This is a genomic window from Williamsia maris (genome assembly GCF_024171815.1).
Classification (GTDB): domain Bacteria; phylum Actinomycetota; class Actinomycetes; order Mycobacteriales; family Mycobacteriaceae; genus Williamsia_A; species Williamsia_A maris.
The window spans coordinates 1-57,671 of record NZ_JAMTCJ010000001.1; the positions used below are offsets into that span (position 1 = coordinate 1).

At 68.3% G+C, this 57,671-nt stretch carries 47 protein-coding genes and 1 tRNA gene (1 of these 48 running past the window's edge); 15 read left to right on the top strand and 33 right to left on the bottom strand.

What is annotated here, in order from left to right; genetic code table 11:
* Positions 1–534: 534 nt before the first annotated feature.
* Positions 535–1,791: a UDP-N-acetylglucosamine 1-carboxyvinyltransferase gene (gene murA, locus LX13_RS00005; RefSeq protein WP_253659283.1), complete on the bottom strand. Its 1,257-nt coding sequence runs from the start codon at positions 1,789–1,791 to the stop codon at positions 535–537.
* A gap of 92 nt (positions 1,792–1,883) precedes the next feature.
* On the opposite strand from murA, the gene LX13_RS00010 reads away from it, so the two are divergent.
* Positions 1,884–2,480 (top strand): cob(I)yrinic acid a,c-diamide adenosyltransferase, encoded by a 597-nt coding sequence (locus tag LX13_RS00010; protein ID WP_253659284.1) that lies wholly within the window; start codon positions 1,884–1,886, stop codon positions 2,478–2,480.
* A 3-nt stretch (positions 2,481–2,483) separates the two neighbouring features.
* Here the strand turns inward: LX13_RS00010 and LX13_RS00015 are convergent, their stop codons facing one another.
* The 21 genes from LX13_RS00015 to argS form a co-directional block, all read right to left on the bottom strand.
* Entirely contained in the window at positions 2,484–2,981 is a 498-nt protein-coding gene (locus LX13_RS00015; protein WP_425579814.1) for a DUF2550 domain-containing protein, read from the bottom strand.
* Positions 2,982–3,074: 93 nt separating this feature from the next.
* Positions 3,075–3,461, bottom strand: a complete 387-nt coding sequence (locus LX13_RS00020; RefSeq protein ID WP_188490615.1) for a F0F1 ATP synthase subunit epsilon — start codon at positions 3,459–3,461, stop codon at positions 3,075–3,077.
* A 9-nt stretch (positions 3,462–3,470) separates the two neighbouring features.
* The gene (gene atpD / locus LX13_RS00025) at positions 3,471–4,922 is read right to left on the bottom strand and encodes a F0F1 ATP synthase subunit beta (protein WP_188490616.1); all 1,452 of its coding nucleotides are present in this window, start codon (positions 4,920–4,922) and stop codon (positions 3,471–3,473) included.
* Between the two features lie 70 nt (positions 4,923–4,992).
* Positions 4,993–5,943: a F0F1 ATP synthase subunit gamma gene (locus LX13_RS00030; protein WP_253659285.1), complete on the bottom strand. Its 951-nt coding sequence runs from the start codon at positions 5,941–5,943 to the stop codon at positions 4,993–4,995.
* A 55-nt stretch (positions 5,944–5,998) separates the two neighbouring features.
* A complete protein-coding gene (gene atpA, locus LX13_RS00035; RefSeq protein WP_253659286.1) occupies positions 5,999–7,633 on the bottom strand; it encodes a F0F1 ATP synthase subunit alpha in 1,635 nt (544 codons plus the stop codon).
* A 63-nt stretch (positions 7,634–7,696) separates the two neighbouring features.
* Positions 7,697–9,055 (bottom strand): F0F1 ATP synthase subunit B/delta, encoded by a 1,359-nt coding sequence (locus LX13_RS00040; RefSeq protein ID WP_253659287.1) that lies wholly within the window; start codon positions 9,053–9,055, stop codon positions 7,697–7,699.
* Positions 9,056–9,059: 4 nt separating this feature from the next.
* Entirely contained in the window at positions 9,060–9,581 is a 522-nt protein-coding gene (locus tag LX13_RS00045; protein WP_253659288.1) for a F0F1 ATP synthase subunit B, read from the bottom strand.
* Between the two features lie 40 nt (positions 9,582–9,621).
* The gene (locus tag LX13_RS00050; RefSeq protein ID WP_045822205.1) at positions 9,622–9,873 is read right to left on the bottom strand and encodes a F0F1 ATP synthase subunit C; all 252 of its coding nucleotides are present in this window, start codon (positions 9,871–9,873) and stop codon (positions 9,622–9,624) included.
* Positions 9,874–10,003: 130 nt separating this feature from the next.
* The gene (gene atpB, locus LX13_RS00055) at positions 10,004–10,777 is read right to left on the bottom strand and encodes a F0F1 ATP synthase subunit A (protein ID WP_253659289.1); all 774 of its coding nucleotides are present in this window, start codon (positions 10,775–10,777) and stop codon (positions 10,004–10,006) included.
* Positions 10,774–11,190 (bottom strand): ATP synthase subunit I, encoded by a 417-nt coding sequence (locus LX13_RS00060; protein ID WP_253659290.1) that lies wholly within the window; start codon positions 11,188–11,190, stop codon positions 10,774–10,776. Before LX13_RS00060 ends, atpB begins: the two co-directional genes overlap by 4 nt.
* Positions 11,191–11,454: 264 nt before the next feature.
* Positions 11,455–12,570, bottom strand: coding sequence for a glycosyltransferase family 4 protein (locus LX13_RS00065; RefSeq protein ID WP_253660501.1), 1,116 nt, complete (start codon positions 12,568–12,570; stop codon positions 11,455–11,457).
* Between the two features lie 89 nt (positions 12,571–12,659).
* Positions 12,660–13,313 carry an L-threonylcarbamoyladenylate synthase gene (locus LX13_RS00070; protein WP_253659291.1) on the bottom strand — a complete coding sequence of 218 codons (654 nt, stop codon included), beginning with the start codon at positions 13,311–13,313 and terminating at the stop codon, positions 12,660–12,662.
* A 4-nt stretch (positions 13,314–13,317) separates the two neighbouring features.
* Entirely contained in the window at positions 13,318–14,193 is an 876-nt protein-coding gene (prmC, locus tag LX13_RS00075) for a peptide chain release factor N(5)-glutamine methyltransferase (RefSeq protein ID WP_253659292.1), read from the bottom strand.
* A 13-nt stretch (positions 14,194–14,206) separates the two neighbouring features.
* Positions 14,207–15,286 carry a peptide chain release factor 1 gene (prfA, locus tag LX13_RS00080; RefSeq protein WP_253659293.1) on the bottom strand — a complete coding sequence of 360 codons (1,080 nt, stop codon included), beginning with the start codon at positions 15,284–15,286 and terminating at the stop codon, positions 14,207–14,209.
* A gap of 92 nt (positions 15,287–15,378) precedes the next feature.
* Positions 15,379–15,627, bottom strand: a complete 249-nt coding sequence (rpmE, locus tag LX13_RS00085) for a 50S ribosomal protein L31 (protein WP_253659294.1) — start codon at positions 15,625–15,627, stop codon at positions 15,379–15,381.
* A gap of 233 nt (positions 15,628–15,860) precedes the next feature.
* The gene (rho, locus tag LX13_RS00090) at positions 15,861–18,068 is read right to left on the bottom strand and encodes a transcription termination factor Rho (RefSeq protein WP_253659295.1); all 2,208 of its coding nucleotides are present in this window, start codon (positions 18,066–18,068) and stop codon (positions 15,861–15,863) included.
* Between the two features lie 344 nt (positions 18,069–18,412).
* Positions 18,413–19,336, bottom strand: a complete 924-nt coding sequence (thrB, locus tag LX13_RS00095) for a homoserine kinase (protein ID WP_253659296.1) — start codon at positions 19,334–19,336, stop codon at positions 18,413–18,415.
* A 7-nt stretch (positions 19,337–19,343) separates the two neighbouring features.
* Complete coding sequence (thrC, locus tag LX13_RS00100) at positions 19,344–20,426, bottom strand: threonine synthase (RefSeq protein WP_253659297.1); 1,083 nt, start codon at positions 20,424–20,426, stop codon at positions 19,344–19,346.
* Complete coding sequence (locus LX13_RS00105; protein WP_253659298.1) at positions 20,419–21,729, bottom strand: homoserine dehydrogenase; 1,311 nt, start codon at positions 21,727–21,729, stop codon at positions 20,419–20,421. Before LX13_RS00105 ends, thrC begins: the two co-directional genes overlap by 8 nt.
* Positions 21,726–23,147 carry a diaminopimelate decarboxylase gene (gene lysA, locus LX13_RS00110; RefSeq protein ID WP_253659299.1) on the bottom strand — a complete coding sequence of 474 codons (1,422 nt, stop codon included), beginning with the start codon at positions 23,145–23,147 and terminating at the stop codon, positions 21,726–21,728. Before lysA ends, LX13_RS00105 begins: the two co-directional genes overlap by 4 nt.
* Positions 23,144–24,796 (bottom strand): arginine--tRNA ligase, encoded by a 1,653-nt coding sequence (gene argS, locus LX13_RS00115; RefSeq protein WP_253659300.1) that lies wholly within the window; start codon positions 24,794–24,796, stop codon positions 23,144–23,146. Before argS ends, lysA begins: the two co-directional genes overlap by 4 nt.
* A 143-nt stretch (positions 24,797–24,939) precedes the next feature.
* Between argS and LX13_RS00120 the strand changes: the two genes are divergently transcribed.
* The 4 genes from LX13_RS00120 to LX13_RS00135 all read left to right on the top strand — a co-directional run bounded on the left by LX13_RS00120 (position 24,940) and on the right by LX13_RS00135 (position 28,803).
* Complete coding sequence (locus LX13_RS00120) at positions 24,940–25,860, top strand: thioredoxin-like domain-containing protein (RefSeq protein WP_253659301.1); 921 nt, start codon at positions 24,940–24,942, stop codon at positions 25,858–25,860.
* A 6-nt stretch (positions 25,861–25,866) separates the two neighbouring features.
* Complete coding sequence (locus LX13_RS00125) at positions 25,867–26,622, top strand: DUF305 domain-containing protein (RefSeq protein ID WP_253659302.1); 756 nt, start codon at positions 25,867–25,869, stop codon at positions 26,620–26,622.
* A 189-nt stretch (positions 26,623–26,811) separates the two neighbouring features.
* Entirely contained in the window at positions 26,812–27,831 is a 1,020-nt protein-coding gene (locus tag LX13_RS00130; RefSeq protein ID WP_253659303.1) for a fused (3R)-hydroxyacyl-ACP dehydratase subunits HadA/HadB, read from the top strand.
* A 102-nt stretch (positions 27,832–27,933) separates the two neighbouring features.
* The gene (locus tag LX13_RS00135) at positions 27,934–28,803 is read left to right on the top strand and encodes a cyclopropane mycolic acid synthase family methyltransferase (RefSeq protein WP_253659304.1); all 870 of its coding nucleotides are present in this window, start codon (positions 27,934–27,936) and stop codon (positions 28,801–28,803) included.
* 48 nt (positions 28,804–28,851) lie between these two features.
* On the opposite strand, the gene LX13_RS00140 is transcribed toward LX13_RS00135, so the two are convergent.
* The 4 genes from LX13_RS00140 to LX13_RS00155 all read right to left on the bottom strand — a co-directional run bounded on the left by LX13_RS00140 (position 28,852) and on the right by LX13_RS00155 (position 34,458).
* Positions 28,852–30,147 carry a glycosyltransferase gene (locus LX13_RS00140; protein WP_253659305.1) on the bottom strand — a complete coding sequence of 432 codons (1,296 nt, stop codon included), beginning with the start codon at positions 30,145–30,147 and terminating at the stop codon, positions 28,852–28,854.
* 22 nt (positions 30,148–30,169) lie between these two features.
* Positions 30,170–30,242: transfer RNA gene (locus LX13_RS00145), tRNA-Arg, on the bottom strand.
* A gap of 38 nt (positions 30,243–30,280) precedes the next feature.
* Positions 30,281–33,277, bottom strand: a complete 2,997-nt coding sequence (locus LX13_RS00150; RefSeq protein ID WP_253659306.1) for an AAA family ATPase — start codon at positions 33,275–33,277, stop codon at positions 30,281–30,283.
* Positions 33,274–34,458, bottom strand: a complete 1,185-nt coding sequence (locus LX13_RS00155) for a metallophosphoesterase family protein (protein ID WP_253659307.1) — start codon at positions 34,456–34,458, stop codon at positions 33,274–33,276. Before LX13_RS00155 ends, LX13_RS00150 begins: the two co-directional genes overlap by 4 nt.
* A gap of 129 nt (positions 34,459–34,587) precedes the next feature.
* On the opposite strand from LX13_RS00155, the gene LX13_RS00160 reads away from it, so the two are divergent.
* Positions 34,588–36,153 carry a molybdopterin-dependent oxidoreductase gene (locus tag LX13_RS00160; RefSeq protein WP_253659308.1) on the top strand — a complete coding sequence of 522 codons (1,566 nt, stop codon included), beginning with the start codon at positions 34,588–34,590 and terminating at the stop codon, positions 36,151–36,153.
* On the opposite strand, the gene LX13_RS00165 is transcribed toward LX13_RS00160, so the two are convergent.
* The 3 genes from LX13_RS00165 to LX13_RS00175 all read right to left on the bottom strand — a co-directional run bounded on the left by LX13_RS00165 (position 36,146) and on the right by LX13_RS00175 (position 39,082).
* Positions 36,146–36,799, bottom strand: a complete 654-nt coding sequence (locus tag LX13_RS00165) for a TetR/AcrR family transcriptional regulator (protein ID WP_253659309.1) — start codon at positions 36,797–36,799, stop codon at positions 36,146–36,148. The two genes, LX13_RS00160 and LX13_RS00165, sit on opposite strands and share 8 nt — an antisense overlap.
* 64 nt (positions 36,800–36,863) lie before the next feature.
* On the bottom strand, positions 36,864–38,393 hold the full coding sequence (locus LX13_RS00170; protein ID WP_253659310.1) for an MFS transporter: 1,530 nt from the start codon (positions 38,391–38,393) through the stop codon (positions 36,864–36,866).
* Positions 38,390–39,082, bottom strand: a complete 693-nt coding sequence (locus tag LX13_RS00175) for a PadR family transcriptional regulator (RefSeq protein WP_253659311.1) — start codon at positions 39,080–39,082, stop codon at positions 38,390–38,392. Before LX13_RS00175 ends, LX13_RS00170 begins: the two co-directional genes overlap by 4 nt.
* 101 nt (positions 39,083–39,183) lie before the next feature.
* Here LX13_RS00175 and LX13_RS00180 point away from each other — a divergent pair, with 101 nt between their 5' ends.
* The 4 genes from LX13_RS00180 (at position 39,184) to LX13_RS00195 (ending at position 48,865) form a co-directional block, all read left to right on the top strand.
* Positions 39,184–40,233, top strand: coding sequence for a glutathione S-transferase family protein (locus tag LX13_RS00180; protein ID WP_372499767.1), 1,050 nt, complete (start codon positions 39,184–39,186; stop codon positions 40,231–40,233).
* Positions 40,230–40,991, top strand: coding sequence for a hypothetical protein (locus LX13_RS00185; RefSeq protein ID WP_253659313.1), 762 nt, complete (start codon positions 40,230–40,232; stop codon positions 40,989–40,991). The genes LX13_RS00180 and LX13_RS00185 overlap by 4 nt, the downstream gene beginning before the upstream one ends.
* Entirely contained in the window at positions 40,988–44,818 is a 3,831-nt protein-coding gene (locus LX13_RS00190) for an ABC transporter ATP-binding protein (RefSeq protein WP_253659314.1), read from the top strand. Before LX13_RS00185 ends, LX13_RS00190 begins: the two co-directional genes overlap by 4 nt.
* Before the next feature lie 189 nt (positions 44,819–45,007).
* Positions 45,008–48,865 (top strand): multifunctional oxoglutarate decarboxylase/oxoglutarate dehydrogenase thiamine pyrophosphate-binding subunit/dihydrolipoyllysine-residue succinyltransferase subunit, encoded by a 3,858-nt coding sequence (locus LX13_RS00195; protein WP_253659315.1) that lies wholly within the window; start codon positions 45,008–45,010, stop codon positions 48,863–48,865.
* Here the strand turns inward: LX13_RS00195 and LX13_RS00200 are convergent, their stop codons facing one another.
* Positions 48,866–49,468, bottom strand: a complete 603-nt coding sequence (locus LX13_RS00200) for a TetR/AcrR family transcriptional regulator (RefSeq protein ID WP_253659316.1) — start codon at positions 49,466–49,468, stop codon at positions 48,866–48,868.
* A 70-nt stretch (positions 49,469–49,538) separates the two neighbouring features.
* Here LX13_RS00200 and LX13_RS00205 point away from each other — a divergent pair, with 70 nt between their 5' ends.
* From LX13_RS00205 to LX13_RS00220, 4 genes are read left to right on the top strand one after another with little or no spacing between them, the layout of a single operon-like run.
* Complete coding sequence (locus tag LX13_RS00205; protein ID WP_253659317.1) at positions 49,539–51,038, top strand: flavin-containing monooxygenase; 1,500 nt, start codon at positions 49,539–49,541, stop codon at positions 51,036–51,038.
* A 15-nt stretch (positions 51,039–51,053) separates the two neighbouring features.
* On the top strand, positions 51,054–51,881 hold the full coding sequence (locus LX13_RS00210; RefSeq protein WP_253659318.1) for an SDR family NAD(P)-dependent oxidoreductase: 828 nt from the start codon (positions 51,054–51,056) through the stop codon (positions 51,879–51,881).
* Positions 51,878–52,789, top strand: coding sequence for an alpha/beta hydrolase (locus LX13_RS00215; RefSeq protein WP_253659319.1), 912 nt, complete (start codon positions 51,878–51,880; stop codon positions 52,787–52,789). Before LX13_RS00210 ends, LX13_RS00215 begins: the two co-directional genes overlap by 4 nt.
* Before the next feature lie 37 nt (positions 52,790–52,826).
* On the top strand, positions 52,827–54,014 hold the full coding sequence (locus LX13_RS00220) for a hypothetical protein (protein WP_253659320.1): 1,188 nt from the start codon (positions 52,827–52,829) through the stop codon (positions 54,012–54,014).
* On the opposite strand, the gene LX13_RS00225 is transcribed toward LX13_RS00220, so the two are convergent.
* Genes LX13_RS00225 through LX13_RS00235 form a run of 3 tightly spaced genes read right to left on the bottom strand, consistent with a single transcriptional unit; the run spans position 53,988 to position 56,863 of the window.
* Positions 53,988–54,764 (bottom strand): MBL fold metallo-hydrolase, encoded by a 777-nt coding sequence (locus LX13_RS00225; RefSeq protein WP_253659321.1) that lies wholly within the window; start codon positions 54,762–54,764, stop codon positions 53,988–53,990. The genes LX13_RS00220 and LX13_RS00225 overlap by 27 nt on opposite strands.
* A gap of 2 nt (positions 54,765–54,766) precedes the next feature.
* A complete protein-coding gene (locus LX13_RS00230; RefSeq protein WP_253659322.1) occupies positions 54,767–55,708 on the bottom strand; it encodes a glycine betaine ABC transporter substrate-binding protein in 942 nt (313 codons plus the stop codon).
* 9 nt (positions 55,709–55,717) lie between these two features.
* Positions 55,718–56,863 carry an NAD(P)-dependent malic enzyme gene (locus tag LX13_RS00235; protein ID WP_372499847.1) on the bottom strand — a complete coding sequence of 382 codons (1,146 nt, stop codon included), beginning with the start codon at positions 56,861–56,863 and terminating at the stop codon, positions 55,718–55,720.
* Between the two features lie 179 nt (positions 56,864–57,042).
* On the opposite strand from LX13_RS00235, the gene LX13_RS00240 reads away from it, so the two are divergent.
* Positions 57,043–57,671, top strand: partial view of a magnesium and cobalt transport protein CorA gene (locus LX13_RS00240; RefSeq protein WP_253659324.1) — the 5' portion only. It continues 439 nt past the right edge of the window; only the first 629 of its 1,068 coding nucleotides appear in the window; its start codon is at positions 57,043–57,045; its stop codon lies beyond the right edge, outside the window.

Genomic DNA, 57,671 nt, shown 5'->3' on the forward strand with positions numbered 1-57,671 from the left:
CCCACACACCAACGCATGCAGAATGCAGCACCAAACAAAATTGGCATTAACAATCCATCAACACACTATCGAGTTCTCAAAGAACACACACCCGCGGCGCTTCAACTCCTCGTCGGAGCCTGCTACCGAAAGCTTGTTCAGGATGTCATCCCGTCTCCGGGGCAACTTTTCCAGCCTAGCAGAGTCGTGAGGGCCGGTCAACCAGTGTCTGGTCGAGGTCTTCGGTGATTCTGTTCGGCCCCGCAGCGATCACAACCGCTTTCGCAGTTGCTGTGTCGCATTGGGTGGTCTGCGCTGAGCCCGGTTTCCCAGTCCCGGATTCTTGCTTCCCGGGAGGCGCCGTGGCGCGCTGACTTGAAAGAAGTTACGCGGCCTGCGAGCAGCCCGTCAAATCGCCTGGTCACAGACCCGGGAAAAACGTTCCCCGCAGGTCAGCACGTCCGTACCAATTCGATTCGACGGTCTTGAAAGCAACCATCTCGCAACTGATTTCGGTGACGCCCACCACATTGCGACGGGCGGATGGCGACGTCATCAGGCGCTGACGCGCTCGATCTCGGCTCCGAGACTCCGCAGTTTGCCGATGAACTCGGGGTATCCGCGATCGATGTGGAACACGTCGTGCACCTCGGTCACCCCATCTGCGACCAGACCGGCCAGCACGAGGCCGGCGCCGGCCCGGATGTCGGAACACCACACCGGCGCACTCGAGAGCTGTTCGATCCCGCGGATCACCGCGTGATGACCGTCGGTCCGGGCGTCGGAACCCAGCCGGACCATCTCCTCCACGAACCGGAACCGTGCCTCGAAGACGTTCTCGGTGATCACCGACATCCCCTCGGCAACCGCGGCCAGTCCGATCGCCATCGGTTGCAGGTCGGTCGGGAACCCCGGGAACGGGAGCGTCGAGAAGTTCACGGCACGCGGCCGGTCCGTCTGGTGGACACGGAATCCGTCGGCGAATCTCTCCACCTCCGCGCCGGCATCGACCAGCTTGTTCAGCACCAACTGCAGGTGAGCCGGGTCGACTCCGGTCACCCGGATGTCTCCCCTGGTCATGGCGGCAGCGATTCCCCAGGTCGCGGCGACGATGCGGTCGCCCACCACCACGTGCGTGGTCGGTGACAGCCGCTGCACCCCGGTGACGGTCAGCGTCGATGTCCCCTCCCCCGAGATCTGGGCACCCATCTGCTTCAGCATCACGCAGAGATCGATGATCTCCGGTTCTCTCGCAGAGTTGTCGATGGTGGTGGTTCCATCGGCCAGGACGGCCGCCATCAGGATGTTCTCGGTCGCCCCCACCGACGGGAACTCCAGTGCGATCGCTGCGCCGGTCAGCGAATCTGCCTCTGCGACAACGCATCCGTGCTCGATGGTGCTGTGCGCACCGAGTGCGCGGAGTCCGGCCTGGTGCATGTCCAGCGGCCGCGACCCGATGGCGTCACCACCGGGCAGGGCCACCACGGCACGCCGACAGCGGGCGATGAGCGGGCCCAGCACACACACCGAGGCTCGGAACTGCTTCACCGCGTCGAAATCGGCGTGGAACTTGGGTTCGGCGGGGGTGTCGATGGTGACGGTCTCGCCGTCGAGGGTCACCACGGCGCCCAATCCGCGCAGGACGTCGGCCATCAACGGGACGTCGGCGATCTCGGGGCAGTTGGTGAGCGTCGTGCGCCCCTCCGCCAGCAACGCCGCCGCCATCAGCTTCAGGACGCTGTTCTTGGCGCCGACCACCGAGACCTCGCCGTACAGGCGTGCGCCGCCGGTCACCAGAAAGCGATCATTCACGACCCGAGCCTATCCACCCACGCCATCGACACTGCTCGCGGGCGGAACTCACCGCACTCCCCGACGCCGACGCAGCCGGTAGGTTTGCGCTCATGGCTGTCCACCTCACCCGCATCTACACCCGCACCGGCGACGACGGGACGACGGGACTCAGCGATTTCTCGCGGGTTCCGAAGACCGATGCGCGGGTGGTCGCCTACGCCGACTGCGACGAGACGAACGCGGCGATCGGTGCGGCGATCGCCCTCGGAGCGCCGGATGACCACGTGCGCGCGGTGTTGACCACGATCCAGAACGATCTCTTCGACGCGGGTGCTGATCTCGCCACGCCCGTGGTCGACGACCCCGAGTATCCGCCGCTGCGCATAGCGCAGAGCTACGTCGACGCCCTCGAGACCTGGTGCGATGAGTTCGGGGATCCACTCGAGCCACTCACGTCGTTCATCCTGCCCGGGGGGACCGTGCTCAGCGCACTGCTGCACCAGGCGCGAACGGTGACGCGGCGAGCCGAGCGGTCGGCGTGGGCCGCGGTCACCGCGCACCCAGACAACACCTCGGCGTTGCCTGCGAAGTATCTGAACCGGCTGTCCGACCTGCTGTTCATCATGTCCCGTGCGGTGAACACCGACGGCGATGTCCTCTGGACTCCCGGGGGTCAGCGGCAACGGCCGCCCGTCAAAGACGAGTGAGGGTCAGGCGGAACGTCGGCGGACCGACCGCACCGGCGGGCGTGACTCAACCCAGGACTGGAACGCCGTGACCGCGCCGGAGGCCATCGCGAGCTCGAAACCCGAACCGTCGGCGTCGATCTCGAGAATCGTCATCGCATCGATCACCTCGACCTCGGTTCCGCGGGGCTGCCTGCGCCCCCGTGTCTCGATCGCCTGGCGCGGGATGACCTCGCTCGGTCCGGTTCGCAGGCTGCTCAAGCGGTAGTAGATCAACGAGTGGTCGTCGTAGCGGACGATGCCGTGACGCCACCCCCGGTCGTCGCCGGCGGGGAGGCTGCGCAGCAGCACCGCGGTGCCCCGGCTCCGTAACCGCATCACGCGGAATCCCACCAGCGCGAGCACCGACACCGCCACGACGACCAACAGGACGACACACACGACGAGAACCATCAGCGACATCGTGTGCTCCTGCCTGATCTCGTACCGTGCGACCGGCTCGACATACACCGATCCCCGCATGCCTCGAGAGGCTGCGGGGATCGACGTGTACGTGTCGCTGTCCTCACCACAATGCCACGACCTGACTGGTCATGGCACCGGGCGAGGTGCACATCACTTCTCCTGCGTGAGCTGCTCCACAGCTCGGATCCGCGAGAGTGCGCGATCGTGTTCTTCGGAACCCTCCTCGGCGGACTCGAGCTCGGCGCGCGCGGCGTCGGCGTCGATGTCCCGGGCCCATTCGGCGGACTCGGCGAGCACCGTGACGGCGTCACCGGTCACCGAGAGGAAACCGCCCTGAACCGCCGCGACGCGACGGGTCCCGTCGGTCTGCTCGATGACCACGAACCCGCCGGCGATGAGCTCGCCCAGCAACGGTTCGTGGTGGTTGAGGATGCCCAGTTCGCCCTCGGTGGTCTGTGCGATCACGAAGGTGGCCTCGCCGGAGTAGAGACGCTCCTCCACCGAGACGACCTCGACCGGAAAGCCTGTGTCAGCCATGAGGTCGCGTCACTTCCCCGAGATCTTCTCGGCCGCGGCCTCCACGTCGTCGAGTCCGCCACAGCTGTTGAACGCCTGCTCGGGCAGGTGGTCGAACTCGCCCTTGCAGACGCGGTCGAAGGCCTCGATCGTGTCCGCGAGCGGGACGACCGATCCCTTCTGGCCGGTGAACTTCTCGGCGACGATGAAGTTCTGCCCCAGGAACTTCTGGATGCGACGTGCACGCTGGACGGTGACCTTGTCCTCTTCGGACAGCTCGTCCATACCGAGGATGGCGATGATGTCCTGCAGCTCCTTGTACTTCTGCAGGATCCGCTTGACCTCGTTGGCGACGCGGAAGTGCTCGTCACCGACGATCGATGCCTCGAGGATGCGCGAGGTCGATGTCAGCGGGTCGACGGCCGGGTAGATACCGAGCTGCGAGATGGGACGTGACAGCTCGGTGGTGGCGTCGAGGTGGGCGAAGGTGGTCGCCGGCGCCGGGTCGGTGTAGTCGTCGGCGGGGACGTAGATCGCCTGCAGCGAGGTGATCGAGTTACCGCGCGTCGAGGTGATCCGCTCCTGGAGCTCGCCCATCTCGTCGGCCAGGGTCGGCTGGTAACCGACGGCGGACGGCATACGGCCGAGCAGCGTCGAGACCTCGGAACCGGCCTGGGTGAAACGGAAGATGTTGTCGATGAACAACAACACGTCCTGGTGCTTCTCATCGCGGAAGTACTCGGCCATCGTCAGGGCCGAGAGGGCGACGCGCATACGCGTGCCCGGCGGCTCGTCCATCTGACCGAACACCAGGGCGGTGTCCTGCAGAACGCCCATCTCCTCCATCTCGAGGTGGAGGTCGGTGCCCTCACGGGTGCGCTCACCGACGCCGGCGAACACCGACGTACCGGAGAACTCGCGGGCGATACGGGTGATCATCTCCTGGATCAGCACGGTCTTGCCGACGCCGGCACCACCGAACAGACCGATCTTGCCGCCCTTGACGTACGGGGTCAGCAGGTCGATGACCTTGATGCCGGTCTCGAGGATCTCGGTCTTGCCCTCGAGCTGGTCGAAGGGCGGCGGCTTGCGGTGGATGCTCCACTGCTCGCCGTCGCGGCCGGTGCCCGGGGAGTCCAGGCAGTCGCCGAGGGCGTTGAACACGTGACCCTTGACGACGTCGCCGACGGGGACGGAGATGGACTTGCCGGTGTCGACGACCTCGGTGCCGCGGGTCAGACCGTCGGTCGGCTGCATGGAGATGGTGCGCACCAGGTTGTCACCCAGGTGCTGGGCGACCTCGAGGGTCAGCGTCTTGGCGACCGACTCGAGAGCGATCTCCGCATGCAGCGCGTTGAACAGCTCCGGTACGGCTCCACGGGGGAACTCGACGTCGACGACGGGTCCGATGACGCGGACCACGCGCCCGGCCGTGTCCTTGGCCGAGGAGCCCTGGGGGGCTTCAGTTGTTGCAGTGCTCATTGTTGGTCACTTCCTGGCTTGGAGGGCCGATACAGCTCGATGTGTCATGGGTGCGGCTGCCGCCGCGGTTCTACTTCGCGAGAGCGGAGGCGCCGCCGACGATCTCACTGATCTCCTGGGTGATCTGCGCCTGACGCAGCTGGTTGGCCTGACGCGACAGGTCGGTGATCAGCTCGTCGGCGTTGTCGGTCGCCGCCTTCATGGCGGTCCGTCGGGCCGCCGACTCCGACGCGGCCGCTTCGAGCAGCGCGGCGTACACCCGGGTGGCGATGTACTTGGGCAGCAGGGCCGACAGCAGAGTCTCGGCTCCGGGCTCGAACGAGTAGTTGCGAGCCCCGGTCGACGAGTCGTCACCGTTCGACGACGAATCGCCCGACTCCTCGTCGTCCTCGGACACCACCAGGGGTGCGATCCGACGGACCTCAGGCACCTGGCTCAGCATCGAGACGAACCGGGTGTAGACGAGGTGCAGCTCGTCGAGACCTTCGAGAGCGTGGTGCTCCTCGGTCTCGTCGACCTGGGTGCCCGACCCCGCGACGAACAGGTCGACGAGGCGATCGGTCGCCGTCTTGGCGTCGGAGTAGCGCGGCTGCTGGGAGAACCCGGTCCACGATCCCTCGACGTCGAGGTCGCGGAAGGTGAAGTACCGCAGCCCCTTCTTGCCCATCACGAAGATGACGGGGTCCTTGCCCTCGTCGCGCAGCAGCGCCAACAGCTCACGGGTGGCCCGCAGGACGTTGGAGTTGTAACCGCCGCACTGGCCGCTGTCGCTGGTGACGACGAGCACGCCGGCGCGCTTGGGCTCCGGACGCTCGACCAACAACGGGTGATCCAGAGTGGCCGACTTGCTGGCCAACTCCGAGAGCACCGAGGTCATCTCCTCGGCGTACGGCTTCGACGCCGTCACGCGGGCCTGAGCCTTGGTGATACGCGAGGTCGCGATCAGCTCCTGCGCCTTGGTGATCTTGCGCGTCGACTGAACCGACCTGATGCGTGAGCGCAGTTCACGAATACTCGCCATCGGCTGCCTCACACCTCCTTCGGGTTGGCCACACGGTCACGGATTCTCATGGGTCCTACGACTTCTTCTTGAGCTTGATCTCCTCGTTGGTGACCTCTTCGGGGTCCAACGAGTCCGACTCCTCCTCGTTCACGACGCGCGAACCGTCGCTGGCGAGGAAGCCCTGCTTGAACTTGTTCGTCTCGTCGACCAAGGCCTCGGCCTGGTCGTCGGAGAGCGCCTTGCCGCCGGCGATCGAGTCGTAGACACCGGTCGCACTGTGGTGCAGGTGGCTGAGCAGCTCGTTCTCGAAACGCTTGACGTCCTCGACCGGGACCGAGTCGAAGTGGCCCTCACCGCAGAGGTAGATCGCGACGATCTGGTCCTCGACGGCGGCCGGGCTGTACTGATCCTGCTTGAGCAGCTCGACCCAGCGGGCACCACGCTCGAGCTGGGCCTTCGAGGCGTCGTCCAGGTCGGAGGCGAAGGCCGAGAAGGCCTCCAGCTCACGGAACTGGGCGAGCTCGAGACGCAGCGAACCACTGACCTTCTTCAGGCCCTTGGTCTGCGCGGCGCCACCGACACGCGAGACCGAGGTACCGACGTTGATCGCCGGTCGGACGCCCTTGTTGAACAGGTCGGACTCGAGGAAGACCTGTCCGTCGGTGATCGAGATGACGTTGGTCGGGATGAACGCCGAGACGTCGTTGGCCTTGGTCTCGATGATCGGCAGTCCGGTCATCGAGCCACCGCCGAGCTCGTCGGACAGCTTGGCACAACGCTCCAGCAGACGAGAGTGCAAGTAGAAGACGTCACCGGGGTATGCCTCGCGGCCCGGCGGGCGACGCAGCAGCAGCGAGATGGCGCGGTAGGCCTCGGCCTGCTTGGTCAGGTCGTCGAACACGATGAGGACGTGCTTGCCCTCGTACATCCAGTGCTGGCCGATGGCCGAGCCGGTGTAGGGCGCGAGCCACTTGAAACCGGCCGAGTCGGACGCGGGCGCGGCGACGATGGTGGTGAACTCGAGAGCTCCCGCGTCGTCGAGCGCCTTCTTGACGCCGGCGATGGTCGAGCCCTTCTGGCCGATCGCGACGTAGATGCAGCGGACCTGCTTGTCGGGGTCACCGGTCTCCCAGTTCGCCTTCTGGTTCAGGATCGCGTCGATGCAGACCGCGGTCTTGCCGGTCTTGCGGTCGCCGATGATCAGCTGGCGCTGTCCGCGACCGATCGCGGTCATCGCGTCGATGGCCGTGATGCCGGTCGCGAGCGACTCCTCGACGGGCTGGCGCTCGAGAACGCTGGCCGCCTGGAGCTCGAGCACGCGGGTCTCGGACGACTCGATCTCGCCCTGACCGTCGATCGGCTGCCCGAGAGGGTTGATCACGCGGCCGAGGAACTTGTCACCGACCGGGACCGAGAGCACGCCGCCGGTACGGCTGACCTGCTGGCCCTCTTCGATGGATTCGTAGTCACCGAGGATGACCACACCGATCTCGTCCTCGTCGAGGTTCAGCGCGACACCGAGGACGCCGCCGGGGAATTCCAGCAGCTCGTTGGCCATCGCGCCGGGGAGACCGCTGACATGGGCGATTCCGTCGGCGGTGTCGGTGACGACACCGACCTCCTCGCGGGATGCCTCGGCCGTGAACGTCGAGACGTACTGCTCGATCGCGCCTTTGATCTCGTCGGATGAGATCGTCAACTCCGCCATGAGTATTCGTCTTCCTTGCGTTGGGGTGGGTATGTGGTGGTGGTGGGAGCCGCGGTGCGGCAGTTACCTGGGCAGCTCTTCGGCAGCCTTGGCCAGTCGGGTCGCGACGTCTCCGTCGATGACCTCGTCGCCGATGGCGACCCGGAGGCCGCCGAGCAGGCTGCGGTCGATCTCCACCTGCGTGGAGATCTCACGGTTGTAGATGCGCCCGAGCACTGCGGTGAGCCGCTCCTCCTGGGCGTCGGTCAGCGGCGATGCGGACACCACATGGGCAACCGATTCGCCTCGACGAGCCGCGGCGAGCTCGGCCAGATCGGACACCGCGGATGCGGCGGCCTGGCCGCGGAGCAGCCGGACCGTCTGGTCGAGAACTGCCTTGGTGACGTCGTCGACCTTGCCCGCCACCACGGTGTCGAGGAGTTCGAGCCGCTTGCCGGCGGGTGCGTTGACGTCGGAGAGCAGGGCGCTGAGCTTCGGCTCGGCCACCAACAGGCGACCGAAACGGAACAGCTCGTCCTCCACGTTGTCGATCGTGCGCGCCTTCTCGGCGACGATCAGCAGCGCGAACCGTGCCAGACGCTCGATGGCGAAGGTGAAGTCGCTGGTCGCCGACCACCGGCCCACCACCGCGCTGCGCAGCAGTGCGAGGGTGTCCTCCCCGAGCTTCGAGCCGAAGAGGTTGTCGACGATGCCGGTCTTGGCGTCGGCGTCGTCCGAGGCCTCGGCCAGGTGCTTGCGCAGCACCGGCTCCGACCCGAGCAGCGCGACCACGTCGGCGAGTTCGCCTGCGAGGTCCCGGAGGCCGGAATCGTCCAACGACTCGACGCGACGGTCGAATTCGTCCGACAGCTTCTTGACGGAGTCCCGCGAGGCCGCGCGCATCGAGTGCACCCCGACCAGGTCGGCCGGCGCCGAGATCCGTGTGGACCCCGAGGCCTCACCGGAGGACGCCATCTCCCCCAACTCGTCGATCACGCGGTCGACCGACTTCTCGCGGGCGTCCGGGTCGTCGAGGTGTTCGCGGACCAGGTTGCCCGCGAGCTCGACCGAGGTGAGTCCGAGATCGCTGCGCAGCTGACGGACCAGGCTCGCGCGGTTGAGTGCGACCTGCGCCTTGCCGTGCTCGGTGATGCGCTTGACCTCGTGATCGGCCTGCACCGACATCTCCTCGGAGATGGCCTGTGCGTCGGCGCGGGCGTCCTCGCGGATCTGACTCCCCGCGGCCCGTGCCTCCTCGACGGCGTTCTTGTGGGCCTCTTTGGCCTCGGCGAGTCGCTTCTTCGCGTTCTCGCTCTCCTCGATCTGCGTCGCGATCGTGGTCTGCTGCGACTTCATCGCCTTGCGGACCGGAGGTGCGACGTAGCGGACGAGAACGAACACGATGACGATGAAGCCGACGAGTTGCCCCAAGAAGATTCCCATGGAGTCAGCTTCCCTTCGCGCTGGGCTGCGGGGCGTCGGCCGAGAGCCGGTCCACCGAAGCTGCGAGTGTCGAATCGGATGTCACATCGAAGCCGAGAACCCGGCTGGCGAGATCCGCCGACAGGGTCCCGACCTCGGAGCGGGCCTGCGTCGCCGCCTGCTCGCCCTGGGAGTTGAGTTGCGTCGTGGCCTCGGAGAGAACGGAATCCGCCTCTGCCGTTGCCCGCTGCTTCATCTCGTCGAGGCTCTCGCGACCCTTCGCGCGAGCCTCGTCACGGATACCGGTGGCCTCGCCGCGAGCCGACTTCATCGCCTCGCGGTATTCCGTTTCGGCGTGCTCGAATTCCTCGGTGGCGGCACGGTTGTCCTGCGACGTCTGTGTCACCTGATCCTCGCGCTCCTCGAGCACCGCCTTGATGGGCGGCACGACGAACTTGCCGATCACGGCGAGAACGATGAGGAAGATGATCAGGACGACGAAGAACGTGCCGTTCGGGATGAGGAAGTTCTGTGCGGCGAGCGCCATGGTGCGTTACCTGTTCCGTGTCTACCCGGTCCCCGACGTGTCAGGAAGCCGAGATCGGGGTGGCGAACACGAAGAGAGCCATGAACGCCAGGTTGATGAAGTACGCGGCCTCGACGAGACCGACGGTGATGAAGAACGGGGTGAACAGTCGGCTCTGCGCCTCGGGCTGACGGGCGATTCCCGCGATCAGCTGAGCACCGGCCAGGCCGTCGCCGATGCCGGCTCCGATCGCGCCGCCGCCCAGGATCAGGCCGCCGCCGATCAGTGCACCCATTCCAATCGTTGGATCCATGTGACTTTTCCCTTTCGGTGTACTGGCATCGGAATACCAGTTGTGGTGCCGGCCGATGATGTCATCAACCAGGTCGTGGTGGCCGATCGGAATCGGCCGGGTCGGGTCCGACGGGTGCCGGACCGTGGTTCTAGTGCGCGTCCTCGGATTCCATCGACTGACTGAAGTACAGGATGGTCAACAGGGCGAAGATGAAGGCCTGGATGAGTCCGACGAAGAGGTCGAACAGCTTCCAGACGGAGTTGGGGGCCCACATGATGTACGGCGGGAACAGCGTGATCAGCGAGACCATGATGCCGCCGGCGAAGATGTTGCCGAAGAGTCGCAGCGAGAGCGAGACCGGCTTGGCGATCTCCTCGATGATGTTGATCGGCGCGAGTCCGATGACGTGCCCCTTCACCAGCTTGATCGGGTAGCCGATGGGACCGCGCTTGCGGAAACCGGCACCGTGGTACCAGACGAACACCGTCAGTGCGAGTGCGTAGACGAAGTTGATGTCGGAGGCGGGCGGCTTGAGCCACTCCCCCGCCACACCTTCGGAGTTCCCGTACTGCACCGGCAGCACGGCCAGCCAGTTGGAGATCAGGATGAAGGTGAACAGCCCGACCGCGAGCGGCAGGACGAACGGCGCGACGCGCATGCCGATCGAACTCTCGATCTGTCCGCGCATCTGATTGGTCACCGCCTCGAAGAACAGCTGGACCCCGTTGGGGACACCGCGAGAGGTGATCTTGGCCCGCAGGAAGAACGCGAGACCGATCAGGATGATCGCGGCGACGGACGTGCCGAGGATGGTGTCGAGGTTGAACGACATTCCGAGGAAGTCGACCACGGTGTGGTGCCCGACCTCGATCTTGGAATCGGATTCTTCGGCTTCAGCAGCCAGGTTGAAGACTACGGTCATGACTGCTTGCGGAGTCCTTTCATCACGGGGATCACCGTGGACAACACCACGATCACCTGACACAGAGCGAGCCCGAACATCACGCCGAGACCGTCGGGGCGGAAAAAGAATGCGATGACCAACGCCGCGACGGTGATCAGACCGAGGCGGACGGCGGTGTTGAGGACAACCGGCTTCTTGCGCGGGGTGTCACTCGCCGTCGCCGCGCCGACCGAGGCCTGGACCATCTTGGCGTTGAGAAGAGAGAGCACGAGACCTGCGGCGAACCAGACGCCGAAGAAGATGTGGCCGAGGAACCCACTGATCACCAGGACGACCACGGCCAGAACGGACGCGATGATCGCGGGACGGGCGAGACTGAGCGGGATCTCCGGGTAATAGACCGGTGCCGAGTCTGGGGCTGATGTCGTCATCTGCCTCTCCTCAGGTCGGAGCGCTCGGTACTCGTCGTCGAGCACCAGTGGTCGTGCTTGGTGTGGGCGGCGTCCATCGAGCGTGCGAGCCGCTCGGGTAAAGCGGACGTAAGCTCCCGGTTCGTTGTGACACTACCAACACCCTTTCGGGCGTCTGACGTGGGGTGCATGTTGGTGCGGTGAATATTCCCCGTCGGCGAGTTTCCTACTACGGGTAATAGTACTACACCAGATAGTTTGTCCGTTTCACCGGATACCCGCGGGTCAGGCGTCACTCGCGCGTGCACCGACGAGCCGTCGGCGGAGTCGCGGGACCACCGTGGCGATCATCGCGATGACCAGTCCCCCGGCCAGCGCAGGCGCGACGACGGTCACCGAGAAGACGGTACTGGCCGCCACGCTGAACGCCAGGACCGCCACCCAGAGATAGATGACCAGGACGACGCGACGCTGGGAGTGTCCGAGTTCGAGCAGGCGGTGGTGCAGATGCATCTTGTCCGGGGTGTAGAAACCGACACCGGCACGGGTGCGGCGGATCACCGCGAGCAGCATGTCGAGCATCGGGATGAACATGACCGCGGCGACCAGGATCAGCGGCGACAGCAGCGTGAAGATGTCGGCCGGCCCGTAGGCGTAGATGGCGACACGACCCGAGGCACTGGTCGAGGCGGTGGCCAGCATCAGCCCGATGAGCATCGAGCCGGAGTCACCCATGAAGATCCGAGCGGGCTGGAAGTTGTGCGGGAGGAACCCGAGACACGCTCCGGCGAGACTCACCGCGATCATCGCCGGCGGGTAGTAGCTGACGTCACCGCCCTGGTCGCGCAACAGGCCGATGGAGAACAGCAGGATGGCCAGGGCGGCGATCACGGCCAGACCGGCGGCCAGTCCGTCGAGTCCGTCGACGAAGTTGATGGCGTTGATCGTCGCCACGGTGATGGCGATGGTGAGCAGACCGGACTGCAGAGGATCGAGGACGACCGTGCCGATGTCGCCGAACGGGACCGGTACGACCGTCCAGCTGACACCCATGAGGACCAGCACCCCGGCCGCGGTGAGCTGTCCGACGAACTTGGTCAGCGCGTCCAGACCCCAGCGGTCGTCGATGACGCCGACCGCCACGATGACGAATCCCGCCACCACCACCGCATCCATGTCGTGGGTGTAGGCGAACCCGCGGGTCAGGGCGGGCAACTGCTGGGCCAGCACGATGGCGGCCAGTACGCCGGTGAAGATCCCGACACCACCGAGACGGGGGGTGGGGATGGCGTGCACGTCGCGCACGCGGGGCACTGCGACCGCACCGGTGCGGGTGGCGACCACGCGCACCATGCCAGTGGCCAGATACGTGATCACCGCAGCCGCGATGCCGACCAGCATCAGCTCACGCAGCGGTACTCCCGCCCCGCTACTGGCTGCCTCGGCGAGAATCACGGCTCAACGCTACTAGTGCGGGTGGCGCGCCCCACTCAGGCTCGCAGCGAGGCTGCGTCCATGCCGAGGACCTCGGCGATCTGCTCCACGGTGACCGCTCCCTCGCGCAGGATGGTCGGCGCTGCACCGGTCAGGTCGACGATGGTGGACGGCGTCGCATGGGCCGCGGGGCCGCCGTCGAGGTAGACCGAGACGTCGTCGCCGAGTTGGTCGCGGGCATCGCTCGAGGTGGTCGCGGGCGGCTGTCCGGAACGGTTCGCGCTGGACACCGCCATCGGGCCGACCTCGCGCAACACCTCGATGGCGACCGGGTGCAGCGGCATCCGCAGCATCACCGACCCCTGCGTGTCGCCCAGATCCCAGGCGAGCGACGGGGCCTGTTCCACCACGAGGCTCAATCCCCCGGGCCAGAAGGCGCGGACCAGCTCACGAGCCCGGGTCGACACCGACAGCACCAGACCGTCGATGGTGTCCCACGATCCGACCAGCACCGGCACCGGCATGTCCCGTCCGCGTCCCTTGGTCGCGAGCAGGCTGGTCACGGCCTCGGAATCGAATGCGTCACAACCCAACCCGTACAGCGTGTCGGTGGGCATGACCACGAGACGTCCCGCCTTGACGGCGCCGACCGCGGCGCGGACCCCCGCGCTCCGCGAATCCGGTTGGTTGCAATCGAACACAGTGCTCACGCGATCATCCTTGCACGTCATCGTCGGGCGCCTCGGCGGTGCGTCGGGCGGTCACGTACCGGGGACGCCCGGCGAGGTCGGTCCGCGCCTCGATCTCGTCGAAGGCCCCGTGTCGACGCAGCTCGGCCACCACCAGGTCGGCGGTGGTGTCGTCGTGTTCGATCGCGCACCGCCCCCCGGGCACGAGGGCGTGGGCGATGAGACCGATCATCGGTGTGATGACGGACATCCCGTCGACGCCACCGAACACGGCGACCGCGGGGTCGTACTCGATCACCTCGGGCGAGAGGTCTGCACCGGAGGGCACGTAGGGCGGGTTGGCCACCACCACGTCGGCCGTGTCGGGGTCGAGGACATCAGGGGCGCGGACGTCGCCGTGGACCACCGAAAGACGCCGACGGATCCCGTCGTCGGTGCGGGTGACGTTGGCGCGCAGCCAGATCAGGGCGTCGGGATCGTTCTCGACGGCGACCACGGTCGCGTCGGGGACCATGGTGGCGACGGCGATCGCCAGCGCGCCGCTGCCACTGCAGAGGTCGACCACGCGGGGATTGTCGACGGACGCGCAGACCGCGCCCGCCCACTCCAGGATTGCCTCGGTCTCGGGCCGCGGGACGAAGACACCGCGGCCGACGACGAGGTCGACGGGCCCGAACGACGCCGAGCCGACGATGTGCTGCAGGGGTTCACGAGCGGCTCGTCGGTCCAGACACGTGTCGAGAAGGGCGGTCTGGGTGTCGGTCAGGTCGGCCGCGGCGATCAACCGACCCCGGTCGACACCGAGCACGTGGGCGACGAGCAGTTCCGCGTCGACACGGGGCGAGTCGACGCCGGCCGCGGCCAGACGGTCGGCGGCCGCGGCGATGACCGCGCGGTTCACCGCGACCCGGTGGTCACTGGGCCTCGAGGCGCGCCTGTTTGTCGGCGGCGACCAGGGCGTCGAGAAGTGCGTCGAGATCCCCGTCGAGAACGGCGTCGAGGTTGTTCGACTTGTAGCCGATCCGGTGATCGGTGACCCGGTTCTCCGGGTAGTTGTACGAACGGATCCGCTCGGACCGGTCGACCGTGCGGACCTGGGCGGTACGTCCCTCGGAGGCCTCGGCCTGCGCCTTCTCCTCCGCGGCGGCCTGCAGACGCGCGGCGAGCACCTGCATCGCCCGTGCCTTGTTCTGCAGCTGTGACCGCTCGTTCTGGCAGGTCACGACGATGTTGGTCGGCAGGTGGGTGATCCGGACGGCCGAGTCGGTGGTGTTGACGCCCTGACCGCCCTTGCCGGAGCTCCGGTAGACGTCGATACGCAGGTCGGACTCGTCGATCTCGATCTGCTCGACCTCGTCGGGCTCGGGATAGGCCAGGACGCCCGCGGCCGAGGTGTGGATCCGACCCTGCGATTCGGTGACCGGGACCCGCTGGACGCGGTGCACGCCCGCCTCGAACTTCAGACGTGCCCACACTCCGTCGGGCGAATCCCCCGGCGACTTGATCGACAGCGTCGCATCCTTGTAACCCCCGAGATCGGACTCGGTCACACCCAGGATCTGGGCCTTCCACCCGTGCCGTTCGCAGTACTTGAGGTACATACGGGCCAGATCGGACGCGAACAGAGCCGATTCCTCGCCACCGGCCCCGGACTTGATCTCGAGCACGACATCGTCGCCGTCGTGCGGGTCTCGCGGGGCCAGCAGATCGGTGAGGGCGGCGTCGAGGGTGGACACGGTCCGCTCGAGTTCGGGGATCTCGGCGGCGAAGGACGCGTCGTCGTCGGCCAGTTCGCGCGCGGCCTCGAGATCGTCCCGCGCGGCGGCCAGCCTGGTGTAGGTGCTCATGACCGGTGCCAGCTCGGCGAACCGCTTGCCGACACGACGGGCGGCGGCGGGGTCGTCGTGCAGCGACGGGTCCGACAGCTGGGTCTCCAGGCCCGAGTACTCGGACAACACGTCATCGATGGCGGTGCCCACGGACTTCTCGGTCACGGGTCGACTCCGTTCTGCCGGACTTCTCGGGGGTGGACAAAGCGAAGACGCCCGCCCCGCGCTGGTGCACGGGACGGGCGTCGACGGACGGGCTAGTTGGAGGCGTCGGCCTCGGTGGCGGCTGCGCCCTTGGCGGGCCGCTTGCCGTAGCGCTTCTCGAAGCGCGCGACACGTCCACCGGTGTCGAGGATCTTCTGCTTGCCCGTGTAGAACGGGTGGCACTGGGAGCAGACCTCGACCGAGATCTGGCCGCTCTCCTTGGTGCTCCGGGTGGTGAAGGTGTTCCCACAGCCGCACACCACGGTGGTGTCGACGTAGGTGGGATGAATACCCTGCTGCATCTGGTGTCCCTTTCATGGTCGCCGGGTCACCGACGCCGACGTGGCGAGTGCCACGCGGTGGACGGTGTGAACCGGAACCGGACTTGATGGAGCGCGCCACCTGCTGGCGCGCAACGGGCCGAGTATGCCAGATCGGGACCCGGGAAAACCAATCTGCAATTCCCTCGGCCGATCTGCTCGACTGATGGACTCAACCGGGACAGACCTGCATCTATTCCGGCGGCGAGTCCGGGTCAGTCGTTGTTCGTACCCGGCGTGTTCTGTTGGACCTGCATCAGGAACTCGATGTTGGTCTTGGTCTTCTTGAGCTGCGAGATCAGCAGGTCGATCGCCTGCTGCGAGTCGAGCCCGGAGAGCACGCGGCGCAGCTTGTGCACGATGGCGAACTCGTCCGGCGACATCATCAGCTCGTCCTTGCGGGTGCTGGAGAGGTTGACGTCGACGGCCGGGAACACCCGACGCTCGGAGATCTTGCGATCGAGCTTGAGCTCGGCGTTGCCGGTGCCCTTGAACTCCTCGAAGATGACCGTGTCGCCGGTCGATCCCGTCTCCACCAGCGCCGAGGCGATGATCGTCAGCGAGCCGCCGTTCTCGATGTTGCGCGCCGCACCGAGAAACCGCTTGGGCGGGTACAGAGCCGTGGAGTCGACACCACCGGAGAGGATGCGTCCGGACGCCGGCGACGCGTTGTTGTACGCGCGGCCGAGCCGGGTGATCGAGTCGAGGAGCACGACGACGTCCTTGCCGTTCTCCACCAGGCGCTTGGCGCGCTCGATGGCCAGCTCGGACACCGAGGTGTGGTCCGACGGCGGCCGGTCGAAGGTGGAGGCGATGACCTCGCCCTTGACCGAGCGGGTCATGTCGGTGACCTCTTCGGGACGCTCGTCGACGAGCACGACCATCAGGTAGCACTCGGGGTTGTTGATCGAGATCGCGTTCGCGATGTCCTGCAGGATGGTCGTCTTACCGGCCTTGGGCGGCGAGACGATCAGTGCGCGCTGGCCCTTGCCGATCGGCATGATCAGGTCGATGACGCGGGTGTCGAGCTGCTCCGGACGGGTCTCGAGGCGGAGTCGCTCGTTGGGGTAGAGCGGCGTCAGCTTGTTGAACTCCGGGCGGCGGCGCGCGGCCTCCACCTCGGCTCCGTTGACAGAGTCCAGTCGGACCAGCGGGTTGAACTTCTGACGCTGGCTGCTCTGCTCACCGTCGCGCGGCAGTCGGACCGCACCGGTGAGTGCGTCACCCCGGCGGAGTCCGTTCTTGCGGACCAGGTTCATCGACACGTAGACATCGTTCGGTCCGGCCAGGTAGCCCGAGGTCCGGACGAACGCGTAGTTGTCGAGGACGTCGAGGATGCCGGCGACCGGCTGCAACACGTCGTCCTCGTTGACGCTGACATCGTTGTTGCCGCCGCCACCGTCCTGCCCGTCGCGGTCGCGTCCACGGCGACGCTCGCGGAATCGACGCCCCCGCCGTCCGCGGCCGTTGCCCTCGCCGTCGGGATCGTCGTCGCGAGGACCGTTGTTCCGCGGACCGTTGTCGCGGTTCTGCTGATCCCGATTGCTGTTGTCGCGGTTGCCGTTGCCGCCGCCGTCGCGATTGTTGTTGTCGCGATTGCTGTTGTCGCGGTTGCTGTTGTTCTCGCGATTGCCGTTGCGGTTGCCCTGGTTGCCGTCGCGGTTGCCGTTGTTCCGGCCGCCCTCACGGTTGTTGTCGCGACCTCCGCCGTCGGTGTTGTCGCCGCGGTTGCCGGACTCGGAGCGATCGGATCCGCCCTGGCCGCGGCCCTGGTCGGACTTCTGTCCGCCGGCGCCGTTCGCGTTGTCCTTGGTGCTGGTGTCGCGGTTGCCGTTGTCGCGGTTGGCGCCGTCGCGGTTGGCGCCGTCGCGGTTGTTCTCGCGACCGCCGTTGTCCCGGTTGCGGCGGCGGGTGCGATCGCCGCCCGCTTCGGTCGACTCGGTGGTCGCGTCGGTGGCGGGGGCGTCGCCTGCGGGCCGGTCGGTGCTCGGGGTGTCGACCCGCGATGTGGTCGCGGCGGCATCGGCCCCGGTCGCGGCGCTCTGGTCGGCCCAGGTCGCGGCACCGTTCCGCGCTGTGGTGGGCGCGGCGTCGGCCTTCGGGGCGGTGTTGCTCGTGCGCTCGACGGTCGCGTCGGCGGACGGGGCGTCGGCCACCGCGGTGGCGCGCTCCTTGGTGGGGCGGGTCGACGGTGCGCCGGCCTGACGGTCGGCGATGGCGGCGATCAGGTCGCCCTTGCGCATCCCGGACGTGCCCTTGATGTTCAGTTCGCCGGCCAGTTGACGGAGCTCGGTGAGCACCATCGAGCTGAGGCCACCGCCACGTGCGGAGCCCGACTTGGCCGGTCGTGAGCTGGGAGTGTCTCCCGCTGACTCGGGCGCCGCGTCATCGGCAGGCGCTGAGATCAGGTCCGTATCGGTCACGGATTTCCTTTCGTTCCCCCGCAGTTGCGCACCGCGATGGGTCTTGATCATCCCCGTCGAGGCGACAGAGGATGTCGAACCCGCCGGACCGGCGGGCTTCAAGTGGTGTGATCTGCCGTCATCGTGATCCGGCGACGCACGCTCGACCTCGATCGTTGACCGGAAAGCTGTGAGTTCCCTGGCAGGGCCCGGATGACGGGTGGGCACCAGGAAAATGTGCACCAAACGGTGATCGAAGAAAGCACGGCCTGGACGACACGTCCACGGCAAGACAACCACATGCTAACCATGATCCGTCGGATCCGGCAACACCCTGCGCCGGCGTGTCGTCGACGGGGGAGATCTCAGCGGACGCTGACGGGTCCCGCGATCGTGAGGTCGTGGACCCGGAAGCCCAGATCTGCGGCCATCGCCAGCGACTGCTCGGGCAGCGGTTGATCGTGCAGCGCCATCACCGACGGCCCCGCACCGGACACGAACGCCGCGACGCCCCGTCCGCGCAGTTCGGCCACGACCCGCGTCGTCTCGGGCAACACCGGGGCACGGTAGGTCTGGTGGAGTCGGTCCGAGGTGGCCGCGGGTAGGCAACTCGGATCGGTGGTCAACGCGACCACGGCCAGCGCGCTGCGGCTCAGGTTGTGCACGGCGTCGGCTCTCGGCACGGCGTCGGGCAGCAATCCCCTGGTCAGCGCGGTGGAGGACTCGGTTCCGGGCACGAAGCCGGTGACCCGGATCGCGGGGTGGACCTCCAGTCGGCGGGCCTGGTACCGCGGCCGACCGTCGATCACGTCGGTCCAGGACACGATCGCCGAGCCGAGCACACTCGCGGCGGCGTTGTCGGGATGGCCCTCGAACTCACTCGCGAGTTGGATCAGCTCGTCGGCCGAGAAACCCGCGCGGACACCGCTCTTCGCCATCAACCCGGACGCCGCGGCGAGGCCCGAGACGACCGCCGCGGCCGACGATCCCAGTCCGCGGGAATGCGGGATCGCGTTGGTGCACAGGATGTCGAGACCGGGTGCGGTGACGCCGCCCGCCTCCAGCCCACGCAGTAGGGCACGGACCACCAGGTGGGTGTCGTCGAGCGGGACCGCCCCCTCCCCCTCGCCGGTGACCAACACTCGCACACCCGACTCCGCGGTGGAGACGGTGAGATCGTCGTACACGTCGAGGGCGAGACCCAGGCAGTCGAAGCCGGCACCGAGGTTCGCCGACGACGCGGGAACCCTGGTCTCGACCGTGATCCCCTGCGGCAGAACCGAATACATCGCCGACTCAGCCGAGGTCGAGAGCGCGGGCGACCGCACTCGGGTCGACCTCGATCGCCTGCACCGTCGGCATTCCTGCCAGCGCGGTGTCAGGGTCCTTCAGACCGTTGCCGGTCACCGTGCAGACCACGGTCTCCCCGGCGCTGATCCAGCCGTCGGCGCGCGCGGCGAGCAGACCGGCGACGCTCGCAGCCGATGCGGGCTCGACGAAGACACCCTCACGCTGGGCGATCAACCGGTACGCCTCGAGCAACTTCTCGTCGGTCGCGGCACGGAACTGGCCGCCCGAGGAGTCCTTGGCCGCCTGCGCCTGATCCCAACTGGCCGGCGAACCGATGCGGATCGCGGTGGCGATGGTCTCGGGGTTCTTGATGGGCTGACCGGTCACCAGCGGGGCGGCACCGGCGGCCTGGACACCGAGCATCCGCGGACGCGAGTCGGTGATGCCGTCGGAGTGGTACTCGTCGTAGCCCTTCCAGTACGCGGTGATGTTTCCCGCGTTGCCGACCGGGAGTGCGTGCACGTCGGGAGCGCGACCGAGGACGTCGACGATCTCGAAGGCCGCCGTCTTCTGGCCCTCGATGCGCGCGGGGTTGACGGAGTTGACCAGTTCGATCTCGGAGAACTCCGCGGTCGCCTTGCGGGCGAGTTCGAGGCAGTCGTCGAAGTTGCCCTGCACCTGGATGATCTTGGCGCCGTGCATGACCGCCTGGGCGAGCTTGCCCAACGCGATCTTGCCCTCCGGGATCAGCACCGCGCACGTGATGCCCGCTCGGGCGGCGTACGCCGCAGCCGATGCGGAGGTGTTGCCGGTCGACGCACACAGCACCGCGGTCTTGCCCTGGTTGACGGCGTTGCTGACCGCCATCGTCATGCCGCGGTCCTTGAACGACCCGGTCGGGTTCAGGCCCTCGACCTTCAGGTACACCTCGCAACCGGTGAGCTCCGAGAGGTGCCGGGCGGCGATCAACGGGGTGCCACCCTCGAGGAGGGTGATCACCTTCCAGTCCGGTTCGACCGGCAAACGATCCCGGTAGGCCTCGATCAGGCCGGGCCAGGCCGAGTGCACCGGGGTGGTCTTGCTAGTCATCGGTTCCCTCCAGTCGGAGGACGCTCGACACGCTCAGTACGGAGTCGAGATCCTTCAGTGCGTCAACGGTTTCCGAGAGCGCCGAGTCCGGCGCGCGGTGGGTGACCACGATCAGGCGCGCGTTCTCGTCGGCCCCCTCCTGACGCACGGTGGCGATGCTGACGCTGCGCTTGGAGAACTCGCCGGCCACGGTCGAGAGGACGCCCGGTCGGTCGGCGACCTTCATCGACACGTAGTAGCGGGTGTTCACGTCGCCCATCGGCGCGATCGGCAGTGAGGCGTAGGTGGACTCGAGCGGTCCGCGTCCGCCGTGCACCTTGTTGCGGGCGGCCATGACGAGGTCGCCCATCACCGCCGACGCGGTCGGGGCGCCGCCGGCACCCTGGCCGTAGAACATCAACCGGCCCGCGTTCTCGGCCTCGACGACCACGGCGTTGAACGCCCCGTTCACCGACGCCAACGGGTGCGTGTGGGGAACCAGTGCGGGGTAGACCCGTGCGGAGATCCGCTGCCGCCCACTGGAGTCGTTGATCCGCTCGCAGATCGACAGCAGTTTGATGGTGCAGTCCAGCGTGGCCGCGGAGACGAGGTCGTCGGAGGTGATCGACGAGATGCCCTCGCGGTAGACGTCACTCGCGGTGACCCGGGTGTGGAACGCGATCGAGGCGAGGATGGCCGCCTTGGCCGCGGCGTCGTACCCCTCCACGTCGGCGGTCGGGTCGGCCTCGGCGTAGCCGAGACGGCCGGCCTCGGCGAGCACGACGTCGTAGTCGTCGCCGTCGGCGGCCATGGCCGAGAGGATGAAGTTGGTGGTGCCGTTGACGATTCCGGCGACGCGCTGGACCGTGTCACCGGCCAGCGACTGCATCAGTGGACGCACCACCGGGATGGCGCCGGCCACCGAGGCCTCGAAGTAGAGGTCCACCTTCGCCGACGCGGCCAGGGTCGCCAGCTCGCCGGTGTAGTCGGCGAGCAGCGCCTTGTTCGCCGTCACGACGGACTTGCCGTGTTCGAGCGCGGTCGCGATCAGGGTGCGGGGCACGTCGATCCCGCCGATGAGTTCGACGACGATGTCCACGTCGTCGCGGACCACCAGACTCGCCGGGTCGTCGGTCAGCAACGACGTCGCGCAGGCACGCGCCTTGTCGAGGTTGCGGACCGCGACGCCGCGGATCTCGATGGGCGCGCCCACGCGGGCACGTAGATCGTCAGAGTTCTGGAGCAGGATCCGGACCACTTCGGCCCCGACATTGCCCATCCCCAGTACCGCCACACCGATGGGTCGGCCGGTTCGGTCGCTCATCTCGTCACCTCCAGGCTCACAAGGTCTTCCACGGTTTCACGACGCAGCACCAGCCGCGGCGCGCCGTCACGGACGGCGACCACCGCCGGCCGCATCGACATGTTGTAGCGACTCGACATCGCGTAGCAGTAGGCACCCGTCGCAGCCACGGCGAGCAGGTCGCCGGGGGCCACGTCGGCGGGGAGCCAGCAGTCCTTCACGACGATGTCGCCGCTCTCGCAGTGCTTTCCGACGACCCGGCTGAGCACCGGGTCGGAGTCCGAGGTGCGCGAGACCAGGCGGACGTCGTACTCCGCCTGGTAGAGCGAGGTACGGATGTTGTCGCTCATCCCGCCGTCGACGGAGACGTAGCGGCGATGGGTGCCGCCGCCGAGCGCGACGTCCTTGACGGTCCCGACGCGGTAGACGGTCACGGTCCCGGGGCCGGCGATGGCGCGGCCGGGTTCGACCGCGAGGATCGGCGTGGGCAGGCCCAGTTGCTCGGACTGGCGCGCGACGATGTCGGCGAGGGTGCTCGCGACCACCTCGATCGGCGGCGGGTCGTCGCTGGGGATGTACGAGATGCCCAGTCCACCGCCGAGATCGAGCACCGATAGCTGCGAGGTCTTGTCCACCCCGAACTCGGCGACGATGTCGCGGAGCAGCCCGAGTACGCGGTGCGCGGCGAGTTCGAACCCGTCGAGGTCGAAGATCTGGGATCCGATGTGGCTGTGCAGTCCGACCAGTCGCAGGTTGTCGGTGTCGAACACCCGCCGAACCGCGTCCATGGCGACGCCCCCGGACAGGGAGAAACCGAACTTCTGGTCCTCGTGCGCGGTCGAGATGAACTCGTGGGTGTGCGCCTCGACGCCCACGGTGACACGGATCAACACGTCCTGGACGATCCCGGCGTCACCCGCGGCGGCGTCGAGTCGGTCGATCTCGATGGCCGAGTCGACGACGATGTGCCCGACCCCCGACGTCACCGCGAGGGCCAGCTCGTCGGGTGATTTGTTGTTGCCGTGCAACGCGATCCGGTGCGTAGGGAACCCGGCGCGCATCGCGACGGTGAGCTCACCCGCCGAACACACGTCGAGCGAGAGCCCCTCCTGGTCGACCCAGCGTGCGATCTCGCCGCACAGGAACGCCTTGGACGCGTAGTGCACCCGACCGGTGGACCCGAACGCGGCGAGCATGTCGGCGCAGCGCGACCGGAAGTCGTCCTCGTCGATGACGAACAACGGTGTGCCGTACTCCTGCGCGAGCTCGGTCACGGGCGCTCCGGCGAGCGTGACGACCCCGTCGGCGGCGCGGGTGGCGTTGCGCGGCCAGACCGCTGCGGGCAGGGCGTTGAGCTCGGCTGCGCCCGTGGGACTCTCGGATCGACGGGTGGCGTTGACGCCCTCGGCGTGGCGGGGCCCGGCTGGGTGGGTCATCACATCCGCTCCGGGGCGCTCACGCCCACGAGGTCGAGTCCGTTGGCGAGGACCTGTCGGGTCGCCGAGCACAGCGCCAGTCGGGCCGCGTGGACCGGTCCGGCGGTCTCGTCACCCTGGGGCAGGATCCGGCACCGGTCGTAGAACCGGTGGTAGGTCCCGGCGAGGGTCTCCAGGTAGCGGCAGACCCGGTGCGGTTCGCGCAGCTGCGCGGCGGTGGCGATGACCGCGGGGAAATCGGCCAGGGTCCGGATGAGTTCGCCCTCGGCCGGGTCGACGAGCTCGGCGAGGTGTACGGAGTCGGCGACCACACCGAGGTCGGCGGCGTTGCGGGCGATCGCCGACAGCCGTGCGTGCGCGTATTGCACGTAGTAGACCGGGTTCTCGTTTGACTGGGTGGTCAGCAGGTCGAGGTCGATGTCGAGGTTGACGTCGACCGACGACCGGATCAGCGAGTAGCGGGCGCCGTCGACCCCGACCGCGTCGACGAGATCCTCGAGGGTGATCACGGTGCCCGCACGCTTGCTCATGCGCACCGGGACACCGTCGCGGACCAGGTTGACCATCTGTCCGATGAGGACCTCGACGGTGTCGGGGTCGTCGCCGAGTGCGGCCGCACCGGTCTTGAGACGCTTGACGTAGCCGTGGTGGTCGGCGCCGAGCATGTAGATGCACAGATCGAAACCGCGTCGACGCTTGTCGCGGTAGTAGGCGATGTCGCCGGCGATGTAGGCCGCCTCGCCGTCGCTCTTGATGACGACGCGGTCCTTGTCGTCACCGAAGCTCGTCGACCGCAGCCACCAGGCGCCGTCCTTCTCGTACAGGTTGCCGTTGGCCTTCAACTCGGCGATGCACTCGTCGACCAGACCTGAGTCGAACATCGCGTTCTCATGGGTGAAGACGTCGAACACGGTGCCGAACTCGCTCAGGCTCGATTTGATCTGGTCGAACATGAACTCGACTCCGTCAGCGCGGAAGCGTTCGAGGCGCTCGGCCTCGGGCAGCGCGGCGATGCCGGGGTTCTTCGCGACCACCCGGTCGGCGATCTCGCCGACGTAGGCCCCTGCGTAGCCGTCCTCGGGGGTCGGCGCGCCGTCCGCCGCGGCCTGCAGCGAGCGGGCGAAACGGTCGATCTGGGTGCCGTGGTCGTTGAAGTAGTACTCACGGGTCACCGCGGCGCCCTGCGCCGACAGAACGCGACCCAGCGCGTCTCCCACTGCCGCCCATCGGGTTCCACCGAGATGGATCGGACCGGTCGGGTTGGCCGAGACGAACTCGAGGTTGATCGAGCGATCGGCGAGGGTCACCCCGCGACCGAACTCGACGCCGGCGGCCAGCACGTCGGCGACGACGACGTTCTGGGTGGCGGCGGCGAGTCGCAGGTTCACGAACCCGGGCCCGGCGACGTCGGCCGAGGCGATGCCGTCGGTGGTGGACAGTTCCTCGATCAACCAACCGGCGAGGTCACGCGGGGACAGACCGAATCTCTTGGCCAGCTGCAGTGCGATGTTGGTGGAGTAGTCGCCGTGGTCGGGGTTGCGCGGACGCTCGACGGCAACCGCATCCGGGACCACCGACGCATCCAGCCCTCGTCGGGTCAGCACCGTCGTGGTCGCGTCACGCAGCACGGCAGACAGATCGGCGGGAGTCACGGTTGACCATCCTATTGGCCGCAGGTCGCGGCCCGACACCCGCGGTGCGCCATCACCATCGCATCCGTGCCCGTCGCGCGGCGGGCGGGTGAGGGTGAGCGTGCCCAGTAGACTGTGCGGCGCAACCGTGAAGAAAGGTACTGATGGCCCCCGAGGACCCCCGGCCCGCGCAGAAGCGTCCGGCGAAGAAGCCCGGACGCGGCAAGCGTCCCGCCAAGCCCGGCACCGTTCCCTCGGTCACGGCGGGCGGCCGCAGGCAGGTCCCGTGGATGACCGTCGGGGCCGTGGTGGTGGTGCTCATCATCGTCGGAGCCCTCGCCGCCTACCTCGCGCCGAAGTACATCGACCGCGAAGAGGCCCAGAAGTTCGTCCCGAGCGCCTCGAACCCCGATCCGTCCGACGACATCAACGGCGTGACCAAGGTGTTCTACCCGGCCGGGCAGCACGTCGCACCCACCCAGCGAGTCGCCTACGACCAGTCGCCGCCGTTCGGTGGGCCACATGACGCGATCTGGGCGACCTGTACCGGGATCGTCTACCCGAACCCGCTGCGCTCGGAGAACGCCGTGCACGCGCTCGAGCACGGGTCGATCTGGATCACCTACAACCCAGAGACCATCGCCTCGGGCGATCTCGACAAGCTCAAGAGCAAGGTCGAGGGACAGCAGTACATCCTGCTCTCGCCGTACCCGGGTCTGAGCAGCCCGATCTCGCTGCAGTCGTGGGGCCATCAGCTCAAGCTCGACTCGGCGGGCGACAGCCGCGTCGACGAGTTCATCACCGCCCTGCGCCGCAATTCGCAGACCAACGTCTACCCGGGCCAGCCGCAGCAGTCGGCGTACCCCGAGGTGGGCGCCACCTGTGACGCGCTCGTCGGACAGGGCTTCGATCCGAGCAACCCGCCGCCCGCCGACTCCGGTCCGGTTCCGGCGAACGCGGTCCCGATGTCCGGTGAGGGCACCCAGCAGGCCACGAACGAGGCCGGCGTGCCCGCCGCGCCGACGACTTCGGGCGCCGCGACCGCACCCGCTGCCCCGGCTCCCACCCCGGCTCCGGCGGGCTGATCCGACATGTCGACCGACGCCTCCACCGACCGCATGCCCTCCGATGCCCCGGAGCGGTCCGACCGACGCTCCCCACTGCAGCGACAGCTGCCCGCGCTGCTGGTCCTCGGCGCGGTCGCTCTCCTGCTGGTCGGTGTCGCGATCGGGCTCATGATCCGCACCGGCGGCGGTGGGACCGACCGCCCGGCGGCGGATTCGGCGGCCGTCGGGTTCGCACAGGACATGTCGACCCACCATTCCCAGGGCGTGGCGATGGCGAAGGTCGCGTTGACGCAGGCGCAGTCGCCGGAGGTGCGGGCGCTGGCCTACGACATCCTCACCCAGCAGACCAACCAGATGGGTCAGATGCAGTCCTGGCTGACGCGGTGGGACCAGCCGTTGGACAACCCGGGAACCGCGATGACCTGGATGTCCTCCGACGGTCACGACCACGCGGGGTCGATGGGCCAGATGTCGGCCGCGCAGATGACCGCGGGCAACGGGGTCAGCACCCCACTGATGCCCGGCATGGCCACCGCATCGGAGATGGCGACCCTGCAGTCGTTGCGGGGCGCCGCCGTGGACATCGACTTCCTCCAGTTGATGTTGCGACACCACCGCGGGGGTCTGCCGATGATGGAGTACGCGGTCGACAAGGACCATGTCTCCGAGCCCTACGTCCGGGAGTTGGCGCAGCAGATGATCAACATCCAGACCAACGAGGCCGACACCCTCGCGAAGATGCTCGCCGAGCGTGGTGGCAGCCAGCTTCCGATGAACTGACCTTCGGCGGCCCTCGAAATCATTGAGGATTGCTAACCGTCGAGTAGGCCACGTCACAGGATGTGCAAGTATGTCGGGCGTGTGTGTGCAGCAGCCGGCACACCGTCGTCCACCGAGATCACCGGCACCTGGGGGTATTTTGAGTCCGTTCCGTCCGCACGAGCCGACGACCTGCGTCGAGGGCGCGTCGTGAAGGCCGCCGACGTCAGCTCCGCCGATCGGGATTGGACGCAGTACTACGAGCCGTCCGATCACTACCAGATCGGCCGTGAGGAGATCCGCGAGTTCGCGCGCTCGATGAAGGACGCGCATCTCGTGCACTGGGACGACGAGTTCGCCGCGAAACGCGGCCACACGTCGCTCGTCGCGCCGCTCACCTTCACCGCCCGACTCGCCGGGACCGGCCTCAACTGGCTGATGGAGAACGTCCTCACCGAATACGACACCAGCGCGTTCGTGCAGACCGATCAGGTGTTCACGTACCACCGTCCGTTGCATGCGGGCGACCGTCTCCGTCTGATCATGGGCCTCGCCCCGATCCGTCAGAAGGCGGGCGGCGACACCATCACCGTCTCCGGACTCCTGGTCAACGAGCACGACGAGTTGATCCAGACCCTGCAGACCACCGCGGCCGGCCGCCGCGGGGCGCAGACCGAGCCGGCACTCAACGCCGCACTCACCGACGTCATGATGGGCGACTTCGTCGCACCGACGACGACGTCGTGGAGCGAGATCGACGGCGAACCGTCGTTCACCGACATCGCCTGGGACAAGCCGCTCGACCCGTCCGTCCCGACCTTCGACGACCTCGCGGTCGGCGACGAACTGCCCACCACCACCATCACGCTGCGCCGCGGCGACCTGGTGAACTACTCGGGCATCTCCGCCGACTACAACCCCATCCACTGGAGCGATCGGGTCGCCGAGATCATCGGACTCGAGACGACCATCGCCCACGGCATGTTGACCATGGGCATGGGATCGGGTTTCGTGACCTCATGGCTCGGCGACCCGGCCGCGATGCGCGACTATCGCGTCCGATTCACCGGCATCGCCTACGTGGCCGATGACGCCCCGGCCGAGGTCGAATACACTGGCCGGGTCAAATCGCTGGACAGCGAGGCGAAGACGGCGACCATCGCGATCCAGGCGACCTTCCGGGGCAAGCGGATATTCGGGCGCGCGGTTGCCACGGTGCAGTTGAGATGAACCGCGCTTTCGAATGAACCGATAACCCAGTCAGCACCACAGAGCCACACCCATGACGCACCGGCATCGTCGCCGGGGTGTCCACACCAGAGAGGTTCCGTTTTGACCACCGAAACGCCGTTTTTCGAGGACGTCCAGGCCCACTACGACCTGAGCGATGATTTCTTCGCACTCTTCCTCGACGAGTCCCGCACCTACAGCTGTGCGTACTTCGAAAAAGAGGACTACAGCCTCAACGAGGCCCAGATCGCGAAGATCGATCTGTCGCTGGGCAAGCTCGGCCTCGAGCCGGGTATGACGCTGCTCGACGTCGGCTGCGGCTGGGGCGCCACCGCCCTGCGGGCCATGGAGAAGTACGGCGTGAACGTCATCGGACTCACCCTCAGCAAGAACCAGTACGGCCACGTCAAGAAGCTCGTCGAGGACAAGGCGGCCGAGACCGGCCTGTCCGGCGACATCCGTCTGCAGGGCTGGGAAGAGTTCGACGGCAAGGTCGACCGCATCGTGTCGATCGGCGCCTTCGAGCACTTCCGCTTCGAGCGTCACAAGCAGTTCTTCGACTTCGCGTACAACGCGCTGCCCGACGACGGCAAGATGCTGCTGCACACCATCACCGCCTACGGCCTGTCGCACCACCACGAGACCGGCAACAAGATCGGCAAGGACGACTTCGCGTTCCTGCGGTTCATCGCTACCGAGATCTTCCCCGGCGGTCAGCTCCCGCTGCCCAAGCAGGTGACCGACGGCGCGACCAACGCCGGGTTCACCGTCGAGAAGATCCAGCCGCTGCAGTTGCACTACGCCCGCACCCTCGACGCGTGGAGCAAGGCCCTCGGCGAGAACCGTGACAAGGCCATCGAGCTGTGTGGCCGCGCCAACTACAACACCTACGTCAAGTACTTGAGTGGCTGCGCCGCGTCGTTCCGCAAGGACATGATCGACGTCATGCAGTTCACCTGCGTCAAGGGCTGACACCCACCCGGGGCACATCGCCCCGACGCACGACCATCGAGTCGGCGTTCACACGGTCGTCCGTGTGAACGCCGACTCGACTGCGTTGGCAGCCGTGCTGACGGCCGCGGCGGGTTCGATCATCTGCGCCCCGACCGCCTCCGCGCGCCGGATGGTGTCCGGTCGCAACAGCACCTCCAGACCATCGGTGAGAGTCGTCGTGTCGAGCCGGGACAGCCGCGTCGACGTGCCGATCCCGAGTCGGGTGACCGCCGCGCCCCAGTGGGCCTGATCGGCCCCGGCGGAGGCGACCATGGTCGGCAGGCCGGCGCGGACGGTGGCCGCGGTGGTCCCCGCTCCCCCGTGATGCACGGCCGCGCGACACCGTGGCAGCACCGTCGCGTGGTTCATTCGACCCGCGACGAAGACGGCGTCATCGCCGGGGGCCACCCCCTCGGTGCGACCCCGTGCGCCGACCAGAGCTCGGACACCCAGGGCACGGGCCGTCTCCCCGATCGCGGCGTGGACGGCGTCGGGATCGGACAGGGGCGCACTGCCGAACGCGATGTACACCGGCGGTGGTCCGGCGTCGAGCCACGCCCACAGCGGGCTGTCGGTGGCGACGTCCTCGCCCACCGCCGCCCGTTCGTCGGCGGGCAGGTCCAGGAAGCCGACGAGTGGGCGTTCGCTGCCCCATTCCCGTTCCAGACCGGGGAAGAAGACCGGGTCGTAGGCCTGCAACTGGACGACTTCGTCGCGCTGCAGGCGATGTGGGAGTCGTTGCCGGGCGGCGGGCAGCCCCAGGCGCGCCCGGAACCGGTTCTCCGGTCCCTTGCCGAAGGTCCACGTGATGGCGTCGGCGGTGCGCCACGAGGCCCGGTTGACCGCTGCCGGGAGGGCGCGTGAGGTGGGGATCGCGCCGATGGCCCCGTTCTCCGACATGGCGCAGAACCGCATGGTGGCCATCGGCACCCCGAGGTGCTCGGCGAGGGCGTGGATGCGCTCCTGTCCCAGCGGCCCGCTGATCAGCCCGTCCACCCCGGTCTCGGCGGCCAGGTCGGTGACGGTCTCGGCGAGATCGGCGTCGAACCGGGCGAACCCCTCGGCGACCTGTTGCTGGGCCAACCGCAGTTTGCGCACCGGGTTGCGGGTGGCCAACAGCTCACGGGATCGATCGCTCTCCCAGTACGACTCGCTGTCCAGACCGATGGGCCGCGCCGCGAGCCCCATGGATGCGGCGAACGACACGTAGTTGGGTGGGACCAGCATCGTGACGGAGTGACCGCGTCGGGCGAGTTCGTGGCCCAGGCACACGCCCGGCTGGATATCGCCCCTGCTGCCGTAGAAGGACAGTGCCAACTTCATGTGGCCAGATTAGTGGGATGTGTGCCCCCGGCAGGATTCGAACCTGCGGCCTTCCGCTCCGGAGGCGGACGCTCTATCCCCTGAGCTACGGGGGCTCGACGGGCGAGAGCCAGACTATCGCACGGCTCGTCACTCACCCAAACCGCTGGGCGGAGGTGCCGATCATCTGCAGCGCCGACCCGCCTTCGCCGCGAATCACCCGCAACTGCGCGGGGATTCGCGCACGCATCTCGTCGACGTGGCTCACGACCCCGACGACCCGTCCGCCGGAGCGCAACTCGTCGAGGACACCCATGACCAGGTCGAGCGCCTCGGGATCGAGCGTGCCGAAACCCTCGTCGATGAAGATGGTGTCGAGGACGCGGCCGCCGGACTCGGCGGAGACCACGTCGGCCAGGCCCAGCGCGAGCGCGAGCGACGCGAAGAACGTCTCACCACCGGACAGGGTGTTCGCCGGGCGGACGGCGCCGGTGTACTCGTCGCGGATCTCGATACCCAGACCCGATCGGCGACCTCGCGACGCGGCAGCATCGGAATGCGCGAACTCGTAACGGCCCGATGACATCTGACGGAGACGGAACGACGCGGCGAGGATCACCTCCTCGAGGCGGGCGGCGAGCACATAGGACCGCAGCGACATCCGCCGCGAGTTCTGACCGCGGCCCGCCACCAACTCGGCGAGACCCTGCAGTTCGGCGTCGCGCGCGACCGCCGGCGCGAGCACCGACATCGCCGACCAGAAGTCGGTGCAGAGGGGTTCGAGTTTCGCGGCCGTCGCGACGGCGCCCGCGTGGCGCGTCGCGGACGACGTCGCCGCCGCGGTGGCATCGACCCGCTCGACCTCGAGCCGGTCGAGGTCGGGACGGTCGGTGCCGATGACCCGGGCGACCTCGGGGTCCTCGACCGTCGCCTGTGCCGCGGCCCGGATGTCGGAGGCCTGTCGGACCTGCTTCTCGAAGCGGGTGATCTCGGCCGGCGCCAGCAGCGCAGCGCGGGCCGCGGTGACGGAGTCGAAACCGGTCTCGCCGAGCAGATCCTCGAGGCGCGTCGTGCAGTCGCGCACGCGGTCGTCCGCGGCCGCAGCGTCTGACCGGGTCTCGCGGACCGCGGCAAGCGCGGCGCACACGCCGACGAGCGCTCGTCGGCGGTCGCCGACGGTGGTCGTGCCGTCAGTTGCCTGCGCCGTCTCGACGTCGAGATCGGCGAGCCGCTGATTCAGGTGCGCCCCGCGTTCGCGGAGTTCGACGACGCGGGTCTGCAGAGCGGTCCGGTCGGTGCGCAGTCGCTCGGTGTCGGCGTCGAGCGCGGCGATGTCGGCGCGAATCATCGCCTCGGCGTGTGCCTCCTGGGAGACGCGGCGACGTTCGCCGGCGATCCGGTCCACCTCCGCGGTCGCCTCGTCGGCGGTGACGCCACCCGTGCGCTCGTGCCACAGCGCACGATCGGTCTCGATGGCGGCCAGAGCGCGCTCGGCGGTGGTGCGGTCTGTCTCGCAGGCCCTCTCTTCGGCGCGTGCGTCGAACTCGTCCTGTTCGCGTACGTGCTCGGCCGCGGTCACCGCGGGTGCCGGGTGTTCCGTGGCGCCGCACACCGCGCAGGGATCACCGTCGCGCAGACCGGCCGACAACTCCGCGGCCATCCCCGCGATGCGGCGTTCCCGCAGGTCCAGCACACGCTCGCGGGCCACGTGATGGCGATCACGGTAGGACGCGACCTGTGTACGTGCGCGCTCGGCGTCGGCGTCGAGGCGCTCGAGTCGGGCGTGCGCGGTCCGGGCCACCTCGGCTGCCGCGGCCTCGGTGCGCAGCTGGGGCAGTCGGGCGCTCGCCGCGACGGCCACCGCCAAGGCCTTCTCCGATTCGGCGCGTCGACGCGGCGCCGACTCCACCGCCTCGTCGACGGAGACGATCTGTTCGTCGGCCCGCACGCGGGCCGCGGTGATGTCGTCGATCGACCGCAGGAGGTCGGGGCGATCACCGACCCGCTTCTCCAGCGGTTCGAGACGCCCGGACTCCGCGGTCCAGCGCTCCATCGCGTCCTCGATCATGGCGCGGTCGGTGGGCGCGGGGGGCCACGACAGGCTGCGCGCGAGCGCCGCGCCGTCGTCGGTGGCCGCGAGTCGGGCGTGCGCCTGCTCCCGGGCAGAGGTCGCACGGTTGCACTCCTGTTGTGCACGTTCGTGTTCGGCGGCCACCGCGCGTACCGGCTCGGCGCGGCGTGCGGCGTCGATCATGGTCTGCGCGGAGGCGATCGTCGCCTGTTCCGCCTCGAGCGCGGCGAGTTGCGCCTGCGCGGTTCGGCCTCGTCGGTGCAGTTCGTGGACATGCCGCGCGTCGGCGTGCGCGCGGTCGGCCGCCCGCGCCGACTCCCGGGTCGTGTCCAGAGCGTCCGCGGCGGCGGCGACCTCGGCGCGGGCGGAGTCGAGAAGTCCCTGCGCCCAGTCGAAGTCGGGTTCGACCGGCTGCGGGGTGTCGGCCACCACGGCTATCTGGCCCGCCAGACGGTCCACCGCCTGGCCCTTGTCCTCGAGCTCGGCGCGGCTGGTTCGTGCCCGCTCGCGCAACCACCCCTCGAGGTCGTTGAAGCGCTCGGTCTCGAACAGTCGCTCGAGCAGCCGTTCCCGGTCGTCGGTCGAGGCGCGCAGGAAACGCGCGAACTCCCCCTGCGGGAGCAACACGACCTGGAAGAACTGGTCGGCGCTCATCCCGAGGATGCGGGTGATCACCTCACCTATCTCGGGCAGCCTCGCGAGGTTCGGGCCCGATCCGTCGACCCAGGCCAGGGTGCCTGCCGCGTTCACCTTGGTCAGCCCGGTGCCGCGCTTCTTGGTCCGATGGTGTTCGGGACTGCGGGTCACCCGGAGTCGTCGGCCGCCGATGGTGGCCTCGAGCGTGACCGACGGCGAGTCACCGGGTATCGCGTGATCGGACAACAATCGACGACCGTCGTCGCGGGCGCCGGGGACGCGACCGAACAGGGCGAACGCGACGGCGTCGAGCACCGTGGTCTTGCCCGCCCCGGTCTGACCGTGCAGGAGAAACAGACCGTCGACACCGAGAGCGTCGAAATCGACCTCGGCGTCGGCCGCGAACGGCCCGAACGCGTGCATCTGCAGTGAGTGCAGCTTCACGCCGTGAGCTCGGATCCGACGTCGAACAGCATCAGCTCGGTGGGTCCGGTCTCGGCGTCACCGCCGACGGCACGGACGGCGGAGTCGAGCAGCAACAGTTCGCGTGCGCTCGGTTCACTGCGGACGTCGGTGACGAAGGACGCGACGATCTCGCTGTCGGACCGGCCCCGGATCCGGTCGCGGTAGTCGATCCCGGCCTCGACGCGTGGGCTCTGCCACTCGACGTGCACCGCCAGCGGAAACCGTTCCCGCAACGTGCGCATCGCGTCGGTCGGCCGCAGGACATCGGTCAGGATGGCCTCCACGTAGTGGTCCTCGGCGCCTGCGTGGTCGGGCGCGGTGACGAGATCGGACAGGGTGCCGGTCAGACGGCTGAGCCCCCGCACGAGCGGCAGTCGGACCGGACGTATCCCCGACACCCCGTCCGCGTCGAGATCGATGATCCAGACGCCCTTGTCGTGGGTGCGTTCTCCGAAGGAGTAGGGCAGCGGCGATCCGCTGTAGCGCACGGTTTCGGTGACGGTCTGGGGTGAGTGCAGATGCCCCAGGGCGACGTAGTCGGCCCCCGAGAACGTGGCCGCGGCAACGGTTTCGACCCCGCCCACCGAGATCGACCGCTCCGATCCGGTCGCGACGGCACCCACCACGAAGGCATGGGCGAGCACGACCGATCGGCGCGGCTGCGTTGCCAAATGCTCACGGACCCGCCCCATCGCGGCGTCGAGCACCTCGGAATGACTACGCGCCTGCGGCACACCGAGCGCGGCCCGCGTCACGTCCGGCTCCAGGTAGGGGATCCCGTAGAACGCCACCTCACCGTGCTCGTCGGCGATGACCACCGGATCGGCGATGCCCGCCACCGAGGTGCGCAGGTACAGCCCACCGGCAGCGGCGAAACCCGAACCGGCGCCGAGGCGCGTCGGCGAATCGTGGTTGCCCGACGTCACGACGATCTGGGCGCCGGCCGCGCGGATGGCCTCCAGCACGGCGTCGTAGACCGTCACCGCGTCCGCGCTGGGCACCGACCGGTCATAGACATCGCCCGCCACCGCCACCACGTCGATCGACTCCGCCGCCACGAGATCGGCCAGTCCGATCAGCGCACGCCGCTGATCCTCCAGCAGGTCCACGCCGTGGAAGGTCCGACCGATGTGCCAGTCGGAGGTGTGCAGGATGCGCATGAGAGAACCGTACGACCGGGCCCCGACAGAGTCGGGACCCGACGGCGGCGTGCCGTGCGCGGCCTCATCACATCCGGCGATGAACGATCGTTCATCACTCGGGTGGGCGTCGTGTGGATACTGGATCAGGTGACATCAGTCCAGGAGACCCCGACCCCCACGCAGCCGCGCCCGCCGGTGACGGTTCTGCGCGCGGTGAACGGGATCGTCGCCGCCGGGCTGACGGTCGGCGTGGGACAGCTGGTGGCCGCGGTGTTCGACCGTGCGGCGGCACCGTTGTTCGCGGTGGGTTCCGCGGTGATCGACCTGACGCCCAAGCCGGTTCGCGAATCCGCCATCAGCACCTTCGGCACCGGCGACAAGACCGCCCTGCTCGTCGGGATGGGGGTGATCGTCGCGCTGTTGGCGGTCCTCGCCGGTGTGCTGGAGACGTCGCGACGCCGGTGGGGGTCGGCGCTGTTCGCCGCGTTCGGGGCACTCGGTGTGGCCGCGGCGGTGACGCGACCGGCCGCAGGGGTCTGGTGGTTCCTGCCCACGGTCCTCGGTGTGGCCGCGGGCATCACCTTCCTGCGTGTGATGGCGGTCCGGCTGGACTCCCCCGCCACCGGGGAGACCGACAGCGGGGATGCCGAACAGGGACCGGATCGGCGCGCGTTCCTGCTCGGGGCATCCGGGGGGGGTGCCGCCGCGGTGGTCACCGGGGTCGCGGGCAGCGCGCTCGACCATTTCTTCAACGACGTCAGCCGGGATCGCTCGGCGTTCTCGGTGCCCCGGGCGGTCAACACCATCGACCAGTCCGCGGACGACGACGGGGGCGCGACCCCGTTCGTCACCGACAACAGCGACTTCTACCGGATCGACACGGCGTTGCAGCCGCCGCAGCTCACCAGCGGCGCCTGGTCTCTGCGGATCCACGGCATGGTCGACCGCGAGGTGCGGATCGACATGGCGTCGCTGCGCCGCATGCCGGCCATCGAGAAGATGGTCACCCTGACCTGCGTGTCCAACGAGGTCGGCGGCGACCTGATCGGCAACGCGACCTGGACCGGCTACCGCCTGCGCGACCTGCTCGCCATGGCGGGCCCGTCCGACGACGCCGACATGGTGCTCTCGACCAGCTCCGACGGATTCACCGCGGGCACCCCGATCGAGGCACTGACCGACGACCGCGACTCGTTGCTGGCCGTGGCCATGAACGGCACGCCGCTGCCCATCGAGCACGGATACCCGGCACGCATGGTGGTCCCCGGGCTCTACGGCTACGTGTCGGCGACCAAATGGGTTGTGTCGCTCGAGGTCACCCGTTTCGACCGCGCCAAGGCGTACTGGTCGACACGCGGGTGGTCGGAGAAGGGGCCGATCAAGACCAGCTCACGGATCGACGTCCCCCGCGACTCCGCGACGGTGAACGCCGGCCGCGTGGCCGTCGGCGGTGTCGCCTGGGCGCAGCCCCGGGGGATCAACGCCGTGCAGGTGCAGGTCGACGACGGGCCGTGGCAGAGCGCGCGACTGCTGGCCCCGGACAACATCGACACGTGGCGGCTGTGGAGCTGGGACTGGGACGCGACCTCCGGCGACCACACCCTGACCGTCCGCGCGATCGACGGCGAGGGCCGGCAGCAGTCCGCGGTCGTGTCGCGGCCGGACCCCGACGGGTCGACCGGATTGCACACCATCGACGTCTCGGTCAGTTGAGGACCGCGACCACCGGGGTCGCACGATCGGTGATCCAGCCCGCGAGCAGGTCGAGCGAGCGGGTCGCGGCCTCGTCGTCGCGGTCGACCAACCACCACTGGATCATCCCGTAGATCAGTTGCAGCGCACCACGAACCACGTCGCGTTCGTTCCCGTCGAACGTCATCGCGCTGCGCGCCCCGAGTTCGTTCAGGAACTGCAGACCGTACTGCTCGGCCAGGGCGTTCTGCCGCAGGGCGGCCGACGCCGACCCGGATGAGTCGGGCGCCCGCAACGACACCACCGTCGACTCGATGAGGACCAGCCACCGCTGCGGGTGATCACGCGCCAGCATCAGCGCCGAGGCGAGGGTGTCCGACAGCATCGTGCGCAGAGCCGCACTGCCCGTGCGGATCTCGCTCCGATCGTCCGGGCTCTGCTCGATGGTGAGGAACGCCTGCAGGTGCGTCGCCACGGCGCGTTCGACCATCGCCGCCATCAGCTCGTCCTTGTTGGCGAAGCAGTAGTGCACGACACCGAGGGACACCCCGGCCTCCTCGGCCACCGCACGCACGGTCACCGAGTTCATCCCCGACCGTTGCGCCAGCCCCAGCGCACACTCGACGAGTTGATCGCGCCGCTCGCCGATGGTCAGTCTCGACAACATGGTTGCAAGTACAACCGACTGCCGAAGGGCACGTCAACCAGGGGCGACGCCGCCCCCGGTCGGCTCAGGCCGTCGGCGCCGGAACCGACTGCGCCACGGGTGTGGTCGGCGTCTCCGCGACCGCGGCGGGCGGGGACCCCAGGTGCCGGGGGCGGGCCAGGAACACGGCCGCCACGACGCCCAGGAGCAGGACCGCGGCGGGCAGGTAGATGGCCTGGCCCATCGCGGTCGCGAATCCGTCACGCAGGAAGGCGGGCAGCCGGTCGACGTCATGGGGCACGGCGCCGCCGACGCCGGGCAGTTCGGCGGCGAGACGGGTCTGCAGGAGCGCGCCGACGGCCGCGCTGCCGAGCACCGATCCCACGACTCGCATCGTGTTGTAGACCCCGGCCCCGGCCCCGGCCTGCGCCATGGGGAGGTTGCGGTTCGCGGTGGCCGCCAACGGCGCCCAGATCCCGGCGCTCGCCAGACCCATCAGGCTGACGGGCAGGAGCAGCATCCACACGGGGGTGTCCGGCCGGGCGATCATGCCCAGCCAACCGATCGCGATGGCGTTGAGCAACAGGCCGGATCCGATGATGTAGCGCGGATGGGTCGTGTCGACCATGCGGCCGACGAACGGCGCGAGCACCCCGGTGATGAGCGCCATCGGTACCAGGACCAGGGCCGACTGCGTCGGGGTCATCCCGCCGACGAGCTGGAGGTAGAACATCATCGGGACCATCAACCCGGACGTCGCGAAACCCATGGCCGCGATGCCGACGTTGGAGAGCGAGAAGTTGCGGTCGCGGAACAGCGACAGCGGGACGAGTGGTTCGGTACGGATCTTCGACTGCCACCAGACGAACACCCCGATCACCGCGACACCTCCGCCGACGAGAACCCAGATCCACGCCGCCCAGTCGTACTTCTCGCCGTCCTGGATACCGAACACCAAGGCGCTCAATCCCACTGCGCTCAGCACCACGCCCACGACGTCGAACTGACGGACCCGCGTGTCCACGGTCGGGACCAGCCACCACGCCAGGACCACGCCGATGATGCCGACGGGCACGTTGATGAAGAAGATCCACTCCCACCCGAGGCTGTCGACGAGGACGCCACCGAGCAGTGGTCCGACCAGCGTGGCGACACCGGCGACGGTGCCCCAGACACCCATGGCCGCGCCGCGGCGTTCGGCCGGGAACATCCGGGTGATGAGCGACATCGTCTGCGGGGTGATCAGGGCCGCGCCGATGCCCTGCAGCGCACGCGCCGCGATCAGCTCCCCGATCGACCCGGAGAGTCCGCACCACACGCTGGCGATGGTGAAGACGACCAGGCCGGCCTGGTACATCAGCTTGGGGCCGAAGCGATCTCCGAGGCGCCCGGTGATGAGCAGGGGCACGGCGTAGGTCAGGAGGTAGGCGCTGGTGACCCAGATGACGCCGTTGAAGTCGGTGTCGAGTCCCTCCTGGATCTTCGGCTGCGCGACCGCGACGATCGTCATGTCGACCAGGATCATGAAGAACCCGAGGCAGAGCGCGCCGAGCGCGGCCCACGGGCGGTCGGTCACCGGCTTGAACGCCGGCGGAGCACTGGTGGTGTCGGTCATGTCGTCACGTCTTCCGTGTGGGTGGAGGGGGTGGTGTGGGTTGCATGGTGCGCCGGGGTGCCGACAATCGCCGAGAAGTCCTCGCCCGCCAGGGGACACGGTGGTGCGCCGTGGCCGCGACGGGCGTGGTCCATCCAGGGCAACGAGCCGTCGACAATTCGATCGCGGACCGACCGCAGCCAGTCGAGCTGGGCGGTGAGGGTCGCGCAGCGACAGCCGACGTCGAGCAGGAACATCTCCGACACCCCCCGATCGGTCGCCTGGGTGCGTGCGCTGCGGTAGTAGTCCAGCTCGTCCGACATCGCGTCGAGCCGCCGATCCAGCAGGTCGATCACCTCCGCGCGCGGCAGTTCGTGCGACTCGGCGAGCGCGAGGTAGAGCTCGGGGAACTCGGTGGTCGGGGTGCCGAGCATCGCCGACAGACGTGCTCGCAGGGCCTGCGACCCCGCGGCGGTGATGGCGTAGACCGTCCGCTCGGGACGATTGCCGGACCGTTCGATCTCGTTGACCTGCAGCATCTCTCGGGCCAGGAGACGGTCGACGGTGTGGTAGAGCGAGCCCGGGCGGATGTTGGCGAAACGGTCCTCTTTGCGAGCGATGAGGGTCTGCACCATCTCGTAGGGGTGCATCGGACGTTCTGCCGTCAACCCCAGGATCATCACCGCGAGAGGCGTCAGTTCGGCCGCCATCGACCCTCCCGTTCCTGTAGTGCTGTCCCGAATATTCCAGACGGAATAATCGCAGACCGATCAGCGAACCGCAAGTGGTGTCCGCGCACGGGCTAATCTGGATGGCGATGAGTACCCACGACACCGCCACCGAGTCGAATCCCGGGAAGTACGTCGAGCCGGGCGCCGACTTCGTCCGCGACACCAACTACATCGAGACCCGCATCACGCGCGACGGGGCCGACGGCTATCCCGTCGAGGCCGGCCGTTACCGCCTGGTCGTGGCCCGGGCGTGCCCGTGGGCCAACCGCGCGATCATCGTCCGACGCCTGCTGGGGCTCGAGGGTGCGATCTCGATGGGACTGTGCGGCCCCACGCACGACGCCGACAGCTGGACCTTCGACCTCGACCCGGGCGGACTCGACCCGGTGTTGCAGATCCCGCGACTCAAGGACGCCTACCTGGCGCGATTCCCGGACTACCCCAAGGGCATCACCGTGCCCGCGATGGTCGACGTACCCACCGGTCAGGTGGTGACCAACAACTTCCCGCAGATCACCATCGACTTCTCCCTGGAGTGGACCGATCACCACCGGGACGGCGCCCCGCAGCTGTACCCCGAGCACCTGCGCGCCGAGATCGACGAGGTCAACGCCGGGGTGTTCACCGAGATCAACAACGGCGTCTACCGCTGCGGGTTCGCAGGCAGCCAGCAGTCCTACGACCGCGCCTACGCGCGGCTCTTCAGTCATCTCGACAAGATCAGCGACCGCCTGGCCACCCAGCGGTACCTCGTCGGCGACACGATCACCGAGGCCGACGTCCGACTGTTCACGACGCTGGCCCGATTCGATCCCGTCTATCACGGGCACTTCAAGTGCAACCGCTCCAAGCTCTCCGAGATGCCGGTCCTGTGGGCCTATGCGCGGGACCTGTTCCAGACACCGGGTTTCGGCGACACCACCGACTTCACCCAGATCAAGCAGCACTACTACATCGTGCACAGCGACATCAACCCCACCGGCATCGTGCCTCAGGGCCCCGATCTGCGCGGATGGAACACCCCGCACCATCGCGAGGAACTGGGTGGTCGCCCGTTCGGTGACGGCACCCCGCCGTCGCCCCCGGTCGAGGGCGAAGTCGTCGCGGCACAGGACTCGGCGCCCCGATGAGCTCGTCGGATCTCGGCTCGACGCCCCCCGCGGTCGAGAAGCAGTCCGGCGGCTCGGGGGCGATCGTGTCGATCATCGACCGCGCCCAACGGCTGCAGGCGCCGGCCGTCGCCGCGTACGTCCGTCGACTGCGCGACGCCAACCCGCACGACACCCCGGCACAGATCATCGACCGCCTCGAATCGCGGTACCTGACGGCGGTCATGGGTTCCGGAGGCGCCGTCGGCGCGGCCGCCGCCGTGCCCGGGGTCGGCACCATCGCCTCGATCGCCGCCCTCGGCGGCGAGTCGGCCTTCTTCGTCGAGGCGTCGTCGCTGTTGGCTCTCGCGGTCGCCGAGGTGCACGGCATCCCGATCGACCACAGCGAACGCCGCAAGACACTGGTGCTCGCGGTCGTCCTCGGCGAGCAGGGAGTGCTCGCTCTCGGTAAGGCGTTGGGCACCAAGAGCAACAATGCGCTCGGTCGCGTGGCCGGCGGGGCGATCCCCACCCCGGCACTACGCAACCTGAACAAGGCGTTGATGAAGAAGCTGATCAAGAAGTACGCGGCCCGTCGGGCCCCGCTGATGGTCGGCAAACTCCTCCCGGCCGGCGTGGGTGCAGCCGTCGGAGGTGTCGGCAACCGCATGCTCGGCAAGAAGATCATCGAGAACTCCCGCACGGCGTTCGGTCCCGCCCCGACGAACTGGATCGTCGACGGCACCGTGGTCGACGGATCGGCGCACGGTCAGGCGGCGATCGACACGGGAGATCGGTGAACGGTGGCTGGATAGCGCGACTGGTTGCCGAGTGTCTGCGCAACCGGGCGCTGGTCACCATCACCCTGGCGGTCACCGGCGTCGGCGTCCTGATCGACCTGGGCGCACCGCTGCTCACCAAGGCGGCCATCGACGACGCGACCGGTGTCGCCTCGCACGGTTTCTCGATCGCGGCGATCGCCTCGGCGCTGGCCGGTCTGGGTGTCATCAGATTCGGCGCCCAGTACGTCCGTCGACTCACCGCAGGTCGCCTGTCGCTGACCGTCCAGAACACCCTGCGTCGTGGGCTGCTCAGCACCCTGCTCCGCCTCGACGGCGCCTCGCAGGACTCGATCAGCACCGGACAGGTCGTGTCGCGGTCGATCTCGGATCTCCAGCTGGTCCAGGGGCTGCTGGCGATGGTGCCGCTGTCGTTGGGCGCGGTGGTCCAAGTGGTTCTGGCGTTCTGCGTGATGGCCTACCTCTCGCCGCTGCTCACGCTCGTCGCGTTGCTGGTCATCCCGGCGGTGGCGGTGGTCGCGTTCCGGACCCGCAAGGCCCTGTTCGCCGCGACGTGGTCGGCCCAGCAGTCCGCGGCCGACGTCGCCCAACACGTCGAGGAGACGGTGACCGGCGTCCGGGTGGTCAAGGGATTTGGCCAGGAGGGACGCTCGGTCGACGAGCTCGTCGGTCATGGCCGACGGCTGTTCTCGCAACGGATGCGGGCCGCGGCGATCAACTCACGCTTCACCCCGACCATGGGCGCGATCCCCCAGGTCGCGATGGTCGGGGTCATCGCGCTCGGCGGATACCTGACCGCCCGCGGAGACATCACCGTCGGCACGTTCCTGGCCTTCGCCACCTACATCACGACGATGACGTCGCTGGCGCGACTGCTGACCAATCTCATCGTCTCCGCGCAGTTGGCGCGCGCCGCAGTCGAGCGCGTCTACGACGTCATCGACCACCCGGCCGATCCCGCGCTGGCCAACACCCGCACCGTTCCCGCGGGCGCGGTCGGACTCCGGCTGCGCGACGTGCACTTCGGGTTCGACGACGACCCCGCCGACGGAGGGCGCGAGGTCTTCTCCGGGCTGGATCTCGAGGTGGGGCCCGGTGAGTGCGTCGCCGTCGTCGGGCCGCCCGGATCCGGCAAGTCCACCATCGCCGCGTTGATCGGCGGGGTCCACCGTCCGCGCAGCGGAGCGGTCGAACTGATCTCGGGCGGCAGCGTTCTCGACGTGGCGGGCCTGTCCCCCGACGCGCTGCACGCCACCGTGGGGGTTGTCGTCGACGAGCCGTTCCTCTACTCCGACACGATCGCGGCGAACATCGCGCTCGGTCCGGAATCCGACGAGACCGGCGAGGTCCCGGACGCACCGCGTCGTGCACGCGTGATGGAGGCCGCGCGCCGCGCCAGCGCCCACGGCTTCATCACCGCCCTGTCCGACGGGTACGACACCGTCGTCGGCGAACGCGGACTGACCCTCTCGGGCGGACAGCGACAACGCATCGCCGTCGCCAGGGCGCTCTACGCCGATCCCCCGCTGCTCGTCCTCGACGACGCCACCTCGGCGGTCGACGCCACCACCGAGGCCGCCATCCTCGGCTCGCTGCGCAGCTCGCCGGGTCGCACGATGATCCTGCTCGCCCACCGACGGTCGACGCTGACCCTCGCCGACCGTGTCGTGGTCGTCGACGCCGGCGTTGTCGTCGACACCGGCACGCCGGAGGAACTCGACGCGCGCTGCCCACTGTTCCGTTCGTTGATGTCGCACACCGCCGACCCGGCCGACGATCTCGACTCCGACGTGGTGATGACACATGAGACCCCCGCGGACGACGCGCTCTGGCCGTCCGCCCTGGAGTCGACCTCCACCGACGGCAGCGGCTTCGGGGCCCGGGCCGGCGCAAGCGTCCCCGCCCGCGCGGGTCGACGCGGCGGCGGCGGCGGCGGTGGCGGCGGTGTCGCCGGCGCGCTGGGCTCGATGCCCGCGACCCCTGCGGTCCTCGACGCGGTGGCGGCACTGCCGCCCGCGACCGAGGAACCCGACATCGACGTCGCGGCCGCCCGCGCCCACGATCCGCAATTCTCGTTGCGCCGCATGCTCTCCCCCGTGCGCTGGTTGCTCGCCGGGGCCATCGTCGCCATCGCCGTCGACACCCTCGTCGGGTTGGCGTTCCCCTCCATCGCGCGGATCGGGGTCAACGCCGCCACCGCCGAGCACCTGACCTCGCTGTGGATCGCCTCGGGCGTGGGCCTGGCGCTGGTCGCCGTCGGCTGGGTCGCGACGTCACTGATGACGATCATGAGCTCGCGGGCCGGTGAACGCGTGTTGTTCACCCTGCGCATCCGCAGCTACGCCCATCTGCAACGCCTCGGCCTGGACTACTACGAGCGCGAACTGTCGGGTCGGATCATGACGCGGATGACCACCGACATCGACGCGTTGTCGTCGTTCCTGCAGACCGGGTTGTCCACCGCGGTGGTCGCGGTGCTGACGATCGTGGGGGTCGCGGTCGCGCTCGTGTTCACCGACCCGAGTCTCGGCGCCCTGATGCTGCTGGTGTTCCCGCCGCTGATCGTCGCCACGGTGATCTTCCAGCGGGTCTCCTCGCGCGCCTACACCCGCTCGCGCGAACTGGTCAGCACTGTCAACGCCGACTTCCAGGAGAACGTCGCCGGGCTGCGCACCACCATCCTCTACCGGCACACCGAGCCCGCCGAGGCCCGGTTCGCCGGCCGCGCCGCCGAGTACGTCCGGGCACGGATGGTGTCCCAGCAGGCCATCTCGCTGTACTTCCCGTTCATCACCCTCACGTCGGATCTCGCGACGGCCGGCGTCATCGCATTCGGGGCGCACCAGGTGAGCACCGGGGCGACCGGCGCGGGCACACTCGTGGCGTTCGTCCTCTACCTCGGCATGCTGTTCGGGCCGGTTCAGCAGCTCTCGCAGGTGTTCGACGGTTATCAGCAGGCGGTCGTGGGCCTGCGCCGCATCGGGGACCTGCTGCGGACCGAGAGCAGCGTCGCCGTCGGTGCCGATGCGGATCCCGCGGTGAAGTCCACGGTCGAGACGGGCGCCCACTTCAGCGGTCACGCCGGTCTCGACGCCGTCCGGTTCCGGTACGAGACCGCGACCGACGACGCCCTGCGCGGGGTGTCGATCGATCTGCCCGCCGGGAGCTCGCTGGCCCTGGTCGGCCAGACCGGTGCGGGCAAGTCGACGATCGTCAAGCTCCTCGCCCGTTTCTACGACCCGACCTCGGGCTCGGTACGCATGGACGGTCGCGACATCCGGGACTACCCGCTGGACCGCTACCGGTCCCGTCTCGGCGTCGTCCCCCAGGAGCCACATCTGTTCACCGGGACGGTCGCCTCGAACATCGCCTACGGCCGACCCGACGCCGACCGTGACCGGATCACCGCCGCGGCCGCCGCGGTGGGTGCGGTCGACATGATCGCCGGACTGCGCGGCGGCATGCTGCACCGCGTCGGTGAGCGTGGCCAGGGGTTGTCCGCCGGGCAACGTCAGCTCATCGCGCTCGCCCGGGCCGAACTCGTCGATCCCGACCTCCTCCTGCTCGACGAGGCGACCGCGACGCTCGACCAGGCCACCGAGCGCCAGGTGCTCGCCGCGGGCAGACATCTCACCGGGTCGCGGACGTCGGTGATCGTCGCCCATCGTCTGGCGACCGCTGCCCGCGCCGACCGGATCGCGGTGGTCGCCGACGGTCGGATCACCGAGCTCGGAACCCATGGCGACCTACTCGCGTTGAACGGGAAGTACCGCGAGCTCTGGGACGCGGGTGTCACACGAGTCGACGGCGCCTCGACACTCCGCTGAGCGGCACCGATCCACGACGACAGGTCCGTGTGCATCGTGTGTGAGCGGGGACTAACCTTTGGTGGTCAGGCGTTGTTGTACAACCGGGCCCACCAGACACACAGATCAATCAGGGAATAGAGGCGAGATTCTGCCGTGAGCAGCAGTTCGGTTTCAGACTTCGGACAGAACGAGTGGCTGGTAGACGAGATGTACCAGCGATTCCGCGAAGACCCGGACTCGGTCGACGCGAGCTGGCACGAGTTCCTCGCCGGCTACGAGCCGAAGACCGAGGACGGCGCCGCGACGAACGGCAACGGCGCGGGGAAGCGAGCTCCCAAGGGGGGCAACGGCACCGGGGCAAGCAAGCCCGTGGCGTCGTCGGCCGCCCCGGAGAAGGGTGCCGACGCCCCGGCCAGCGCGGTGAGCGAGGCTCCCGCGACGAAGGCCGCATCCGGGCAGGCGGTGCAGAGCCGCGACAGTTCCGCGGGTAGCAACATCACGCCTCCGTCGACCCGCACCTCGCCGGCGACCAAGACCGTCCCGGTCGAGAAGGCCGTCAGCAAGGCCCCGAACCCGAACAAGGGCACGGTGCCGAAGAAGGAGTCGACCGACAAGAAGGACACGGCCGCGAAGAACGGGGCGACGTCGTCGAAGTCGGAGACCAAGCCCTCCGGTGACGCCCCCGTGCAGAACGAGGACAGCTCCAAGATCCTGCGCGGCGCGGCCGCCGCCGTCGCCAAGAACATGGCGCTGTCGCTACAGATCCCCACGGCCACCAGCGTGCGTGCGATCCCGGCGAAGCTGATGATCGACAACCGCATCGTGGTCAACAACCACCTCGCGCGGACGCGTGGCGGCAAGATCTCGTTCACCCACATCCTCGGCTACGCGATCGTCCAGGCGGTCAAGGCGTTCCCGAACATGAACCGCCACTTCGACGAGATCGACGGCAAGCCCAACGCGGTCTCGCCCGCCCACATCAACCTCGGTCTCGCGATCGACCTGCCCGGCAAGGACGGCAGCCGCTCGCTGGTCGTCGCGGCCATCAAGCACACCGAGAACATGAAGTTCGGCGAGTTCCACGCCGCGTACGAGGACATCGTCCGGCGCGCCCGTGACGGCAAGCTGACCGCCGACGACTTCGCGGGCGTCACCATCTCGCTCACCAACCCCGGCACCATCGGCACCGTGCACTCGGTGCCGCGTCTGATGAAGGGCCAGGGCGCGATCATCGGCGCCGGCGCGATGGAGTACCCCGCCGAGTTCCAGGGGGCCAGCGACGAGCGGATCGCCGAGATGGGCGTCGGCAAGCTGATGACGCTGACCTCGACCTACGACCACCGCATCATCCAGGGTGCGGAGTCCGGCGACTTCCTGCGGACGATCCACAACCTGCTGCTCGAGGACGCGTTCTTCGACCAGATCTTCACCGCGTTCCACATCCCGTACGAGCCGATCCGCTGGCGCAAGGACATCGCGTCGCCCGCCGTGGACAAGAACGCACGGGTGCTGGAACTGATCGCGGCGTACCGCAACCGGGGCCATCTGATGGCCGACATCGATCCGTTGATGATCGACTCCGATGCCCGGACCGCACACCCCGACCTCAACGTGCTGACCTACGACCTGACGCTGTGGGACCTCGACCGGGACTTCAAGGTCGGCGGTTTCCACGGCCAGGACACGATGAAGCTCCGCGACATCCTGTCGGTGCTGCGCGACGCCTACTGCCGCCACGTCGGGGTGGAGTACACCCACATCCTCGAACCCGAGCAGCAGCAGTGGCTGCAGGAGCGGGTGGAGATCAAGCACGCCAAGCCGCCGATCGGCGAGCAGAAGTACATCCTGTCCAAGCTCAACGCCGCCGAGGCCTTCGAGACGTTCCTGCAGACCAAATACGTCGGGCAGAAGCGCTTTTCGCTCGAGGGTGCCGAGTCGGTCATCCCGATGATGGACGGCGTCATCGACCAGAGCGCCGAACACGGCCTCGACGAGGTCGTCGTCGGCATGCCGCACCGCGGCCGGCTCAACGTCCTGGCCAACATCGTCGGCAAGCCGTACTCGAAGATCTTCACCGAGTTCGAGGGCAATCTGAACCCGTCGCAGGCACACGGTTCGGGTGACGTGAAGTACCACCTCGGAGCCGAGGGCAAGTACTACCAGATGTTCGGCGAGAACGAGATCAACGTCTCGCTGACCGCCAACCCGTCCCATCTCGAGGCCGTCGACCCGGTCCTCGAGGGACTGGTGCGCGCCAAGCAGGAGCTGCTCGACCGTGGCGACGACGCCTTCACGGTGCTGCCGCTCGCCCTGCACGGTGACGCCGCATTCGCCGGCCAGGGCGTGGTCGCCGAGACCCTGAACCTCGCGATGCTGCCCGGTTACCAGACCGGCGGCACGGTCCACATCGTGGTCAACAACCAGGTCGGCTTCACCACCGCACCCGAGCACTCGCGGTCGTCGGAGTACTGCACCGACGTCGCCAAGATGATCGGTGCGCCGATCTTCCACGTCAACGGCGACGATCCCGAGGCCTGCGTGTGGGCCGCGAAACTCGCCGTCGACTACCGGCAGGCCTTCCACAAGGACGTCGTGATCGACCTCGTCTGCTACCGCCGCCGCGGCCACAACGAGGGCGACGACCCCTCGATGACGCAGCCGGCCATGTACGACGTGATCGACACCAAGCGCGGCGTCCGCAAGAGCTACACCGAGGCGCTGATCGGTCGTGGCGACATCTCGACCAAGGAGGCCGAGGACGCCCTGCGCGACTACCAGGGCCAGCTCGAGCGGGTGTTCAACGAGGTCAAGGAACTCGAGAAGTACCAGGCGGCGCCGAGCCCGTCGGTCGAGTCCGACCAGACTCTGCCGACCAAGCTGATGACCGGCATCGACCGCGCGACGGTCGAGGCCATCGGCGATGCGTTCGGCAACGTGCCGGAGGGTTTCTCGGTCCACCAGCGCGTCAAGCCGGTGCTCACCCGCCGCCAGGAGATGTCCCGCGAGGGCCACATCGACTGGGCGTTCGGCGAACTGCTCGCCTTCGGTTCGCTCGTCGAGGAGGGGCGCACGGTGCGTCTGTCCGGCCAGGACTCGCGTCGCGGCACGTTCAGCCAGCGGCACTCGGTCATCATCGACCGCAAGACCGGCGAGGAGTACACGCCGCTCAACCAGCTCGTGTCCACCGAGGGCGAGCGCTCCGGCGGACGGTTCAACGCGTACGACTCGGCGCTCAGCGAGTTCGCGGTCGTCGGCTTCGAGTACGGCTATTCCGTCGGCAACCCCGACTCACTCGTGTTGTGGGAGGCGCAGTTCGGCGATTTCGTCAACGGCGCGCAGTCGATCATCGACGAGTTCATCTCCTCGGGCGAGGCCAAGTGGGGTCAGCTCTCCGACGTGGTGCTGCTGTTGCCGCACGGCCACGAGGGCCAGGGACCCGACCACACCTCGGGCCGGATCGAGCGGTTCCTGCTGCTCTGCGCCGAGGGCTCGATGACCGTGGCCGTCCCGTCCACACCGGCCAGCTACTTCCACCTGCTGCGTCGTCACGTGCTCGACGGCATCAGCCGACCGCTCGTGGTCTTCACGCCGAAGTCGATGCTGCGCAACAAGGCCGCCGTCTCCCCGGTCGAGGACTTCACCGAGGGCAAGTTCAAGTCGGTGATCGACGACCCGTCCATCACCGATCAGAAGGTGCGCGACAAGGTCACCCGCGTTCTCATGGTGAGCGGCAAGCTCTACTACGAACTCGCCGCGCGCAAGGAGAAGGAGGGCCGCGAGGATGTCGCCATCATCCGCATCGAGCAGCTCTACCCGATCCCGCATCGCCGACTGGGCCAGATCCTGGAGCAGTACCCGGCCGTGCAGGAGTTCTTCTGGGTTCAGGAGGAGCCGGCGAACCAGGGGCCGTGGCCGTTCTTCGGTCTGAACCTCCCCGAGGTCCTGCCCGAGTACTTCTCGTCGCTCAAGCGGGTGTCGCGTCGCGCGATGTCGGCACCGTCGTCGGGATCGAGCAAGGTCCACGCCGTCGAGCAGCAGGAGATCATCGACAAGGCCTTCGGCTAGTCACTCACTCGCTGCCGCTGCTCCCCCGAGCAGCGGCAGCGACGAGGTGATCAGGTCGAGCAGGTGTTCGCGTTCGATGTCGTCGTCGCCGGTGAGCCACGCGACGGTGACCTCCTCGACGAACGCCATCCAGCCGTCGACGGCGATCCGCACCAGCGGCGTCGGCCGCAGGTCGAGTGTCCAGGCCTGGGCCAACACCCGCTCGGCCATCACCGATCGCGTCTCCTCGAAGACCTCCTGCATCGCCGGGTCGGCTCCGATCGCCCCGCGCAGCAGGGTGACGTAGACGTGCCGGTGTTCGGAGACGTACTCCACGAACGCCGACATGGACCCACGCAGGATCAACATCGGGTCCGCGAGCGTCAGATCGGGCTCGGTGCACGCCAACATCTGTCGGCTCTGCTCACGGGCGATCGCCACGTGGAAGTCCTGTTTGGACTCGAAGTAGTGGAACAGCAACGCGCGGGACACACCGACCGACTCGGCGATGGCATCGATGGTGACCTGATCCAACGTGCGGTCGGCGAGCATCGACATCCCGTGCTCGATCAGCTGCTCACGCCGAGCCTCCGGGCTCATCCGTGTGCGCTTGGCCTGCGTCATGGAGACGAGTGTACTGAATTGGTGTCAATAGCTTATTGACGGGTCGTCAATAGGGTGTAGGATCGTACCCATGAACGATGTCAAGATCGCAATCGTCGGCGCCGGCTTCTCCGGCATGGGTGCTGCAATCAAATTGCAGCAGAACGGCTTCGAGGACTTCCTGATCCTCGACCGCGGCTCCGACTTCGGAGGCACCTGGCGCGACAACACCTACCCGGGTGCCGCCTGCGACGTGCCCTCGCACCTCTACTCCTACTCGTTCGAGCTGAACCCCAACTGGTCGCGGTCGTTCTCCAAGCAGGCCGAGATCCACGCCTACATCAACGCGGTCGCGGAGAAGAACGAGCTGCACCGTCGTACGAAGTTCGGCGTCGAGGTCACCAACGCGGTGTGGAACGAGACCGACAACCGCTGGATCGTCGACATCACCCACCCCGAGACCGGCGCCTCGCAGGTCCGCGCGGAGATCCTCATCGGCGCCATCGGCCCGCTGTGCGAGCCGCGACTCCCCGACGTCACCGGCATCGCCGATTTCGAGGGCGAGATCTTCCACTCCGCACGCTGGAACCACGACGTCGACCTGACCGGCAAGCGTGTCGCCGTGATCGGCACCGGCGCCTCGGCCATCCAGATCATCCCCGAGCTCGCCCCCAAGATCGGGCACATGGACGTCTACCAGCGCACCGCCCCGTGGGTGCTGCCGCGTGCCGACCGTGAGTACACCGGTCTCGAGCACTGGCTGTTCCGCAATGTGCCCGGCGTACAGCGTCTCTCGCGCACCGGCATCTACCTGGCCCACGAGCTCGTGTCCTACGGACTCACCCACCGGCCCAACGTCCTGCGCCCCGCGCACGCCGCGGGCAAGGCCAACATCCGCCGCGGGATCTCCGATGCCGTCAAGCGCGACAAGGTCACCCCGAAGTTCAAGGTGGGATGCAAGCGCATCCTGCTGTCGAACACCTACTACCCCGCGCTCGGGCAGGACAACGTCGACGTCATCACCGACGGCATCGATCACGTCACCCCGACCGGCATCGTCACCAAGGACGGCGTGACCCGTGAGGTCGACGCGATCGTGGTCGCCACCGGCTTCCACGTCACCGACTCCCCCGGGTTCGAACACATCGTGGGCAAGGACGGCGACAGCCTCGCGCAGAGCTGGGCCAAGTCCGGCATGAAGGCCTACAAGGGCTCGATGATCCACGGGTTCCCGAACCTGTTCCTGATGGTCGGTCCGGCCACCGGACTGGGCCACACCTCGATGGTGTTCATGATCGAGTCGCAGCTGAATTACCTGGTGGACTTCCTCAAGACCGCCCAGCGCAACGACATCACCCGCACCGAGGTCCGCGCCGAGGACGAGAAGGTCTACAACAAGTCCATCCAGAAGACGCTGTCGACCAGCGTCTGGGAGAACGGCGGCTGCGCGAGCTGGTACAAGGACGAGTTCGGCAACATCACCACGCTGTGGCCCGGCTTCACCTTCAACTACCGCAAGGCCACCAAGAACTTCGACATCGCGGCCTACGACACGACACGTGTCACCGCGACCGCCGACGCGAAATCCTGAAGGGGAACTGACACCGTGAAGAACTTTGCCGGCAAGGTCGTGGTCATCACCGGTGCCGCCTCGGGTATGGGACGCGACCTCGCGCTCCAGCTGGCGGCCAAGGGTGCCAAGCTCGCCATCTCCGACATGAACCCCATCGGTCTCGACGAGACGGTGGCCATGCTCGAGAGCCGCGGCGCGCAGGTCCATTCGCAGTTGCTCAACGTCGCCGAGCGTGAGTCGGTGCTCGAGTACGCCGACACCGTGGTCGCCCACTACGGCAAGGTCAACGTGGTGTTCAACAACGCGGGCATCGCGCACCACGCCGAGGTCGAGCAGACCTCGTTCAAGGACTACGAGCGCGTGATGGACGTCGACTTCTGGGGAGTCGTCAACGGCACCAAGGCGTTCCTGCCGCACGTGATCGCCTCCGGTGACGGCCACATCGTCAACACCTCCTCGCTGTTCGGCATACTCGCCATCCCCGGTCAGAGCGCCTACAACGCGGCGAAGTTCGCGGTGCGCGGCTTCACCGAGTCGCTCAACCAGGAGATGCAGCTCGCCGGACACAACGTGAAGGTGACCTGCGTGCACCCCGGTGGCATCAAGACCGCCATCGCCCGCAACGCCACCGTCGCCGACGGCAGCGACGCGGCGCAGTTCGCCGCGATGTTCGACAAGAAGTTGGCCCGGACGACCTCTCCGCGCGCGGCGGAGATCATCATCAACGCGGTCGAGAAGGACCGTGCGCGTGTCCTCGTGGGCGCCGACGCGAAGATCCTCGACCTCGTCGTGCGGCTGACCGCCTCGAAGTACCAGGCGGTGACCGCGAAGGTCAGCGGCTCGATGCTGAAGCCGCGATGACGTACACGCCCGCCGGCCCCAAGCTCCCCATCGGTGTGGTCGAGCCGCTCACCCGGCTGATGTACCGGGCGATGCTCCACCCGAGTCTGCCGCTGTCTCTGCAACGTGCCGCGGCCGACCGCGCGCTCGACATCGAGCCACTGCCCCGCGACACCGTCGTTCGCACCCTCACCCTGGGTGGTCGTCCGACCGAGCGGGTGACGGTGGGCGCCAGCGAGACCGACCGTGCCGTGCTGTTCCTGCACGGCGGTGGGTACACGCTCGGGTCGCCGCATTCGCATCGCCATCTGGCCGCGCACCTCGCCGCGGTGACCGGCGCCGCGCTGTACCTGATCGACTACCGGCTCGCGCCGGAGGATCCGTACCCGGCCGCCGTCGACGATGCGGTGGCGGCGTTCCGCGACCTGGTCGACAACCACGGGTTCTCCCCGGACACGGTCGCCGTGGCCGGCGACTCCGCGGGCGGCGGACTGTCGGTCGCCACCGCGCGCCGACTCGTCGACGACCACGATCTGCGCCCCGCGGCGCTGGGCCTCATCTCGCCGTGGGTCGACCCCGGCGACGACAGCCACGAGACGTGGTCGACCGATTCGGTGGTCAACCGGCGGTGGTCACGGTTCTGCGCGGCGGCCTACCTCGCCGACGGTGATCCGACGGACCCCGGTTATGCGCCGCTGCACGGCACCCTGACCGGGCTCCCTCCGACGGTGGTGCACATCGGTGAGCGGGAGGCGTTGTACGACCAGGTGATCCGGTTCACCGAGAAGCTGCGCGCGTCCGACGTCGAGGTCGATCTGATGGAGTTCCCGCGGCTCTGGCACGTCGGGCACCAGCAGGCAGGCATGCTCCGCGAGGCAGCCGACGCCGTCGACCACCTCGGTGGTTTTCTGCGCTCACATCTGGCCTGATCGCGTCCGCCGCAGGACCCGAGGATAGGGTTCTGCGGTGGGTACAGCGGTGGTGTTGGCGGTCGTGGCTCTTCGACTCATCGTCCCGCTGTTCATCCCCCGGTTCCCGGTCCCCGCGATCATCGCGTCGTTGGTGCTCGACGCGGTCGACCAGACCGTCTTCCAGCAGGTGCCCGGACTCGACATCGACGGATACCAGCAGTACGACAAGGCACTCGACGTCTACTACCTGGCCATCGCGTATCTCTCGACGCTGCAGAACTGGTCGGATCCGTTCGCGTTCGGCATCGCGCGGTTCCTGTTCTACTACCGCCTGATCGGCGTCGTGCTGTTCGAGTTCAGCGACGCCCGCTGGCTGCTCCTGGTGTTCCCCAACACCTTCGAGTACTTCTTCATCGCCTACGAGGTGGTGCGCACGCACTGGTCGCCCACGCGGATGCGCCGACGTCTGCTGCTGGCGCTGGCGGTCGGCATCTGGGTGATCATCAAGCTGCCCCAGGAGTGGTGGCTGCACATCGCCGAACTCGACGTGACCGACGAACTGAAGACGAAGGTCTTCGGGGTGGCCCTCACCGACGGCTGGGGCACCGCGGTCACCAACCGCCTCTGGGTGATCGGCCTCGTCATCGTGCTCGCCGTCGTCCTGGTCGTGCTCGCCCGAATCGGCCTGCGACGTCTCCCGTCGGGTGACTGGCCGTTCGGATTCGATGTCTCACAACGCACTCGCGGCGGCAACGTCGACCAGGTGCCGCCGACGGTCCGGGCCCGCCAGAACGCGTTCGTCCGCGGACCCCTGCTGGAGAAGATCATCCTGGTCTCGATGATCCTCATCGTGTTCTCGCAGATCCTGCCCGGCGTCAACGCCACCCGTACCCAGATCGTGGTGACGGTCGCGATACTGATCGTCGCCAACTCGGTGGTCAGCCATTGGCTCGCCGGACGTGGGGCGCAGTGGAGTTCGACACTGGCGCAGTTCGTGGCCGTCAGCGCGATCAACGCGGGCGTGGTCGCGGCGCTGGTCGTCCTCCCGACACCGGGCGGGGCCTCGGTCACACCGATTCCGGCCCTGTTCTTCCTGCTGTTGCTGTCACTGATCGTGACGCTCTACGACCGCTATCGAATGCTGCGGATCCTGCGGGAGCGCAAGCCGTTCCCAATCTGGGTGCTGCGACGCCGTGCGGGACGGGCCCTGCGGGTCTCAGCGGCGCGCAACTCCTCCGAGTGAGCGTGTCTGCCCCGGTGTGAGCTCGTGCACCGTGGTGTCCGGCGCGGCCTGCGCCGCGGCGGCACGGAACTGCGCGCCCGGTGGGAGGAACTCGTCCGGTGCGACGCGATCGAGTCCGATCGGCCAGAGGGTCCCGAAGTGGATCGGGACGGCGTCGGCGACCTCGAGTCGTGCCGCGGCCTGCGCCGCACGTGCCGAGTTCATGTGCCCCTCCCCGAGGCCGGGACCCCACCCGCCGACCGGGAGCAGCGCGACGTCGCACGGGCCGACCGCGGCGGCCATCCCGTCGTAGAGGTCGGTGTCGCCGGCGAAGTAGGTGACCGCGGTGCCGGCGATCACGTAACCCACCGGGGTGACCGTGCGGTGTGCCCACGGGACCCGGTGACCGTCGTGCTCGGCGGGGACCACCCTGATCCGGACCGACCCGATCTCGACGACGTCGCCGGGTACGACCTCACGGATGTCCCGATCGGCGAGCAGTCGCAGACCGGGTACCGCGGCGCGTGCGCCCCGGGGCAGGACGAGCGGGATGTCGTCGGCCAGCGACCGCAGGGACCGCACGTGCAGATGATCGGAGTGCAGGTGTGAGATGAGCACGACGTCGGCGTCGCGGGCGGCGGGCGCGGGCACCGGACCGCGTCGACGGCGCAGGTGCGCGACGCCTCCGGTGAGCACCGGATCGGTGAGCACGCGGGTCCCGCCGTCGGCGACGGTGACGGTGGAGTGTCCCCACCAGCTGATGTCCGGCACGGCTACAGGCTGTGCTCGCCGAGCCAGTTGTCGACGACGGTGCCGACGCTGCCCGGATCACCGGAGACGCGCTCGGCCATCGTCGCGAGGTCCGCGGTGGTCAGTTCGCCGGCCACCTTGTTGATGGCCTTGATCTGATCGCGCGTCAGCGCCGCGGTCGAGAAGACCGGGACGAGGTTCTCCGCGCGGATGGCGGGCTGTTCGGCGGCGTCGGCAGGCGCGGCCGGGGCCAGCGGGCGTCCGCTGCTCGGCTGTGCGGCGTCGGCGAGCGCCTGCAGGTTCGCGTCGGTGCCCGCGGTCGACAGGGTGGACACGAGACCCACCGCGTTCCCGCCGGTCACCGCCGACACCACCTCCGACACGCTGGAGACCTGGCGGAACGGCCCGAAGCGACAGCCCACGCCGCCGAGGGCCGCGAGCGTCCCCGGGTCGGGGGCGCGGTCGCCGACCACGGGCAACCCCGCGGGCAACCGAGAGCACTCGGACAGCTCGTCGATGTCGCGCGACGAGGCCAGGGACGCGGCGACGACCACCTGTAGCTGATCGGAGACCGGGGTCGGGTCACCGACCGAGACGCCCTGCGGCAGAGCGCTGTTCAACGCCGAGTAGACGGCGTCGGAACCGGTGTCGGTCGCGTTGGGCGCCAGCTCGGCGAGCAGGGTGCCGGTGAACGCAGGGAAGAGGTCGACACGACCGGAGTCGAAACCCGCAAGAAGACGCGGATAGCTCGCCGTCACGACGTCGGACGCCACGGCGGCGCCGTTGTGCCGCAACACCTCCGCGTAGATCTGCGCCGCCACCCGAGGCGCGGCGCCCGGTGCACTCCCGATGACCAGGTCGGTGTCGGTATCGGACGAGTCGCCGCAGGCGACACCGGCGATCACCAACGCCAGCAGCACCACGACGGTCTGCACGGCACGGACGGGAACGGACGGGAGCCTCACGGTGTCGACTTACACCTCGCCGGCCGCGGCCGCCACGGCGGCGGCGACCGCGGGCGCCACGCGGGGGTCGAGCGGGCTGGGGACGATCATGTCGGCGGCCAGCTCACCGCCGAGCACCCCCACGATCGCGTCGGCGGCGGCGATCTTCATGGTCTCGGTGATGCGTCGGGCACGGGCATCGAGGGCGCCCCGGAAGACACCCGGGAACGCCAACACGTTGTTGATCTGGTTCGGGAAGTCACTACGCCCGGTGGCCACGACCGCGGCGTACTTCCGGGCGATGTCGGGGTGGACCTCCGGGTCGGGGTTGGACAGCGCGAAGATGATGCCCCCGGGGGACATGGTCGCAAGCGCCTCCTCCGACACCGTCCCGGCGCTGAGCCCCAGGAAAACGTCGGCCCCGACCATCGCCTCGGCGATGCCACCGGTGCGCCCCTCGGGATTGGTGCGGCTCGCGAGGTCGGCCTTGACGTCGTGCAGGTCGGTCCGGTCGGCGGAGACGATCCCCTTGGAGTCGATCACGGTGACGTCGGCGATCCCGTCCGCGAGAAGCATGTTCGCACAGGCGACCCCGGCCGCGCCCGCGCCGGAGACGACGACCTTCAGGTCGCGGCGGTCACGCCCCAGATGGGTGCACGCACCCTTCAGGGCGGCGAGCACGACGATCGCGGTGCCGTGCTGGTCGTCGTGCATGACCGGGCAGTCCAGCGCCTCGATGACACGCTTCTCGATCTCGAAACACCGTGGGGCCGAGATGTCCTCGAGGTTCACCGCACCGAACGACGGACGCAGTCGGACGAGTGTCTCGACGATCTCGTCGGGATCCTGGGTGTCGAGCACGAGGGGGATCGAGTCCAGTCCGGCGAAGCTCTTGAACAGGGCCGATTTGCCCTCCATGACCGGCAGCGAGGCACGCGGACCGATGTCGCCGAGACCGAGGACCGCGCTGCCGTCGCTCACGACGACCACGAGGCGATCGGTCCAGGTGTAGCGACGGACGAGTTCGGGGTCGGCGGCGATGGCCCGCGACACCTCCGCGACGCCCGGCGTGTACGCGATGGACAGTGCGCGTCGGGTGTCGAGCGGAGCGGTGATCGAGACCGACAGCTTGCCACCCTCGTGGCCGGCGAAGATGTCGTCGCGGGTGATGTCCACCGGCGTCGGGCTCGCAGTGGTCGATTCGCTGGCATCGTTGACGACGGTGTTCGGCACGGCGCACACGCTACCCGTAGGGCCCACGCCGACCGCGGCCGTACCATGGCGTCGCGGCCATCGGCCGCGGCCGCCACGCCCCGCGGCCACGCGATGCACCGCACGCCCGAGGAGGTCCCACCATGCCGTCGTTGCCGTCACTACGACCGAGCGGTGGGGGCGCACCCCGACCGCAGGTCCCGATCCCGCCTGCCCGTGCGGTGGTCGACTGCGCCGTCTACGTCGACGGCACCCGTATGTCCGGGCGACGCTCGTACAGCGAGGCGCTGGCCGAGGTCCGCGCCACCGGCGAGGGCTTCGTCTGGGTCGGACTGCACGCTCCCGACGACCGGCAGATGAACGGCGTGGCCGAGACCTTCTGTCTGCACGAGTTGATGGTCGAGGACGCGGTGCACGCCCACCAGCGACCGAAGCTCGAACGCTACGACGACACCCAGTTCATCGTGTTGCGCACCGTGAAATACGTCGAGCACGAGTCGCTGAGCACCACCAAGGAGGTGGTCGAGACCGGTGAGATCATGATCTTCGTCGGCCCCGACTTCGTCATCACCGTCCGGCACGGTGACTTCACCGAGCTCAAGGGTGTCCGGCACGCACTCGAGTCGCGCCCGGATCGTCTCGCCCTCGGGCCCTACGTCGTCATGCACGCCATCGCCGACTACGTCGTCGACACCTACCTCGACGTCACCGCCGCGGTCGAGACCGACCTCGACTCCCTCGAGGAGAGCATCTTCTCCCCCGGCGGTCTCAT

Coding starts and splice junctions, on each gene's coding strand:
- LX13_RS00015 (WP_425579814.1), bottom strand. CDS start 2,981: ATGCGGGGATCGGTGTATGTCGAGCCGGTCGCACGGTACGAGATCAGG.
- LX13_RS00030 (WP_253659285.1), bottom strand. CDS start 5,943: ATGGCGAGTATTCGTGAACTGCGCTCACGCATCAGGTCGGTTCAGTCG.
- LX13_RS00065 (WP_253660501.1), bottom strand. CDS start 12,570: ATGCTGGTCGGCATCGCGGCTGCGGTGATCACGTATCTGGCCACTGGC.
- LX13_RS00120 (WP_253659301.1), top strand. CDS start 24,940: ATGGCCCCCGAGGACCCCCGGCCCGCGCAGAAGCGTCCGGCGAAGAAG.
- atpB (WP_253659289.1), bottom strand. CDS start 10,777: ATGACCGTAGTCTTCAACCTGGCTGCTGAAGCCGAAGAATCCGATTCC.
- thrC (WP_253659297.1), bottom strand. CDS start 20,426: ATGACTAGCAAGACCACCCCGGTGCACTCGGCCTGGCCCGGCCTGATC.
- LX13_RS00020 (WP_188490615.1), bottom strand. CDS start 3,461: ATGGCTGACACAGGCTTTCCGGTCGAGGTCGTCTCGGTGGAGGAGCGT.
- LX13_RS00010 (WP_253659284.1), top strand. CDS start 1,884: ATGGCTGTCCACCTCACCCGCATCTACACCCGCACCGGCGACGACGGG.
- LX13_RS00205 (WP_253659317.1), top strand. CDS start 49,539: ATGAACGATGTCAAGATCGCAATCGTCGGCGCCGGCTTCTCCGGCATG.
- LX13_RS00175 (WP_253659311.1), bottom strand. CDS start 39,082: ATGGCGGCCGAACTGACGCCTCTCGCGGTGATGATCCTGGGGTTGACG.
- LX13_RS00040 (WP_253659287.1), bottom strand. CDS start 9,055: ATGGGAATCTTCTTGGGGCAACTCGTCGGCTTCATCGTCATCGTGTTC.
- LX13_RS00170 (WP_253659310.1), bottom strand. CDS start 38,393: ATGACCGACACCACCAGTGCTCCGCCGGCGTTCAAGCCGGTGACCGAC.
- thrB (WP_253659296.1), bottom strand. CDS start 19,336: ATGTATTCGGTTCTGCCGCAGGGGATCACGGTCGAGACCAGGGTTCCC.
- LX13_RS00185 (WP_253659313.1), top strand. CDS start 40,230: ATGAGCTCGTCGGATCTCGGCTCGACGCCCCCCGCGGTCGAGAAGCAG.
- LX13_RS00105 (WP_253659298.1), bottom strand. CDS start 21,729: ATGAGCGACCGAACCGGCCGACCCATCGGTGTGGCGGTACTGGGGATG.
- LX13_RS00195 (WP_253659315.1), top strand. CDS start 45,008: ATGTACCAGCGATTCCGCGAAGACCCGGACTCGGTCGACGCGAGCTGG.
- LX13_RS00200 (WP_253659316.1), bottom strand. CDS start 49,468: ATGACGCAGGCCAAGCGCACACGGATGAGCCCGGAGGCTCGGCGTGAG.
- atpA (WP_253659286.1), bottom strand. CDS start 7,633: ATGGCGGAGTTGACGATCTCATCCGACGAGATCAAAGGCGCGATCGAG.
- LX13_RS00045 (WP_253659288.1), bottom strand. CDS start 9,581: ATGGCGCTCGCCGCACAGAACTTCCTCATCCCGAACGGCACGTTCTTC.
- rpmE (WP_253659294.1), bottom strand. CDS start 15,627: ATGCAGCAGGGTATTCATCCCACCTACGTCGACACCACCGTGGTGTGC.
- LX13_RS00215 (WP_253659319.1), top strand. CDS start 51,878: ATGACGTACACGCCCGCCGGCCCCAAGCTCCCCATCGGTGTGGTCGAG.
- LX13_RS00140 (WP_253659305.1), bottom strand. CDS start 30,147: ATGAAGTTGGCACTGTCCTTCTACGGCAGCAGGGGCGATATCCAGCCG.
- LX13_RS00165 (WP_253659309.1), bottom strand. CDS start 36,799: ATGTTGTCGAGACTGACCATCGGCGAGCGGCGCGATCAACTCGTCGAG.
- LX13_RS00155 (WP_253659307.1), bottom strand. CDS start 34,458: ATGCGCATCCTGCACACCTCCGACTGGCACATCGGTCGGACCTTCCAC.
- LX13_RS00050 (WP_045822205.1), bottom strand. CDS start 9,873: ATGGATCCAACGATTGGAATGGGTGCACTGATCGGCGGCGGCCTGATC.
- LX13_RS00180 (WP_372499767.1), top strand. CDS start 39,184: ATGGCGATGAGTACCCACGACACCGCCACCGAGTCGAATCCCGGGAAG.
- atpD (WP_188490616.1), bottom strand. CDS start 4,922: ATGAGCACTGCAACAACTGAAGCCCCCCAGGGCTCCTCGGCCAAGGAC.
- LX13_RS00060 (WP_253659290.1), bottom strand. CDS start 11,190: ATGACGACATCAGCCCCAGACTCGGCACCGGTCTATTACCCGGAGATC.
- LX13_RS00125 (WP_253659302.1), top strand. CDS start 25,867: ATGTCGACCGACGCCTCCACCGACCGCATGCCCTCCGATGCCCCGGAG.